This window comes from Maribacter sp. MAR_2009_72 (assembly GCF_007827235.1).
Taxonomy (GTDB): Bacteria; Bacteroidota; Bacteroidia; order Flavobacteriales; family Flavobacteriaceae; genus Maribacter; species Maribacter sedimenticola.
This window is the reverse complement of sequence record NZ_VISB01000001.1, coordinates 3,575,631-3,633,301: the sequence shown is the minus strand read 5'-3', so window position 1 is coordinate 3,633,301 and position 57,671 is coordinate 3,575,631. Positions and strand designations below refer to the sequence as shown.

The 57,671-nt window shown below is 37.8% G+C and carries 51 protein-coding genes (2 of these 51 cut by a window edge); 32 read left to right on the top strand and 19 right to left on the bottom strand.

Going from position 1 to position 57,671, the window contains the following annotated elements; translation table 11 throughout:
- On the bottom strand, window positions 1–192 hold the beginning of the coding sequence (locus JM81_RS15180) for a polysaccharide deacetylase family protein (RefSeq protein WP_144804670.1). It extends 1,110 nt beyond the left edge of the window; 192 of the gene's 1,302 nt are visible here — the first part of the coding sequence; the start codon lies at window positions 190–192; its stop codon lies off the left edge, out of view.
- On the bottom strand, window positions 193–891 hold the full coding sequence (radC, locus tag JM81_RS15175; protein ID WP_144804669.1) for a RadC family protein: 699 nt from the start codon (window positions 889–891) through the stop codon (window positions 193–195).
- A gap of 62 nt (window positions 892–953) precedes the next feature.
- Between radC and JM81_RS15170 the strand changes: the two genes are divergently transcribed.
- Window positions 954–1,397 carry a DUF1569 domain-containing protein gene (locus JM81_RS15170; protein WP_089259427.1) on the top strand — a complete coding sequence of 148 codons (444 nt, stop codon included), beginning with the start codon at window positions 954–956 and terminating at the stop codon, window positions 1,395–1,397.
- A 134-nt stretch (window positions 1,398–1,531) separates the two neighbouring features.
- On the opposite strand, the gene murC is transcribed toward JM81_RS15170, so the two are convergent.
- Window positions 1,532–2,887: a UDP-N-acetylmuramate--L-alanine ligase gene (gene murC, locus JM81_RS15165; RefSeq protein WP_144804667.1), complete on the bottom strand. Its 1,356-nt coding sequence runs from the start codon at window positions 2,885–2,887 to the stop codon at window positions 1,532–1,534.
- A gap of 253 nt (window positions 2,888–3,140) precedes the next feature.
- Here murC and JM81_RS15160 point away from each other — a divergent pair, with 253 nt between their 5' ends.
- The 11 genes from JM81_RS15160 to JM81_RS15110 all read left to right on the top strand — a co-directional run bounded on the left by JM81_RS15160 (window position 3,141) and on the right by JM81_RS15110 (window position 21,595).
- Window positions 3,141–5,996 carry a gliding motility-associated C-terminal domain-containing protein gene (locus JM81_RS15160; RefSeq protein ID WP_144804665.1) on the top strand — a complete coding sequence of 952 codons (2,856 nt, stop codon included), beginning with the start codon at window positions 3,141–3,143 and terminating at the stop codon, window positions 5,994–5,996.
- Window positions 5,997–5,999: 3 nt separating this feature from the next.
- The gene (locus JM81_RS15155) at window positions 6,000–6,950 is read left to right on the top strand and encodes a type IX secretion system membrane protein PorP/SprF (protein ID WP_144804663.1); all 951 of its coding nucleotides are present in this window, start codon (window positions 6,000–6,002) and stop codon (window positions 6,948–6,950) included.
- On the top strand, window positions 6,925–9,135 hold the full coding sequence (locus JM81_RS15150; protein ID WP_144804661.1) for an OmpA family protein: 2,211 nt from the start codon (window positions 6,925–6,927) through the stop codon (window positions 9,133–9,135). The genes JM81_RS15155 and JM81_RS15150 overlap by 26 nt, the downstream gene beginning before the upstream one ends.
- Before the next feature lie 98 nt (window positions 9,136–9,233).
- A complete protein-coding gene (locus JM81_RS15145; protein ID WP_144804659.1) occupies window positions 9,234–9,551 on the top strand; it encodes a cupin domain-containing protein in 318 nt (105 codons plus the stop codon).
- A gap of 72 nt (window positions 9,552–9,623) precedes the next feature.
- On the top strand, window positions 9,624–10,409 hold the full coding sequence (locus tag JM81_RS15140; protein ID WP_144804657.1) for an SDR family oxidoreductase: 786 nt from the start codon (window positions 9,624–9,626) through the stop codon (window positions 10,407–10,409).
- Between the two features lie 237 nt (window positions 10,410–10,646).
- Window positions 10,647–10,889 carry a hypothetical protein gene (locus JM81_RS15135; RefSeq protein WP_144804655.1) on the top strand — a complete coding sequence of 81 codons (243 nt, stop codon included), beginning with the start codon at window positions 10,647–10,649 and terminating at the stop codon, window positions 10,887–10,889.
- Between the two features lie 88 nt (window positions 10,890–10,977).
- A complete protein-coding gene (locus tag JM81_RS15130) occupies window positions 10,978–11,928 on the top strand; it encodes an NAD(P)-dependent alcohol dehydrogenase (protein WP_144804653.1) in 951 nt (316 codons plus the stop codon).
- 190 nt (window positions 11,929–12,118) lie between these two features.
- Window positions 12,119–13,156: an adenosine deaminase gene (locus JM81_RS15125; RefSeq protein WP_144804651.1), complete on the top strand. Its 1,038-nt coding sequence runs from the start codon at window positions 12,119–12,121 to the stop codon at window positions 13,154–13,156.
- 150 nt (window positions 13,157–13,306) lie between these two features.
- A complete protein-coding gene (locus JM81_RS15120; protein WP_144804649.1) occupies window positions 13,307–19,360 on the top strand; it encodes an alpha-2-macroglobulin family protein in 6,054 nt (2,017 codons plus the stop codon).
- A 505-nt stretch (window positions 19,361–19,865) separates the two neighbouring features.
- Window positions 19,866–20,591, top strand: coding sequence for a carboxypeptidase-like regulatory domain-containing protein (locus tag JM81_RS15115; RefSeq protein WP_144804647.1), 726 nt, complete (start codon window positions 19,866–19,868; stop codon window positions 20,589–20,591).
- Window positions 20,591–21,595: a transglutaminase domain-containing protein gene (locus JM81_RS15110; protein ID WP_144804645.1), complete on the top strand. Its 1,005-nt coding sequence runs from the start codon at window positions 20,591–20,593 to the stop codon at window positions 21,593–21,595. Before JM81_RS15115 ends, JM81_RS15110 begins: the two co-directional genes overlap by 1 nt.
- A gap of 2 nt (window positions 21,596–21,597) precedes the next feature.
- Here JM81_RS15110 and JM81_RS15105 read toward each other — a convergent pair whose 3' ends face one another.
- From JM81_RS15105 to JM81_RS15090, 4 genes are all read right to left on the bottom strand, one after another.
- The gene (locus JM81_RS15105) at window positions 21,598–22,116 is read right to left on the bottom strand and encodes a DUF4136 domain-containing protein (RefSeq protein WP_089259414.1); all 519 of its coding nucleotides are present in this window, start codon (window positions 22,114–22,116) and stop codon (window positions 21,598–21,600) included.
- 119 nt (window positions 22,117–22,235) lie between these two features.
- Window positions 22,236–22,946 (bottom strand): ion transporter, encoded by a 711-nt coding sequence (locus tag JM81_RS15100; protein ID WP_144804643.1) that lies wholly within the window; start codon window positions 22,944–22,946, stop codon window positions 22,236–22,238.
- 11 nt (window positions 22,947–22,957) lie between these two features.
- The gene (obgE, locus tag JM81_RS15095; protein WP_144804642.1) at window positions 22,958–23,959 is read right to left on the bottom strand and encodes a GTPase ObgE; all 1,002 of its coding nucleotides are present in this window, start codon (window positions 23,957–23,959) and stop codon (window positions 22,958–22,960) included.
- A 57-nt stretch (window positions 23,960–24,016) separates the two neighbouring features.
- Window positions 24,017–25,126 carry an adenylate kinase gene (locus tag JM81_RS15090; protein WP_144804640.1) on the bottom strand — a complete coding sequence of 370 codons (1,110 nt, stop codon included), beginning with the start codon at window positions 25,124–25,126 and terminating at the stop codon, window positions 24,017–24,019.
- A gap of 135 nt (window positions 25,127–25,261) precedes the next feature.
- Here JM81_RS15090 and JM81_RS15085 point away from each other — a divergent pair, with 135 nt between their 5' ends.
- From JM81_RS15085 to JM81_RS15055, 7 genes are all read left to right on the top strand, one after another.
- Entirely contained in the window at window positions 25,262–26,416 is a 1,155-nt protein-coding gene (locus JM81_RS15085) for a 5-(carboxyamino)imidazole ribonucleotide synthase (RefSeq protein WP_144804638.1), read from the top strand.
- Between the two features lie 5 nt (window positions 26,417–26,421).
- Window positions 26,422–26,910: a 5-(carboxyamino)imidazole ribonucleotide mutase gene (gene purE, locus JM81_RS15080; RefSeq protein ID WP_089259409.1), complete on the top strand. Its 489-nt coding sequence runs from the start codon at window positions 26,422–26,424 to the stop codon at window positions 26,908–26,910.
- Window positions 26,911–26,912: 2 nt separating this feature from the next.
- Window positions 26,913–27,305 carry a hypothetical protein gene (locus JM81_RS15075; protein ID WP_144804636.1) on the top strand — a complete coding sequence of 131 codons (393 nt, stop codon included), beginning with the start codon at window positions 26,913–26,915 and terminating at the stop codon, window positions 27,303–27,305.
- Between the two features lie 16 nt (window positions 27,306–27,321).
- Entirely contained in the window at window positions 27,322–29,343 is a 2,022-nt protein-coding gene (locus JM81_RS15070) for a M3 family metallopeptidase (protein WP_144804634.1), read from the top strand.
- A 130-nt stretch (window positions 29,344–29,473) separates the two neighbouring features.
- Complete coding sequence (locus JM81_RS15065; RefSeq protein ID WP_144804632.1) at window positions 29,474–30,487, top strand: hypothetical protein; 1,014 nt, start codon at window positions 29,474–29,476, stop codon at window positions 30,485–30,487.
- Between the two features lie 256 nt (window positions 30,488–30,743).
- On the top strand, window positions 30,744–33,008 hold the full coding sequence (locus JM81_RS15060; RefSeq protein ID WP_144804630.1) for a PAS domain-containing sensor histidine kinase: 2,265 nt from the start codon (window positions 30,744–30,746) through the stop codon (window positions 33,006–33,008).
- A 10-nt stretch (window positions 33,009–33,018) separates the two neighbouring features.
- Window positions 33,019–33,435 (top strand): response regulator, encoded by a 417-nt coding sequence (locus JM81_RS15055; RefSeq protein ID WP_144804628.1) that lies wholly within the window; start codon window positions 33,019–33,021, stop codon window positions 33,433–33,435.
- Between the two features lie 108 nt (window positions 33,436–33,543).
- On the opposite strand, the gene JM81_RS15050 is transcribed toward JM81_RS15055, so the two are convergent.
- Complete coding sequence (locus JM81_RS15050) at window positions 33,544–33,900, bottom strand: rhodanese-like domain-containing protein (protein WP_144804626.1); 357 nt, start codon at window positions 33,898–33,900, stop codon at window positions 33,544–33,546.
- 72 nt (window positions 33,901–33,972) lie between these two features.
- On the opposite strand from JM81_RS15050, the gene JM81_RS15045 reads away from it, so the two are divergent.
- Both JM81_RS15045 and JM81_RS15040 read left to right on the top strand, forming a co-directional pair.
- A complete protein-coding gene (locus tag JM81_RS15045; protein WP_089259402.1) occupies window positions 33,973–34,527 on the top strand; it encodes a sigma-70 family RNA polymerase sigma factor in 555 nt (184 codons plus the stop codon).
- A gap of 2 nt (window positions 34,528–34,529) precedes the next feature.
- Window positions 34,530–34,760, top strand: a complete 231-nt coding sequence (locus tag JM81_RS15040) for a hypothetical protein (RefSeq protein ID WP_315897755.1) — start codon at window positions 34,530–34,532, stop codon at window positions 34,758–34,760.
- Here the strand turns inward: JM81_RS15040 and JM81_RS15035 are convergent.
- Window positions 34,747–35,580, bottom strand: coding sequence for a hypothetical protein (locus JM81_RS15035; RefSeq protein WP_144804624.1), 834 nt, complete (start codon window positions 35,578–35,580; stop codon window positions 34,747–34,749). The two genes, JM81_RS15040 and JM81_RS15035, sit on opposite strands and share 14 nt — an antisense overlap.
- A gap of 129 nt (window positions 35,581–35,709) precedes the next feature.
- Here JM81_RS15035 and gcvP point away from each other — a divergent pair, with 129 nt between their 5' ends.
- The 4 genes from gcvP (at window position 35,710) to JM81_RS15015 (ending at window position 41,176) form a co-directional block, all read left to right on the top strand.
- Window positions 35,710–38,562, top strand: coding sequence for an aminomethyl-transferring glycine dehydrogenase (gene gcvP, locus JM81_RS15030; protein ID WP_144804622.1), 2,853 nt, complete (start codon window positions 35,710–35,712; stop codon window positions 38,560–38,562).
- A gap of 163 nt (window positions 38,563–38,725) precedes the next feature.
- Window positions 38,726–39,784 (top strand): 3-oxoacyl-ACP synthase III family protein, encoded by a 1,059-nt coding sequence (locus JM81_RS15025; RefSeq protein ID WP_144804620.1) that lies wholly within the window; start codon window positions 38,726–38,728, stop codon window positions 39,782–39,784.
- A gap of 1 nt (window position 39,785) precedes the next feature.
- On the top strand, window positions 39,786–40,310 hold the full coding sequence (locus tag JM81_RS15020; RefSeq protein WP_144804618.1) for a class I SAM-dependent methyltransferase: 525 nt from the start codon (window positions 39,786–39,788) through the stop codon (window positions 40,308–40,310).
- A gap of 11 nt (window positions 40,311–40,321) precedes the next feature.
- Window positions 40,322–41,176, top strand: coding sequence for a glycosyltransferase (locus tag JM81_RS15015; RefSeq protein WP_144804616.1), 855 nt, complete (start codon window positions 40,322–40,324; stop codon window positions 41,174–41,176).
- A gap of 50 nt (window positions 41,177–41,226) precedes the next feature.
- Here the strand turns inward: JM81_RS15015 and JM81_RS15010 are convergent, their stop codons facing one another.
- The 7 genes from JM81_RS15010 to JM81_RS14980 form a co-directional block, all read right to left on the bottom strand.
- A complete protein-coding gene (locus JM81_RS15010; protein WP_089259397.1) occupies window positions 41,227–41,736 on the bottom strand; it encodes an OmpH family outer membrane protein in 510 nt (169 codons plus the stop codon).
- Window positions 41,737–41,789: 53 nt separating this feature from the next.
- Window positions 41,790–42,623: an OmpH family outer membrane protein gene (locus tag JM81_RS15005; protein ID WP_089259396.1), complete on the bottom strand. Its 834-nt coding sequence runs from the start codon at window positions 42,621–42,623 to the stop codon at window positions 41,790–41,792.
- Window positions 42,624–42,726: 103 nt separating this feature from the next.
- Window positions 42,727–45,345 carry an outer membrane protein assembly factor gene (locus JM81_RS15000; RefSeq protein ID WP_144805664.1) on the bottom strand — a complete coding sequence of 873 codons (2,619 nt, stop codon included), beginning with the start codon at window positions 45,343–45,345 and terminating at the stop codon, window positions 42,727–42,729.
- 4 nt (window positions 45,346–45,349) lie between these two features.
- Window positions 45,350–46,090, bottom strand: a complete 741-nt coding sequence (locus tag JM81_RS14995; RefSeq protein ID WP_144804614.1) for an isoprenyl transferase — start codon at window positions 46,088–46,090, stop codon at window positions 45,350–45,352.
- Between the two features lie 6 nt (window positions 46,091–46,096).
- Window positions 46,097–46,783, bottom strand: a complete 687-nt coding sequence (locus JM81_RS14990; RefSeq protein ID WP_144804612.1) for a DUF6089 family protein — start codon at window positions 46,781–46,783, stop codon at window positions 46,097–46,099.
- A 112-nt stretch (window positions 46,784–46,895) separates the two neighbouring features.
- Window positions 46,896–47,777 carry an NAD kinase gene (locus JM81_RS14985; RefSeq protein ID WP_144804610.1) on the bottom strand — a complete coding sequence of 294 codons (882 nt, stop codon included), beginning with the start codon at window positions 47,775–47,777 and terminating at the stop codon, window positions 46,896–46,898.
- 1 nt (window position 47,778) lies between these two features.
- Window positions 47,779–48,435 carry a CBS domain-containing protein gene (locus JM81_RS14980; RefSeq protein WP_089259392.1) on the bottom strand — a complete coding sequence of 219 codons (657 nt, stop codon included), beginning with the start codon at window positions 48,433–48,435 and terminating at the stop codon, window positions 47,779–47,781.
- 92 nt (window positions 48,436–48,527) lie between these two features.
- Here JM81_RS14980 and JM81_RS14975 point away from each other — a divergent pair, with 92 nt between their 5' ends.
- From JM81_RS14975 to clpX, 6 genes are all read left to right on the top strand, one after another.
- Window positions 48,528–49,241 (top strand): pyridoxine 5'-phosphate synthase, encoded by a 714-nt coding sequence (locus JM81_RS14975; RefSeq protein ID WP_144804608.1) that lies wholly within the window; start codon window positions 48,528–48,530, stop codon window positions 49,239–49,241.
- Window positions 49,238–50,014, top strand: coding sequence for an alpha/beta fold hydrolase (locus tag JM81_RS14970; protein WP_089259390.1), 777 nt, complete (start codon window positions 49,238–49,240; stop codon window positions 50,012–50,014). The genes JM81_RS14975 and JM81_RS14970 overlap by 4 nt, the downstream gene beginning before the upstream one ends.
- Window positions 50,015–50,078: 64 nt before the next feature.
- Complete coding sequence (locus tag JM81_RS14965; RefSeq protein WP_089259389.1) at window positions 50,079–50,426, top strand: phage holin family protein; 348 nt, start codon at window positions 50,079–50,081, stop codon at window positions 50,424–50,426.
- A 100-nt stretch (window positions 50,427–50,526) separates the two neighbouring features.
- Window positions 50,527–51,849, top strand: a complete 1,323-nt coding sequence (gene tig, locus JM81_RS14960) for a trigger factor (RefSeq protein ID WP_144804606.1) — start codon at window positions 50,527–50,529, stop codon at window positions 51,847–51,849.
- Window positions 51,850–51,936: 87 nt separating this feature from the next.
- Window positions 51,937–52,617: an ATP-dependent Clp endopeptidase proteolytic subunit ClpP gene (gene clpP / locus JM81_RS14955; protein WP_089259387.1), complete on the top strand. Its 681-nt coding sequence runs from the start codon at window positions 51,937–51,939 to the stop codon at window positions 52,615–52,617.
- 88 nt (window positions 52,618–52,705) lie between these two features.
- Window positions 52,706–53,941 carry an ATP-dependent Clp protease ATP-binding subunit ClpX gene (gene clpX, locus JM81_RS14950; RefSeq protein ID WP_089259386.1) on the top strand — a complete coding sequence of 412 codons (1,236 nt, stop codon included), beginning with the start codon at window positions 52,706–52,708 and terminating at the stop codon, window positions 53,939–53,941.
- Between the two features lie 71 nt (window positions 53,942–54,012).
- Here clpX and JM81_RS14945 read toward each other — a convergent pair whose 3' ends face one another.
- Together JM81_RS14945 and JM81_RS14940 are read right to left on the bottom strand one after the other, a co-directional pair.
- A complete protein-coding gene (locus JM81_RS14945) occupies window positions 54,013–54,570 on the bottom strand; it encodes a hypothetical protein (RefSeq protein ID WP_144804604.1) in 558 nt (185 codons plus the stop codon).
- Window positions 54,571–54,817: 247 nt separating this feature from the next.
- A complete protein-coding gene (locus tag JM81_RS14940; RefSeq protein WP_144804602.1) occupies window positions 54,818–56,332 on the bottom strand; it encodes a GH3 auxin-responsive promoter family protein in 1,515 nt (504 codons plus the stop codon).
- Window positions 56,333–56,410: 78 nt separating this feature from the next.
- On the opposite strand from JM81_RS14940, the gene JM81_RS14935 reads away from it, so the two are divergent.
- Window positions 56,411–57,205: a DUF2797 domain-containing protein gene (locus JM81_RS14935; protein WP_144804600.1), complete on the top strand. Its 795-nt coding sequence runs from the start codon at window positions 56,411–56,413 to the stop codon at window positions 57,203–57,205.
- Here the strand turns inward: JM81_RS14935 and JM81_RS14930 are convergent.
- Window positions 57,198–57,671, bottom strand: partial view of an AsmA-like C-terminal region-containing protein gene (locus tag JM81_RS14930; RefSeq protein ID WP_144804598.1) — the final stretch only. Its footprint extends 2,262 nt past the window's final position; only the last 474 of its 2,736 coding nucleotides appear in the window; the start codon falls outside the window, past its right edge; the stop codon is at window positions 57,198–57,200. The genes JM81_RS14935 and JM81_RS14930 overlap by 8 nt on opposite strands.

The window sequence follows — 57,671 nt, the reverse complement described above, 5'->3', positions numbered from 1 at the left end:
CAATTCATTACTACGAATAAAAAACTCATTTTGCAGAGGTTGTTTGGTATATGTAATCTTTGGGCCCGTATGCTTTATAAATTCTTCTACTTTGGTGGTAAATTCAAGTTCTATACCCAACATATTCACAAAGATATGCCTCATGATATAGGTAAGTCGGGGTGTTATCTTATGGGTATAGATCAATAACATTTAAAGCAATTTTTCATCTGCAAAGCTAAAATAACTTTTTTGGGTAATGATCAAATGATCCAAGACCTTTACATCCAAAGTTTCACTTGCCAATTTTATTTTTTGGGTAATTTGCTTATCTGCCCCACTGGGCCGCAATGTACCTGATGGATGGTTATGGGCCAAAATAATTGCAACGGCACCCAGTTCCAAAGCTTGTTTCATTACTAGGCGTACATCTACCAAGGTCCCGGTTATACCTCCTTTGCTCATTTGGGCCTTATGTAAAACTTTATTGCTGTTATTTAGGAACAGTATCCAGAATTCCTCATGTTCCAACTCTCCCATTATGGGCTGTAACAAATGATATACGTCTTGGCTGCTTCCTATTTTATCGACTTTCAAAGAATCTTCTCCCCTACGCCTTCTTCCCATTTCCAATGCGGCAGCAATGGTTACGGCCTTTGCTTCTCCAATACCTTTAAATTCCATTAACTGCTTTATGGTGAGCCTACCAAGTTCATTGAGATTATTGCCTACAGATGCCAAGATACGTTTAGAAAGTTCAACAGCACTTTCTGACCTACTGCCAGAACCTATTAAAATAGCGATCAACTCTGCATCGGACAATACGGAACGCCCCTTCTGCACCAGTTTCTCACGTGGTTTATCATCATCGGACCAATTTTTAATGGAAAAGGAAGTAGATTTATCCGGCATAGGCTAAAGATACAGAACTAATTATTTTATCCTAAATTTAAACATCAATTAAAGAAGCAACCATGAAATCACTTTTAAACGAAGATGGCTACAAAGACATTAAGTCCCGATTGAACAACCTAAAGGAAGATACTGATCGGCAATGGGGTAAAATGTCCGTTGCACAAATGTGCTGGCATTGTCAATATCCGTTAAAACTGGCCGTAGAAAACCGTCCCAACACCTCTAAAGGTAATTGGTTCGTAAAAACCTTTTTTAAAAAATCATTGTACAATGACAAACCTTGGCGTAAAGGTCTGCCTACCGCACCACAGTTAAAAGCCAAAGAGGAGAAAAATTTTGATGAAGAATATAGATTACTACATCAATTAATAGATGATTTCCACGCAACCAAAAGTCGAGATAGATGGTATCCACATCCTGCATTCGGAGAATTTACAAAGGATCAATGGGGACAGTTGGAGTATAAGCACCTAGACCACCATTTAAAACAATTTGGTTTATAATAGTTCGTTGGGTCGTAATTGCTGAAAAACTAATATACGTTATCGGCAAGCTTAATAATTCCCGATTTTCATTAGTACTGAATTTAATATTTCAAACAAGTTCAGTCTTATGCTTTAAAATATTCAGCATAACCCTAAACCATTAAATCCTGTAATCTTGCTAAATCAAAACCACCATAATTACCGGAGCTCATTAACAGCAAGGTTGAATTTTTATACGAACCGGTCTCCAAAAACTTATGGAATGATTTGGCATCGGTAAATATTCTTAAATCATTACGTTGAAAGGCTTCCATTATTTGTTCCGGGGTAACCGCTTTCAATTTTTTAATGGCCACGGATTCCGGTAAAAAGAAAATTACGGCTTCATCTGCGTCATCTAGGGCACCTTTGTATTCCTTTAAAAATTCCGGATTAAAGCTGCTATAAGTATGTAGTTCCAAGCATGCAATCAATTTTCTATCAGGATATTGTTCTTTGACCGCTTTAGTGGTAGCCGCCACCTTACTGGGTGAATGTGCAAAATCCTTGTATGCAATACTGCACGAGCCTTCCGCTATTTTCTCCAATCGTTTGGACGCCCCTTTAAATGTTGCAATGGCTTCATAGAAATCATCCTCGTCCACACCCATGTTTTGGCATATCCATTTGGCACCTGCCAAATTGCTAAGATTATGTCTGCCAAATACTTCTATGGGCATAGGGCCTTCAGACGTTTCCAACAAGGTTTCTCCATGTTCTACAGAATACTCTGGCGTACTATAGGGTAATTTACGAATTGCATTTTCAGAGGCCTCTACTACTGCTTTTACGTTAACATCCTCTTCATTGTAGGTTATTGAGCCTCCTTTAACGATACTGTCCACAAATATCCTGAACTGCTCCACATAATTTTCAAATGTGGGGAAGACATTGATATGGTCCCAGGCTATACCGCTTAAAAGCGCAATATTAGGTTGGTATAAATGAAATTTGGGCCTTTTGTCTATTGGCGAAGATAAATATTCATCCCCTTCCAAAACTATAAAATCATTATGCTCCGTTAAATGCACCATTCTTTCAAATCCGTCCAACTGTGCCCCAACCATATAATCCACTTCTATATCATGAAAATTAAGCACGTGCAATATCATGGAAGTAATAGTGGTCTTGCCATGGCTACCACCTATAACTACGCGTGTTTTATTTTTGGACTGTTCATATAAAAATTCCGGATAGGAGTAGATGGTAAGACCTAACTGCTGTGCCTTTAACAATTCTGGATTATCTTCCTTGGCATGCATACCCAATACAATAGCATCCAGGCCGGCATCTATCTTATTTGGAAACCAACCAAATTCCAATGGCAACAAACCCTTTGCCTGCAATCTGGACCTTGATGGTTCAAATATAACGTCATCACTACCTGTTACCTGGTATCCCTTATGAGACAAGGCAAGTGCTAAATTGTGCATTGCACTCCCACCTATAGCTATAAAATGTATGCGCATTATTTAATTTTAGTTGTCAAAGATAGCCAATGTACCCAAAAACCGCATTGTTGGCAACACCTACATTTTCTTTATACCTATATAAAAGTCAATAATTGATCGACCAAATACATGTGCCAAACAGATTTAACAATCATGTTTAGTAGTATTCACCCTACAAATTTGGTAACTGACAACATATTTTTTATCACCCTGTCTTTCCGAAATACCTTTAAAAATGGACAATTACATCCAACCAACCAATTCCCCTTAAATGAACATTTTAAAATTGAGGTTTTTAATTGTATCGCTATTAGTCCTAAGCTCCTATAATTTTGTTTATGGACAATGCGCCGGCACAAGCACAACCATTGATGTGTGTACCAAAGATGCCGATGTAGGCAATAGAAACTTTGACCTTTTTGCCCAATTGGGCGGAACCCCAGCAACTGGTGGTACATGGTCTACTACCAACCCCGCAAATTTTGTAGCACTAAACCAGACTACGGGCATAGTAGATTTATGGCGTATCAACAATTACGGTATTCATAGATTTACTTATACCAATACCGCCTGTAATCAATCTGCAGTGGTGACCATTAATCTTGGCGGCTATCCAGGGGAGGATAATATAGATGGCAGTGCCAATGCCTGTAGTGATGACTCCAACGTTAACCTGCATGGATTCTTGGGCAGTAATATTGATGGTAAAGTACAGGATTTTAATGGTCTTTGGGAAGAAGACCCCAGTACAGCAACCAATCAATTGGAGAACAATATTTTCAATGCGCAGGCCGCTGGTCCGGGCATTTATATATTTACTTATACGGTACCCGAGGTAAGTAGTTGTGCCAGTCGTACATCTACCGTTATTTTGGAAGTTCATCCAGCCGCCAACTCAGGATTACCCAATAGTCTTACCTTTTGTACCAATGAAGATCTGTCTGGCTATACCAATCTTGATTTGAACAGTAGATTAGTTGGTGAAGACCCCAACGGTACATGGTCGGAAAATGGCACGAACCAACTCAGTGATTTAAATGATTCTTTTATAAATATTCAGGAACTGAACGATAATTTTGGATATGGCACCTATTCATTTACATATACGGTTTTCCCCAGTCACCCGGTTTGTGAAGAACAGTCCTCTGTAGTCAACATTAATATATTACCTGTTTTGGACGGAGAGATTACTACAGAAAGTGTATGTTTTGGTTCGGACTATATTGTTGAACTAACCTATGACGACACAATCTTTCATAATGGTTCGTTTATATTAACGTATTCCGTAGATGGTAGGCTAGAGGAAGCCCCTACGACATTGACCAACGGTAGCGGTAGTTTTATGGTAGATCCGGATCTGGTACCTGTAAATAGAATTTTAACGCTTAGCGTTCTAGGAATTGAAAGCGTTTCGCCTTTGCGGGACATATGCCCTACTATTTTAGTGCCGCCCACCACGTTTTTGGCTGCGGATTCAAGTGTTTCCTTACAAGATATTTGTGTGAATAACGATGCAACGGTAACCTTTACCAATATTTTGGACGAGGATGGCAATTTTGCCAATGGTGCGTATAGTACCGATTACACCTTAAATTTACCTACGGGCGACCCTATAGTGATATCCAATGCGCCTTTAACGTTTACTAACGGTTCTGCATCTTTAACAATTCCGAATACAAATTTTGCTGCCGAGGGCGATTATGATATAGACTTAACAATAACGGATAGTTATTCTACCAACTGTCCGCTAACTGCTAATTTTATTGTAATTCCCGTTACTAGCCCTATACAATTGGACTTACAAATAGATAATAATTGTGACGCAACACAAATAGATGTCATTATAGATGCGCCTGTTTTAAGTGATGGTTCCTATACCATAACTTATGATGTTATGGAAATGGATTCCAATACCATATTGACGACCAATACCATTAATTTTACGGGCGGTACGGCAGACTATCAAATTGATGTGGATGCATTGCCCATAGGAAATTATACGGCAAGTGTTCGAAGTACCCAAAATGATACGACCCCATGCCGTCTAGTGTATGATTTTGAAGAACAGGAAAACTTCTCAAGAGGCGGTATACCAGAAGCTCCTCAAGCAGCCGAAGAACAGATATTCTGTACGGTTGATTATCCCAATGGACCTACCTTAATGGATATAGAGGTCACTTCCAATGGAGCGCTTTTATTTTATGCCACCGCAACGGACACCGATATACTTCCTATTACGACCTTACTGGAAAACGGGGAGGATTATTATATATCCAACACCGATCCCGCAAATAATTGTGAAGGTTCCGACCGTATACGTGTATTGACAATTTTAAGCGATCCTTCAGGACCAACTACGAACAATTCCGCCCCCATCTTTTGTGCAGAGGATAACCCTACATTATCCTTGATTGCCATAGATAGCCCAGCAGGTAATTCCATTATATGGTTTAATGCGGATGTAAGCGGCACTTTATTGGATTCAACCACAACCTTGGTAGATGGACAAACCTATTATGCCGCAATCCTAAATGAACAAAATTGTACCAGCAGCCAACGATTGGCAATAACGCCAACAATCATAACCGTGGCGCCATCCAATTTATCTGACACCGAACTAACGGCATGTGGATTGGACAATCCTACGGTGCAAGAACTTAGGGCCCTGGAAGATGAAATGGAAAATGACGTTTTTTGGTTTCTTACGGAAACAGGGGGTACTGCACTTGATAATGATACCCCATTACAAACGGACACTGTTTATTATGCCGAAAGTAGGGACCCGGCAACTGGTTGTTCTTCTGCATCCCGTGTTCCGGTAAATGTAGACTTAAGCGCATGTAATCCGGAAGATTATGATTTTTTCATTCCGGACGGGTTTTCTCCCAATGCGGATAATCGAAACGATACCTTTTTTGTTCCCAACATTGATACCATTTTTCCCGACTATACCATTGAAATCCTTAACCGATATGGTACAACATTATTTAAAGGCGATAAAAACAATCCCGCATGGGATGGTAGTAATGGTTCTTCCATTGCACCAAATGGTATTTATTTCTATATCATCAATTACAACAAGGATAACTTTGAACCCGTCCAAGGAAGATTATATTTAAACAGATAAGCAATGCAAAATACACTACAACACTTAAGGATTGTTTGCATAGCTATGCTAATTTTCCTTTGTAAAGTTCAGGCACAACAAGACCCACAGTACACCCAATACATGTATAATATGAATGTGGTCAACCCCGCATATACCACCAACGAGCCGGGCATGTTAAATTTTGGGACGTTGTATAGAACCCAATGGCAAAATGCCGTAGGTGGACCAAAGACCCTAACCTTCTTTGCCCATACCCCATTTTCAAAAAAAATTGAGATGGGCGCCTCAATAATATCCGACGATATTGGAGACGGCTCATTAAAAGAAAATAATATCTATATAGATTTTGCATACATACTAAAACTTAATGAACAAAGTAATATAAGCCTAGGCCTTAAAGGAGGAGTCACAACGTTTCAGACCAATTTTAATGGTTTTAGACTGCCAGAGGTGCAAGATGACCCGGCATTTAATGAAAATCTAAACAATACGTTTCCAAATATTGGTATCGGCGCATTTTATACCAGGGACAAGTTCTATGCAGGTGTATCCATACCCAATCTATTGACCTCAAAACATTTGGAAAACAGGGATGGCATTACCCGTATTGGTGCAGAGGCCATTCATTTTTTCGGTATGGCAGGCTATGTGTTCAACATTCATTCAGACTTAAAAATAAAACCCTCTATAATGACCAAAATGGTACAGGGGGCACCAATTACGGCAGACCTTTCTATAAACGCATTGGTTAACAATAGGTTTGAGGGCGGGGTATCTTATCGATTGGATGATTCTGTCAGTGCCATGTTCAATATTGCAGTATTGCCCGCTTTTCGCATTGGTTACGCCTATGACTACACCATTTCTAACCTTGGGTCGTTCAATAATGGATCCCATGAAATTTTCCTACTGTTCAACTTAGACCTTTGGGGACTTAAAAAGGGCTATGACAAATCTCCTAGATTCTACTAAAATGAAAAAGACTATAACACTCATTATCACAGTACTGGGAACCTATGGAACAATTTGGGGCCAACATGAGGTAGATCGGGCCAATGACCTTTTTGAAAAAGCATATTATACAGATGCCATACCCCTTTATGAAGCGGCGTTGCCAATGAAAAAAAGCAGCGTATTGATCAAGAACTTGGCAGATTCCTATTACCACACGTTCAATTTAAATGCATCCGCCCGTTGGTACCGCTACCTTATTTCCAATTATGGGGATACCGTCAATGAAGAGTATTTCTTTAGATTGAACCAATCTTTAAAAGCTATAGGGGAATATAAAGAAGCAGAAAAAGTGCTTGGTGATTATTATTCAAAAGAAGGACAGACAGATAAATTGCTACAATTAAGGCAATCTTCTACATATCTTGATAATGTAAAAGCTATAGGTGAACGATATACAATTGAAAACAGTGCACTGAATACGGGCACATCAGAATTTGGGGCCATGCCAATTGGAAACGAAATGTGGTATACCGCCGCACATAAAAATTCGAAATCCAAAACTTACCGGTGGAACAATCAACAATACCTTGATATTTATACCCATCCATTGGAAAAACAAATGTGGGGAGATAGTTTAAGTAGTGAACTTCCCGGCCAAGTAAATACGCGATTACACGAGGGGACTTTTACACTTTCATCAGATAGAAAAACCCTTTACTTTACCCGTAACAATTTTAAAAACGGGAAACGCAAGACCGATGACCGTAAGATATCCAACCTTAAAATATACCGTGCCATATTGGAAGACGGTGAATGGAAGCATATTACGGAACTGCCCTTTAATAGTGATGAATATTCCAATGAACATCCAACCCTAAGCGCAGATGGCACTAAACTCTATTTTTCATCGGATAGACCGGGTGGTTTTGGTTCGCTCGATATTTATGAGGTCACTATACAATCAGACGATTCCTATGGTGCTCCTATAAATTTAGGTGCTTTGATCAACACCGATAAGAAAGAACAATTTCCTTTTATATCCTCTGATGGAGCATTGTATTTTTCTTCTAACGGACACCCAGGTTTTGGTCTATTGGATGTCTTTATTTCCAAAAGTGACAATGGAGTATGGCAGCATCCGGATAATTTGGGCTTACCTGTTAACAGTGGTTATGATGATTTTTCCTATGTGCTGAACAACGATGGCAAAACAGGGTATTTTGCTTCCAATAGGCCAACGGGTAAAGGAAGCGATGACATCTATAAATTTACCGTCACCAAAGAACTTACCATAGAAAATTGCAAGCAATATATCACCGGAACTATAACCGACCGCACCACCACCCTGCCCCTAGCAGGTGTCAATGTCCTATATCTGGACAACGCAAACAACCTTATCATGACCGTTACCACAAAAGAAGATGGAGCTTTTTCTTTTGATGCCGACTGCGAGACCGCATATACCCTAAAAGCTGAAAAAGCCGGATATGAATCAAATATGAGAAACGTAATTACCGATAAAGTACGTAGCGCTATAAAAGATGCGTCCATGTATTTATATTCTATTACCGAACGTGAAAAAAACCAAGCCATAACAAAGCAAAAAAAGCTAGCGGAAGAAAAAGCACGGGCAGAAGCTTTGGCCATAAAAAAACTGGAAGAAGAAAAAAAGGCAAAACAATTACTGGCACAGCGTACCATAGAAGAAAAAGAACGTAAAGAAAAAGAGCGCCTTCAAGAGAAAGTTAGGGCGGAACAAGCAGTTGCCAAAAAAATAGAGAATGCCTTAGCCAGTGAAACCGCCTTGGTCAAGGAAACCGACCGCACCATAATAAAAACTGAGGAAATCCATTTTGATTATAGCCTGTGGTACTTAAGAAGGGAATCTAGGGAGCGCTTAAAAACAGTTATAGATGTAATGAAGAATAATCCGGGTATGATCATTGAAATAGGAACCCATACCGATATTAGGGGCAATGGTAAATACAATAAGGAACTTTCTCAAAAACGTGCAGATTCCGCAAAGGAATTCTTGGTAAAGAACGGGATTGAATCCGGTAGGATCGTATCAAAAGGATATGGGGAATCTAAGCCTATTGTGAAATGCGCCACTGAGCAAGATTGTACCGAAGAAGATCATGAATGGAACCGTAGATGTGAGTTTGTGGTAATTGGTTGGGATTATGACAGCAAGAACCCATAAGGAACGCTCATTCAAAAAAGAAAAGCCTCTTTGGAATAACCAAAGAGGCTTTTCTTTTGCAATCGTTTGGTTTATCTTAGTCTGGTAAAAAACAACACATGAGCTTAAATCTTTCCAATATTCCTTCTAAAGAAATTATGCCCGATTACCATGGCAAGTTGGTACATTCCCAACATATGAGTATTGCATTTTGGGAAGTAAAAAAAGATGCGATAGTACCGGAACACGCCCATATGAACGAACAGATCATGCATGTAATGGAAGGTGATTTTGAATTTACGCTGGATGGTGACACCAAAATTTACGGTCCAGGGGATATCGTTATCATTGCACCTCATCAAAAGCATAGCGGCAAAGCATTGACAGACTGTAAATTATTGGATGTGTTTAGTCCCACACGTGAAGAATACAGATGATTTTTTAAGTTTTATATCCCTATTTTCTAAGGGAAAAAGGCAGTAATGTAATAGAAAAACATAACGTAGAACATGAACATTTCCTTACAAAATAAAAAAGCATTGGTAGGTGGCAGTAGTGGTGGTATAGGTAAGGCCATTGCCCAGCAATTGGCAGCAAGTGGTGCCAGTGTCACATTAATGTCACATAGTGAAGATAAGCTACGTGATATTGTTGAAGCCCTACCAAAGGAGACAGGGCAGAAACATCAGTTTTTGGTGGTAGATTTCAATGATTTTAATGATTTTCAAAACAGCATCAGTAACTATTTTGAACATAATTCCGTCGATATTCTGGTAAACAATACCCAAGGCCCTTCGGCAGGTTCTGCGCTTGAAAAAAATGTTTCGGATTACCAAGAGGCTTTTGATCTACTTTTTAAAACCGTAGTCTTCACCACAGAATTGGCACTGAAGCAAATGATTGCAAAAAATTGGGGCCGTATCATTAATGTGGCATCCGTATCGGTTAAAGAACCTTTATCTTATTTGGCCCTGTCCAATACAATTCGTGCCGCTGTAGTAACCTGGGCAAAATCATTGGCCACGGATGTGGGCAAATATCAAATAACGGTGAACAATGTGCTGACCGGTTATTTTGATACCGACCGTATAGCTCAGTTGAATGCAAAAAAAGCGGAACAATTAGGTATTGCACAAAGTCAGGTAAGGAAAGATATGGAATCCAAAGTACCGTTACAACGTATAGGTGACCCCATTGAATATGGATATTTGGCAGCTTTTTTAGCTTCTGATAATGCCGCTTATATTACTGGAACCAACATCCCCATAGATGGCGGACTTTTAAAATCCATGTAATTGCATTCAAGAAACTACTTTCATGTTTATTGGAAATCCATAGTAGCTTGTGCATCATTAAGACCCACACCTAAAACCAACCGAAAAAAAACTAAAATAATGTAACGGCAATTTTATAAAGGCAGGTTTTATATTATTGAAGTATAGGAACGTGTATAATCGGGTAAAAATGAAAAGGGAATCTAGTATAGTTATGCCTTTACAATCCAAACCACGTATCTTTTCAAATGGATGAGAATGGGAAATGCAGACCCCATTGCCTACATTAACAATTATCCCGGACGCTTCTTTAGCTGGCATACCAAGGACGATATGGAAATTGGCGCCAGTGGCAAGGTCAATTTTAAAAACTTGTTTTCCTATGCCAAAAAAGCTGGCCTTAGATATAATGTGGCGGAAGTTGAAAAATACAATTTTGACCCCATGCTCAGTGTTGAAATGGGTTATGAATTCTTATATTATTCAGACATAACATGGTAGTATGTATTGATAATGAATAAACTACCGCTATAAAACCGTAACGGATTAGGGGAAATGCCTACAAATACAAAAACAGCAAATACCCCTTATGAAAGCTTACGTAAAACTAAAATATGGCGGCCCGGAAATTCTTGAATTAAAGGATATATCAACACCTGAACCTAATGCCACTGAACTACTTGTTAACATAAAGGCGAATTCCGTAAATCCTGCTGACTGGCATATATTAAGAGGAAAACCCTATTTAACACGTCTAGCATTTGGACTGATCAAACCCAAAAATAAAGTCCTTGGAGCGGATTTTGCCGGTGAAGTCACCAAAATTGGTTCCCAAGTAACAACGTTTCAAGTAGGCGATATGGTTTTTGGAGAACGTACCCCAGGTGCTGCTTTTGCTGAATATGTTACAATTCCTGAAAATAAGTGTGCCCACTTTCCCAATACAATGAACGTACCAAAAATGGCTTGCCTACCAATGGCAGGGACCACGGCATTACAGGCACTGCTTACCCATGGAAATTTGAAAAAATCTGAAACGGTGCTCATTAACGGAGCTTCAGGTGGTGTAGGCCATTTTGCTGTCCAGGTCGCAAAAGCTTATGGTGCAAAGGTAACGGCAATCTGTTCGGATAAAAATAAAACTTTTGTAAAGAAACTTGGTGCAGATGACGTCATTGCCTATGACAAAGAAAATATACAATTTCACAACAAGGTCTATGATTTAGTAATCGATGCACATGGCAATTTTAGACATACGGACTATAAGCGTTTAGGTAAAAGAGGTGTCATTATAGGTTTTACCACCATGAACAAAATGATATCGCTACTTCTTAGAAAAGCGTTCAGCAAATATCCATTGGCTCAATTTACGGCTATGCCAGATAAGAAAGATTTGGAAACCTTGGCACAACTTATAGCGGACAAAAAAATTGATGTGCATATAGCACAAGAATTTAGTTACCTGGAAATTCCTAAGGCCATACATATACTGGAAAAAAAACGAACCCGTGGTAAATTGGCCATTACTTGGGAGCACTAACGTGTTACGTTTACATCGCAGTCGGTTTTACCTATGTAATCAAAAAATAAAACTGGCAAATATCACTTGGATCGTATCCAAAGTATTATCCCTTAATTAAAAAATCTAGGACCGGTATAATTGACATTAGATATGTAAATTTATAAACCGTTCCAATTTACTGTTGAGGACAATAAAAATTAATCTGCCTATGAACCCATCTCACCTGAAAGAACTAATACAAGGTATTCCTAAAACAGAACTACATTTACATATTGAAGGGAGCTTGGAAGCGGATCTTATGTTCAAGATTGCAAGGAGAAACAATATTGAATTGGCATATAAATCTGTTGAAGATTTAAAAAAAGCATATAAGTTCAATAACCTACAGGAGTTTTTAGACTTGTATTATCTAGGTGCCCAAGTCTTGCTCCATGAGCAAGATTTTTTTGAATTAACCTATGAATATTTAAAAAAAGTACATCAACAAAACGTTGTTCATGTAGAAGTATTTTTTGACCCGCAAACGCATACAGAAAGAGGTGTTCCGTTTTCAGTGGTAATTAATGGAATCTATAATGCCCTAATAAAAGGTGAACAGGAATATGGCATTACATTTAAACTGATTATGTCCTACCTAAGACATTTAAGCGAAGAGGCCGCTTTTAAAACATTGGAAGAATCCTTGCCATTTAAGGAATGGATAGATGGTGTAGGCCTGGATTCTTCGGAGTTGGGCAATCCCCCAAGTAAGTTTATCAATGTTTTCAAAGCATCGGCAGCACAAGGGTACAAATTGGTGTCCCATGCTGGCGAGGAAGGACCAAAAGAGTATATCTATGAAGCATTGGACCTCTTAAAGGTTATCCGTATTGATCATGGTAATCGTTGTGTGGATGATGAAATATTAGTAAAACGCTTGGTAATGGAACAAATTCCATTAACGCTATGTCCTTTAAGCAATTTAGAACTAAAGGTCGTTCAAAAATTAGAAGACCATCCCGTAGCCAAAATGTTGGATAAAGGGATTTTGGCAACCATACATTCAGATGATCCCGCATATTTTGGAGGATATATGAATGAGAACTACTATGAGACCGCTAAGGCATTGAATTTATCCACAACCCAATTAAAACAGTTGGCGATCAACGGCTTTAAAGCAAGTTGGCTAGATCAAGAAGCCAAAGAAAAGCACATAGAACAGGTTAAGGAATATTTTGAAACCTATTCAACTACACAATTACGCTAAGTACTTTTAACGATTTATGAACTGCCAACAGCCCTAAAACAATAGTGGTCAGTTTTAAAGAACAGCTTACTAACCCAAAAATACCTTTTACTAATTTTAGGTTGATTGAATAATAAATTTGGCACAGTTTTGTATTGTAATTTTACATATATGAAAAGACTACATATCATTCTCGGTATTTTTTTGTTTGCCCAAATTGGCAATGCACAGCAAAATGATGACTATACGACCCTTTGGGAACAAGTAGAAAAATTGCAGGACGACAATTTGACCAAATCCGCACTTGAACTTGTAGAGTCCATTTCCAAAAAAGCAAAACAGGAAGGCAATAAAACTCAAATTATAAAGGCCCTACTGCATAAATCCAGGTATGGGCTAACCTTAAAGGAAGATGCCGAGTTAAGTATTGTCAATGATTTTAAAATGGAAATCGATGATTCTAATGGTGTCGTCAAAAATATTCTCCATAGTTATCTGGCAAACATTTATTGGCAATACTTTCAAGCGAACAGGTATCGATTTTATAATCGTACTACTACAGCACAAAAAGTGGATACGGTAGATTTCAGAACGTGGGACTTGCACACACTATTTCAGGAAATAGATCAAAATTTTCAAGCTTCCCTGGCGAATCCGGCAGATTTACAGGCTACTCCCATTGCAACGTTTAGCACGATATTGGAAGAGGAAAAAAATTCTAGCACGTTCAGGCCTACACTTTTTGATTTGTTGGCCCATACGGCATTATCCTTTTACACCACAAGTGAAAACAGCATTCAAAAACCGTTAGAAGTTTTTAAAATCAATACCGCTGAAATGTTATGTGATGCATATACATTTAGTACAATGGAAATTGATAAGGAACAATCGGTTTCACTGCAATCTAAAGCGTTGGAAATTTACCGTCAGTTAACGGCCTTTCACTTTGGCAATCCTGATCTGGCGCCCCTGACCTTAGTAGATATTGAGCGTCTATTGTACACCCACAAACATGCTACTTTTTCCAACAAGGATGAAATTTTGATAAATGTTTTAAAAAATACGGCTGACGGAATACGTAATAGTCCTTATGCAGGTTTGTACCTCTATGAAATTGCCGAACGATACAAGGAAATAGGAGGACTGTACAATCCACGGTCTGCCAATGAACACCAATGGAAATTAAAGGAAGCCGTAAAAATTTGTGATGAGATTATTGCCAAATTTCCAAATAGCAGGGCTGCAGAAAAATCTATCGCCCTTAAAAATGAAATTACCACTCCATTCGTACATGTTACGTATGAAAAATATATTCCAAACAACACGGTGGGTAGACTATTGGTAACCTATAAAAACGTTGAACATATTGAGTTAACGGCGCATTCTATTTCAAGAACAGCGTTGGAAAAATTGAATGAGCTATATAATGAGGACGAAAAATTAGCACTGATTTCAACGTTACCAATAGCGCAATCATGGAATGCCGCCTTAACCACGGAAAATGACCACCAGACCCATAGTACTGAAATTTCAATACCAGCATTGAACAATGGTCAATATATAGTTCTTCTACAGCCTAAAGATTCAAAAGCATCTGCTTACAGTTATGAAGTAGTACAGGTAACGGATTTTGCGGTAAACGAAACACAAACCAATACACACCAAACCTATCATGTTCTGGACCGCAATAACGGCAGACCCATTGCCGGGGCAACCGTTACCTTTCATTACAGAAAAAATTATAATGCACCCCAAAAAAGCGAAACCTTTACCAGCAATGATTTAGGAAACATAACAATAAAAAAAGACAAGGATACATGGGGCAATAACAATATAATCGTTACAAAGAGTAATGAAACAGCCTACTTTGACAATTATTATTTAGGCAGAAGTTATAATGACACCAATGAGTCCGAAACCAACACATGCTTTTTATTTACCGATAGAAGTATATACAGGCCTGGGCAACCCATATATTTTAAAGGAATCGCGGTACAGCAAAGCAATGGAGATTCAAGTATTATTACGGACACTACCCTAGAAATAGCACTTTTTAACGCCAATGGCCAAATGATATCAAGCCAAATGAAGGTTACCAATGACTATGGTTCTTTTTCAGGTGAGTTTGTATTACCCAATGATGGACTTACGGGAAGGTATGCGCTACAAATTTATTCGGACGATATTGAAATTAATGGCTATCATCCACTTTCCGTTGAAGAGTACAAACGACCAAAATTTGAAACGGACTTTAAACCGATCAGCGACAGCTATAAAGTAAACGATAGTATAACCGTAACAGGTAAGGCCATGGCTTATGCGGGCAGCGCCATTACCAATGCAAAGGTCGTATACCGTGTCAAAAGAATTGTTGACCTACCCGTTTGGTATTATTGGCGTAGGCCTCAAATCCAAAATACACCACAGGAAATAGTACAGGGCGAGACCATAACGGACGATAATGGTAATTATTCCATACATTTTAAGGCTTTGCCCGATGAAAGCATGAACAAGGTAGACCTCCCCATATTTAACTATGAAATCACTGCCGATGTAACGGATATTAACGGTGAAACCCGAAGCGCTACTACAACTGTCAAGGTAGGTTATCATGTATTAAATGTAAAGCTCTTGCTTCCTAAGGTATTGGATAAGGAAACTAAAGATGCCCAGTTCAGTATTAAGAGCACCAATTTAAATGGTATGCCAGTTTCGTCTACCGGTACCATTAAACTTTATAAATTACAAGCACCTACCAATGTATTACGTTCCAGACCATGGCCAGCCCCAGATTATAGTGGGTTTACGGAACAGGAGTTTAAGGAACTATATCCGTATGATGCTTACAAAAATGAAGACGACCCTGCTCAATGGGAAAAAGAAAAAATGGTATGGAAAACCAATTTCAATACTGCGAACACAACTACCATAACCCTGGATAAATTAAAGAAATGGCGGTCGGGCAATTATGTAATGGAACTGGAAACGAAGGATAAGTTTGGACAGCCCGTAAAAGATATAGCACAATTGACCCTTACCGATAATGACAACAAATTGGCGGATAACCAATTGTTTCAGGTTAAAACTGATCAACCGAAATATGCCATTGGCCAAAAGGCGAAAATTACATTTTTAACGAATGCCAACGAACTTGATGTAATGGTTTATATTGAAAAAGATCATGAAATTGTGGACTCAATGCTGATCAACCTTAGTACATCAAAGACAATAACACTTCCCGTAACAAAAAAAGATTTGGGTGGTTTTGCAGTGCATTATAGATACGCCTATAAAAATTCATTTCATGCGGAAAGTTTAATTATACCAGTACCGTACCCAAACACAGATTTACAAATAGAAACCTTGACCTTTAGGGATAAACTTGCTCCCGGTACGGATGAAACGTGGTCGTTCAAAATAAAGGGAAACAAAGGTGATAAAGTTGCCGCAGAACTTTTGGCAAGCATGTACGACAGCTCTCTTGACCAGTTTACAACCCATAATTGGAGTTTTAATCCGTTTGATCGTCCCACATATTTTTCAAGGATTAGATTAAATGCCCAAAATAGTTTTGCAACGGGTAGTTTTAAAAACTATCTCAGTTACCCTAATATTAGCTACTCATCCTTAATTTTTGATGAACTCAATTGGTTTGGGTTTAATTTAAACAGAATCAATTATGGTTTCTATGAAAGCAGAAAAGGGTATGCGCAAAAGTCTGCCCCAATGGTTTCAAGCCTTGAAGATTCCAATGCTAAATTAGATGAGGTAATTATCACTGGAAGTGGTATTCCCGACAGTGTAAATACAATACAAGAAGAGAGTGAGGCGACAGCAGAGAATAATACGGAAACTACTCAGAATACGGTACAACCACAACAGGTTGCTATTCGCAAAAATTTACAGGAAACCGCATTCTTTTTCCCAGATCTTCGCACAGATAAGGACGGTCATGTAACCTTTAGCTTTAATTCCCCAGAAGCATTGACAAAATGGAATGTACAATTGCTTACACATACAGCAGATTTACAAAGTAACATTGTCAATTTATCAACGATTACCCAAAAAGAATTAATGGTCGTTCCCAATGCCCCACGGTTTTTAAGGGAGGGAGACGTAATTACCATCAGTACAAAGATTGCCAATCTAACTACGAAAAAGCTTTCTGGGAAAGCCACGTTGGCGTTAACGGATGCATTAACCAACAAGGATATTTCTATGGATGTGCTATCAGAATCCAATCAGGACATATCGTTTCGGGTAGATTCACTTAACAACACTCAAGTGTCATGGCAGTTAAAGATTCCAGAAGGGGTACAATCCGTTCAGTATAAAATAATTGCACAAACCGGTGAATTTTCAGATGGGGAACAAAATATGTTGCCCGTTCTTTCCAATAGAACTTTAGTGACTGAAACGTTACCAATGTGGATAAGAGGCAATCAATCTAAAACTTTTACCCTGAACAAATTAAAGAACACAGACCAATCTACAACACTAAAACACCATAAACTGACTTTGGAGATGACCTCCAATCCTGCATGGTATGCCATACAGGCCCTACCCTATTTAATGGAATACCCTTATGATTGCAATGAACAGATTTTCTCCAGGTTTTATGCAAACACATTGGCAAGCCATATTGCAAACAGTAACCCTAGAATTCGCGATGTATTCGATCAATGGGCAAATGAAGATATTTTGATGAGCAATCTTGAAAAAAACCAAGAGTTAAAATCATTGCTTATTCAGGAAACCCCATGGTTGCGTGATGCACAATCAGAAAAGGAACAAAAAAAACGGATAGGCCTTTTGTTCAATTTAAATAAGATGAAAAACGAAGAAGGCATCGCATTAAGAAAACTAACCCAAAACCAAAATTCCAATGGCGCCTGGGCCTGGTTTAAAGGAGGTCCGGACAACCGTTATATAACACAACATATTCTTACCGGTTTTGGACAATTAAAGCATTTGAACGTCAGTGCGCTTAACAAAACAAATAACAATAGGATAATCATAAATGCACTAGAATATCTAGATACGGAATTTGTAAAGGAACATGAGAGAATGTTAAGAAATTACTCAAATATCAATGATGATCATTTAAGTATATATCAGGTTCATTACTTATACATGAGAAGCTTTTTCCCGGATGTGGCAACTTCTCAAAAAGTAGAAAAAATAATAACCTATTATGTAACACAAGCACAACAATATTGGCAGAAAAAAGGGTTATATGCACAAGGCATGTTGGCATTGGCCCTGCACCGTATGGGCGATACCAAAACAGCAGTTAAAATATTGAGCGCTTTAAAAGAGAATAGTATTGTTAGTGATGATTTGGGAATGTACTGGAAAAACAATACCAGTTCTTGGTTTTGGTATCAAGCCCCTATTGAGACACAAGCATTACTGATCGAAGCTTTTTCTGAAGTAACGCCCACGGATGTAGAAGTTTTGGACAATCTTAAAATTTGGTTGCTCAAACACAAGCAGACCAACCAATGGAGCACCACCAAGGCCACTACAGAAGCTATATACGCCCTATTGCTTAAAGGCAATGATTGGTTATCCGTTTCCGAAGCGGTTGATGTTGAAATTGGAGGCAATCCCATTAATCCTTCAACATTGGAAGATGTTAAAATAGAAGCCGGTACCGGATATTTCAAAACATCATGGAACGGTAACGAAATTAGCCCAAAAATGGGTGAGGTCCAGATAAATAAAAAAGGTAAGGGAATAGCTTGGGGAGCTTTATACTGGCAATATTTTGAGGATTTGGACAACATTACCGGTGCAAACACTCCACTTGCTTTAAAGAAAAAAATCTTCTTAAAGAAAAACACCCCTACGGGCGAGGTCATTTCAGAAGTAAAGGACGATACTTTGTTACAGGTTGGAGACTTGGTTCGCATAAGAATAGAATTGTCATCTGACAGGCCAATGGAATTTGTTCATATGAAAGATATGAGAGCTGCCGGTTTTGAACCGGTAAATGTACTCTCCAGTTATAAATGGCAAGACGGACTTGGTTATTATGAAAGTACCAAGGATGCCAGCACTAACTTTTTCTTTGATTACCTACCAAAAGGCAACTTTGTTTTTGAATATGATGTACGCGTAAACAACGCAGGTAACTTTAGTAATGGCATAACCACTATTGAAAGCATGTACGCCCCTGAGTTCAAAAGCCATAGTGAGGGTATTCGTGTACAAGTGGAATAATCACATAATTTTATAACAAAAAAAGGCACTACAAATAGTGCCTTTTTTTTATGGGATAAAAGCTTCTTCGATCATCGGGTAATTCTGTAATCTCATCCAAATTCTATTTTCAATAGAATATAAATCAGATTTACGATTTTGGACAGTATCCATTTTTGCCGGTATATAACCTAGAGCTTTTTAAACTTCTTCAGTAGTTATGGTCTCCTCATTATAGCTGGAAAATACTATCAAACCTGCTGTAAAAAGATAAAATTTTCATTTTATGAATTAGATTTTAAAGTCGAAGTAAATAGTGTCTTTTTACGCATTGTTTTAAATAAACGATATAAAAACGTTTTAGAATACTATATTCTCAACTACCGGAATGTAACGAGCCATTTAATTTTAAGATATGACAAGTAATAGGCTTGCAAACTCACTCAAAGTGCAGCTTTACTCATTGTTAGTTTCGAGTGATTTGGTAATATGATAGATTAGGGGTACAATTATAAAACCACAAATTATGAAGCGTAATATGACCATTGGCCTGAGCACACCATGCAATGAAAAATTTACTAATTTTAGCAGTACTGAAATTGGAGGGTTCTGTACAAGTTGCCAAAAAGAAGTTATTGATTTTACCCAATTTACCGATAAGGAACTTGTGCGTTACCTATCCACTGCCACAAGTAAAACATGTGGCCGCTTTAAACCATCTCAATTGAGGACCTATAAATATAAAACGCTACCAATGAACAATACCTTAGTTTCTAAAAGTATAGGTATAATGGGCTTTTCCCTATTGGCGCTGTGCACGAATAAAATCAGTGCCCAAGAGCCTGCACTTACCAATCCGCAAACGGAAATTACCGCTAATGTTGTTAACAACACGGGCAAGGTTTCCACAGTACAAGAACAATATTTGGTTATTGGTACCATTATAGATGAATCTAACGAACCACTACCCGGTGTAAACGTAATCCTTAAGGGCACTACTGTTGGTACACAAACAGATTTTGACGGCAAGTTTGAATTCCCCGATCAATTGGAAGTAGACGATGTTCTAGTATTTAGTTTTCTTGGTTATGAAACACAAGAATATACCATTAAAAAAAGTAAGACCTCAACAATTGACATTCAATTAAAGTTTGATACCTATGATGTTGAACTTATGGGCGAAGTGGTTATTGACGGTACATATACCAGTAAGAAAAATATATTTCAAAAATTCATTGCCATTTTTAAATAATGAGGGTCACTTTCCTTATTATCGTTTTTATTGCTAATGTTTTACATGCCCAGCGTGCTGATTTTATATTGGTAGATTTTAAAAAGGCCGATAGTATAGCCCATGTGTACAAGGACAGTAGTCTTAAAAATCTACCTGTCCTTGTACATCATTTGACGTCAACATTACAAACGGACGTAGAAAAATTTAGGGCAATATACACTTGGATCGGCACCGCAATAGAAAATGACTATGCATCCTACCTTAAAATAAGCAATAAGAGAAAGAGATTTGCAAAGGACAGGGACGCCTTTCTAAAGTGGAACCATACTATTACCCCTAAAGTCTTTCATAAATTACTAAACGAGCGCAAAACAGCCTGCACAGGGTACGCCTATTTGGTAAAGGAAATGGCCAACTTGGCGGGGTTTAGATGTACAATAATTGACGGCTATGGACGCACGCCTACATTACAGTTAACTGAAAATAGTATGCCCAATCATTCTTGGAACAGCATTGAAATAGGAGGCAAATGGTACGTGTGCGATGCCACTTGGTCTGCTGGGGAAACTATAATAGATAACGGAACGCCAAGATTTTCTTCACAATATTTTGATGGTTATTATCTGGCCGAACCAACATTGTTCATTAAAAACCACTACCCCCTAATACCAAATAATTCCTATCCAAAACCGAATATATCCTTTACGGAATTTCTAGAAGGCCCTGTTATATATAAAGAAGCCTTTAGAGAATCATTAATACCTGTCCTACCTGAAAAAATGCATAGTTCTATAAAAAAAGGGGACAGTATTGCGTTTCACATTCAAGTTCCCAAAACCTTCACTGGGAAGCTACAAGTATTGATAAACAAATATGGCAATCAAATAGACATCAATTCAGAAGTACAACGAAAAGCAAACGTAATGGGCCTGGTGCAATATTTTGATAGGAAAGGCTTATATGATGTACACATTACTGCGAATAATGAACCTATTGCTACCTATGTTGTTCGGGTTAAATAATTTTATTCTGGTGGGTACTTGCTAAAAATTTTGTCCACAACTGCCTGTAATTTCTCAGACTTTTCTGCAGGTGTATCGCCTTCACGAAAAGGGCTTTCGCTAATAGCTTGCCAAATAAGCATGTCCTTATTGGCATCAACAAAGTCTATTTGAAGTTCTCTGGTCATTTTTGGACCGCCAACAGGTATACCTATAGAAACTCCGCCACCAACGCGACCTCCACCACCACCTAAACCAACCCCGACATTATTGCCTTGTTGGGTACTAAAAACGGTACTTTTAATATTAATAAGAACATCTGGCTCTTCGGCAAACATATATCCTTGTTCACCCAGTGTGGCATCCAAAGCATCCATTAATCTTTTTTCATCCAATTGACTAAGACCGGTCTCCATATCCCCAAAATAGTTATAGGTGGAATAGGAAGTAAAATCCGTTTGTCCATCATAATCATAGTTGACCTTTATAGACCCACAAGAGGCAAAAAGGAGTAATAATGTACTAAAAAGTAAAGTTCTCATACCGTTGCAATTTCTTAAAATTACAGAAAATATATGCGTGAAATTGATTTTTAGGTCGCTATTCGATTAAGGGACTATTAAAATTTTATCCCCAAATACTAAATAAGGGGCCGTAATTTTTATTCAGCTTCTTTTTTGTCAACAGACTTTGTAAGTGCAGATGAGATAATACCCGTTGGAATGGCAACAATACCCAAACCGATCATTAGGATAAAAAAGGTAAACACCTTGCCCCCTGCGGTTATAGGGTAAACATCCCCGTAACCAACGGTAGTAAGTGTTATTATTGCCCACCAAAGACTATCAAATATAGATGAGAAATTTTCTGGTTGCACTTCATGCTCAAAATAATAAATTCCAACGGCAGAAAAATAAATTAAGATCAAGGTAACGATCAAGAACAATAGTATTTCCTCCTTTGCCATGGAAATAGCTTTTGTAAAATGTCTAATGGCCCTATTATACCTCATTAATTTAAGAATACGAAACAGCCTAAGGAAACGCAATGCCCTTAACGACCTTAGGTCAATACCAAGCGAAAGGTAAAACGGCAGTATTGCCAAAAAATCTATGATGCCATAAAAACTGAAAATAAACTTTCCCTTATGATCAGCCACATAAATCCGTAATAGATATTCAATGGAAAAAACGACTACGCAAAATATTTCTATGGCCCGCAGCACTTTTCTGGTAAAAGGTTTAAGGTCAGGAACCGTTTCAAAGGAAAACGACACTATTGAAATAAATATTAATGCTTGTATGCAATAAGCAAATACCCTACTTTTTTTGTTATCGTTAATTTCAACAATATTTTTTAAATACTGCTTCATTTTAAAGATTCTTAATCGTTAAGCATTGCCCAAAGTTTGTCTTTTAATTCAACAATTCCTATTTGGGCCACAGAAGAGATAAACATAAACGGAGTGTTACCAAACTCATTATCGAGTTCCGCCTTCATTTCCTCCATGAGTTCCTCATCAAGCATATCACATTTAGAAATACAGATTAATCGTTCCTTGTCCAACAATTCTGGATTGTAACGTCTTAATTCATCTAACAGGATTTCATATTCCTTACTTATATCATTGCTATCTGCCGGTATAAGGAAAAGCAAAGTTGCATTGCGTTCTATATGCCTTAAAAAGTAATGGCCCAGACCTTTACCTTCTGCAGCACCTTCTATAATACCGGGAATATCGGCCATGACAAAACTCTTAAAATCCCTATATTCCACAATACCCAGGTTAGGCTTTAAAGTCGTAAACTCATAATCTGCAATCTTAGGTTTAGCCGAAGTTATAACCGACAATAATGTAGATTTTCCGGTATTGGGAAAACCTACCAAACCTACATCCGCAAGTATTTTCAACTCCAATAAAAAATCTCCTTCTTGTCCATCCTCACCTGGCTGGGCATATCTAGGTGTTTGGTTGGTTGAACTTCTAAAATGCCAATTTCCTCGTCCGCCCATGCCACCTTTCAAGATAATTTTTTCCTCGCCGTGTTCCGTAATTTCAAAAAGGACTTCTTTGGTCTCAAAATCCTTGACCACCGTACCCAAAGGTACATCCAAATACACATCCTCACCGTCTGCGCCGGTGCTTCGGCTTTTACTACCATGCTCACCATGACCCGCCTTAAAATGCTTCTTGAACTTAAAATTAACTAGGGTCCACAAATTTTGGTTACCCCGTATGATCACATGGCCTCCACGTCCACCGTCACCTCCATCAGGTCCGCCTTTGGTAATAAATTTTTCACGGTGTAGATGTACTGATCCCTTGCCCCCTTTACCAGAGGCCAAACCTACTTTTACATAATCTACAAAATTACCTTCGGTCATTGATTTTAGTGCTGTTCACTCCTTTTGGTGCCTTGATGGGGCACCAATGGAATAATGTTATTTTATCTCTTCGATTACTTTGGTAAGACGCTCGGTAATCTCCGCAATAGTTCCTATGCCGTTTACACTGTAAAACTTGCCCTGTGCTTCATAAAATTCCTTTACCGGGGTTGTTTTGATATTGTATTCATCAAAACGGTTTCTGATCTTGGAAACATCCTGGTCATCGCTACGACCACTTACTTTACCGCGTTCCAACAAACGCTCTATCAATACTTCATCATTGGCTTCCAAGGCAATTGTGGCATTGATGGCCATATCCTTGGATTCCAAAAAATTGTCCAAAGCCTCTGCCTGCGCAGCAGTCCTTGGAAAACCGTCAAATATAAATCCGTCTGCCTGGGAATTTTTCTCTACTTCTTCCTGCAACATTTTAATGGTAACCTCATCCGGCACCAATTCTCCTTTATCAATATAGGACTTGGCCAAGGTGCCCAGTTCCGTTCCATTTTTAATATTATATCTAAAGACATCTCCCGTAGAAATATGTTTTAGATTGTACTTCTCTTTTAAGAATTCTGCCTGGGTACCTTTACCCGCACCTGGCTTTCCAAAGAGTACAAGATTGATCATATGTTTCTGGTTTAGTTGGTATACTTCTTTTAAATTTCTTCCAAGTTCATTGTAATCAAGTCCATAACCCACAATAAAATTGTCAGGTATGGCCAATCCAAAATAATCTATGGTATACTCGCCCTTATATACATCCGGTTTATAAAAAAGACTTGCTATCTTAAACTCTTTTACATTGGTTTTTGAAAAAAGATGAACCAATTGTTGAAGCGTACGTCCCGTATCTATAATATCCTCTAAAATAATAACGCTACGACCCTCAAGATTAGCAGGAAGGTCCAAAAGGGTTTCTACAATTCCGGTTGAGGTCAAGCCTTGGTAAGAGCTTAATTTTACAAAGGATACTTCACAAGGGTGCTGGTATGCCTTTAGAAAATCTGACACAAACATGAACGACCCGTTTAAGACCCCAACAAATATAGGAGTCTCATCCTTATAATCTGCCGCAATCTTTTCGGCAACAGACGCTACGGCCTGTTGTATTTCCGTTTCGTTCAGGTACGGCGTAAAAATCTTGTCGTGAAGTTGTATCAATTTTCTTAAATTATCAAGGTTGGCAAAGATAAGGTATTGGCCTGTGTTTTTAAATAGAAAGGAATTGGTTTCTAAGATTTAACCGTATTTTTGTGCCACTTAAGGCGTTTTTAAACTCCTAAAAGCAATATTTATATGGATTACTTCTCTTCAGATTTTAAACTTGGAATTTTAGGCGGAGGCCAATTAGGCAAGATGATGCTTTATGAGACCCGTAAATGGGATATCTATACCAAAGTTTTGGATGCCTCGGCAGATGCACCTTGCAGAATGTCCTGCAATGAATTTGTACAAGGAAGCCTTTTGGATTATGATACGGTATACAATTTTGGAAAGGATGTAGATATACTAACCATAGAAATAGAGAACGTGAACCTTGATGCCTTAGAACAGTTAGAGGACGAGGGCAAAAAAGTGTATCCACAGCCAAGGGCCTTGCGCATAATTCAAAATAAGGCAAAACAAAAACTGTTTTATGTTGATAACGGAATACCTACGGCAGATTTTCAACGGTTTGCCTATTTAAGCGAAATTGAGGACAGTATTGAAAATGGCGCCTTACAATTTCCTTTTGTATGGAAAGTTGCTCAGTTTGGATATGACGGACAAGGTGTAAAGGTCGTAAGAAGCATTGAGGACTTAAAGGATTTACCCAAGGGAGAATGTATTGCAGAAACAATGGTGCCGTTCAAAAATGAGTTGGCGGTAATCGTTTCAAGAAATGCCTTAGGTGAAATAAAGACTTACCCAGTGGTGGAGATGGAGTTTCATCCAGAAGCCAACCAGGTAGAATATGTCATTTGCCCGGCACGTATAGATGATAAAGTAGCGGAAAAGGCACGGGCATTAGCATTGAAAGTAGCGGATAAAATAGGACTTACAGGACTCCTGGCCGTTGAAATGTTCCAAACCAAGGAAGATAATGTCCTAGTTAACGAAGTAGCCCCTAGACCCCATAATAGCGGACACTACAGTATTGAGGCTAGCTATACCAACCAATTTGAACAACATATTCGTAGTATCTTAGGTTTACCGTTAGGGAATACGGACAGTAAGGTTGCAGGAGTAATGGTGAACTTGGTAGGTGCAGAAGGCCATACAGGAAACGTGGTATATAAAAATATGGAAACTATATTGCGGATGGAGGGAGTTACCCCACATATTTACGGAAAAGCTCAAACAAGGCCCTTTAGAAAAATGGGCCACGTAACCATAGTGAACAGTGATCTCCAAAAGGCCAGGTCCATAGCGGAAAAAGTAAAGGAAACAATTCAAGTGATCTCAAAATAAACAAAATGAGTAAAGTAGCCGTAGTAATGGGCAGCACCAGCGATATGCCCGTAATGCAGGAAGCCATAGACATATTAAAAGGTTTTGATATAGAAGTAGATGTTGATATCGTTTCCGCCCACAGAACACCGGAAAAATTATTTGACTTCAGTAAAAACGCACATATTAATGGTTACTCCGTTATTATTGCCGGTGCCGGTGGTGCCGCTCACTTGCCCGGTATGGTCGCATCAATGTCGCCCCTACCCGTAATTGGGGTTCCGGTAAAAAGTAGCAATTCTATTGATGGTTGGGACTCCGTATTATCCATTCTTCAAATGCCAGGCGGTGTACCGGTGGCTACCGTAGCTCTAAATGGCGCTAAAAACGCAGGTATTTTAGCGGCACAGATTATTGGCAGTTCAGATAAATGTGTATTGGACAAGATTATATTGTACAAAGAAGGATTAAAGCAAAAAGTTATTGACGGTGCAAAAGCAGTAAACAATAAATAGATATGAAGCCTTACCTTATCTTGCTTCTAATACTCATTACTTCATGCCAATCCAACCAAGGTTTTGAAGAAATTCAGGTAAGCAAACCAACAATGGTTAGTATTTCTCCAGATAGCACAGTAACTAAACAATTACAGGAAAAAATGGGTGACGAGAACTATTTTGTCTTTATTGATGACGTAATGTGGTATGATAGTGAATTAATGATGTTGGTAGACAGTTTTGAAATTGAACAGCTTAGTACCGAAAAAAGAAAGATAAAATTAATTGGAGGAAATAATAATTGGCAAATTGACATGGACACCACTGATATAAAATGGCGATACATTTATTTTGATGGTTCGGAATTTTTAGAAAGTGATGCCATCGCTATGAAAGAATTTTTAAGCAATTAAAATTACACGTAAAACAATGCAAAATCCACTTCTTACACCTTTTGATCAGGCACCATTTTCAAAAATAAAAAATGAGCATTTTAAGCCTGCCTTTCTACAATCTATTGAAGATGCAAGAGCGGAAATAGATGCTGTTACCGAAAATACAGATACCCCTACATTTGAAAACACCATAGAGGCGCTAGAGTTTGCCGGTCAGCAATTAGACCGTATTTCTAGTGTTTTCTTTAATCTTAATTCTGCGGAAACCAATGAGGAAATCCAGAAAATAGCTCAAGAAATTTCCCCGTTATTATCAGAATTTGGCAATGACATTACTTTAAACGAAGCTTTGTTCAAAAGGGTTAAGGCGGTCTATGACCAAAAACACAATTTGGACCTAACTGTGGAACAACATACACTTTTAGATAAAAAATATAAAAGTTTTAGCAGAAACGGAGCCAATTTATCTGAAGACAAAAAGAAACGTTTAAGAGAAATAGATGCAAAACTGGCAAAGTTAAAATTGACATTTGGTGAAAACGTTCTAGCGGAGACCAACAAATATCAGTTACATTTAACGAATGAAGCTGATGTAGACGGGTTACCCGAAGGCGAAAAAGAAGCAGCTGCACAATTGGCAATTTCAAAAGGAAAAAAAGATGGTTGGATGATCACCTTGGATTACCCTAGCTATATACCGTTTATGAAATATGCCAAAAACCGGGAATTACGCAAAAAGCTTTCATTGGCTTTTGGCAGTAAAGGATTTCACAACGATGAATTGGACAATCAAGAAAATGTCCTTGAAATAGCAAAATTACGTTTTGAAAGAGCCAACCTTCTTGGGTACAAAACACACGCTCATTTTGTTTTGGAGGAGCGTATGGCAGAAACGCCTGAAAAGGTACATGAATTTTTAAACGAACTCTTGGACAAGGCGAAACCTGCGGCAGAGCGCGAATTCATGCAATTAGAAGAGTTTGCCAAAAAAATGGATGCTATTGACCGCCTGGAAAAATGGGATGGCAGCTATTATTCCGAAAAATTAAAGCAGGAGTTATTTAATTTGGACGATGAAAAATTAAAACCCTACTTTAAACTGGAAAATGTCATTAACGGTGTCTTCAAAGTTGCCGAAAAATTATTTGACCTGCAGTTTAAGGAAGTAGAAGATGTAGACAGATACCATAATGAAGTAAAAACGTATAAGGTCTTTGATGTAAACAATAACTTTATTTCCTTGTTCTATGCGGATTTTCATCCTAGGGCAGGCAAAAGAGGGGGTGCTTGGATGACCTCCTTTAAATCACAATGGAAACGCAATGGAGAAAATGTAAGGCCGCACATCTCCAATGTCTGCAACTTTACCCCTTCTACAAAGAGCAAACCATCATTACTAACCTTCAACGAGGTTACTACTTTATTCCATGAGTTTGGCCATGGGCTTCATGGTATGTTGGCGAACACTACCTACCCTAGCCTTTCCGGCACCTCGGTATTTTGGGATTTTGTAGAATTGCCTAGCCAAGTTTTAGAAAACTGGTGCTATGAAAAAGAAGCGCTGGAATTGTTCGCAAAGCACTATGAAACCGGAGAAACCATACCTATGGAACTGGTTGAAAAAATAAAGGAATCCGCTACGTTTCAAGAAGGAATGCAGACTCTACGTCAATTAAGTTTTGGTTTATTGGACATGTCTTGGCATGGTGGGGACCCTACCCAAATTTCCAATGTTAAAAAGCATGAGGATGAAGCGTTCAAAAATACCAACTTATACCCTGAAACTCCGGAAACATGTATGAGCACAGCGTTCTCACATATATTTCAAGGTGGTTATTCATCAGGGTACTATAGTTATAAATGGGCAGAAGTGTTAGATGCAGATGCGTTTGCATATTTTAAGGAAAAAGGTATTTTCAATAAAGAAGTAGCTACCAAATTCAAAGACCACGTTCTTTCTCAAGGAGGAACCGAAAACCCCATGGTACTTTACAAACGATTTAGGGGAGCAGAACCAAAGGTTGAGGCTTTGTTGGAAAGGGCCGGATTGTTATAACCTTTTCATTGATTACCCTTAACAACTTATTTTAAGGGCTAGACCTTACCGGAAGAGGAGATGACAACAATAAATTTACGTATTGATGCAGTTGAATTATTTTGAAAATTCAAAAGCAAATATTTATATAATGCGTAAATTATTTATACCGATGGCCGCAGTACTTTTTTGGTCCTGCAGCACCGATGCCGAGCTTTTCTCAGAGAATCTACTAGAAGAATCCACTAACACATCTCCCATTTTAGCCACCCAGTCTTTAGCGGTAGATGAACATTCCGCCACGGGTACATCTATTGGCACAATTGTGGCAACGGATGCTGACAATGACGAGTTATCCTTTAAGATAGAAGACGGTAGCCTAATAAATATTGATGAAAAAACTGGTGAGGTTACCGTTGGTGAAGGTTTGGTATTAGATTTTGAGACTGCGACCAGTCTATCGTTCACGGTCTCTGTATTTGATGGTACGGATATTTCCCAGCAAACCTATGACGTAACAATTAACGACATTGATGAGTATATGCTTCTTGAACAGGAACAAAAAAATACCATAGATTATTTTATGTACCTAACCTTGTGGCAATCACCAACCCACACCCCACTTGAAAACAGTAGCCGTTGGCAAACACCTATGAACATTTATTTGGATGGTTCAATTTCCACGTCGGCCAAAGCAGATATAGAAAATGTCTTGGAAGAATTCAATATCATATTTGAGGAAAGTAGTTTTAGTTTGTCCCTTGTATCAACAGAGGAAAGTGCCAATGCCCACCTTTATCTTGGAGAAACATCAGAACTGGAAAACCTTTGGGCGGATATGTATGAGATTGTACATGGCAAAACGTATTCTGGGTATGCAATGACGGCCAATAACAGTTCGGTTTTGAGTAATAGTAGAATCTGGGTCTCAACCACAAGCTCCATATTGCTTAAACATGAATTAGGACATGCCTTAGGGTTTGGACATTCTGATAAATGTGAATCGGAGAATAGCTTTATGTGTTCCAATATTAGTCAGGAGCATGACTTTTTAGAATTGGAAAAGGAGATTTTAAAACTTGCCTATTCAAATGAAATGCCAGAAGGCCTTACCGAAATAGAAATAAAAACATATTTGGCCAACAAAATGATTTTAGGGGACTAAGGCTCTTTATAATTATAGAAATTTTTATACTCCAATAATTACTTGTAAACCTTTTGTTTAATACAGAAGGTTTTTTTTATCCAATACGTTGCACCCTCCTATATGCGCCAAACCATTTTTTTATCAAAACTTATTTCAAATCAAGCATTTAATCTATATATTGTAACCTATTACGTACAATATGCCTCTCATTTTTCCTGCCCGCACATATCATCATCTATTTATTTCAAAAAGTATAAAATTTCAAAATTAGAATATGGTAGAGAAGCAAGTTGAAAATTCTAGCTTACTTGAGCTCCTGGAATATACCAACCAATTAGGTAAAATAGGTGTTTTTAAATTTGACGCCTTAACGGAAGATATTTATTGGAATGACATTATGCGGGAGATATATGAAGTTGATGATAACTTTACACCAACCATACAGAACGTTTTTTGCTTTACCGGAGCCGGTGCTACCAATGACAAACTGGAAAGAGGGCATTTAGATACACTCAAACATGATACGCCACAAAAGATTGAACACGAAATCACTACCGCCAGAGGAAATAAACGCATTGTTCAATGTACGACCCAACCAACTTTTAGCAACGGTAAATTGACAAACATTTTAGGAACTGTGTTTGATATTACCGAACGTAAACTATCGGAACGTGAATTATTACAAAGAAACAAGCAATTAAACTTTGCCGAAGAGATTGCCCAAATGGGGTATTGGGAATGGAAACCCATGAATGATAAATTTATATGGTCAGATAATCTCTATAAAATTTTTGGTCTAGAAGTAGGCATTGAAATGAGTCTAGAACTATTGGTAAGCCGTGTTCATCCAGATGACAAGGAACATGTGCAGCAGGTTACCATGGATTTATTCGAGACAAAAAAATTCAAGAAGTTTACGTACAGAATCATACCACCCAAGGGTGCAATAAAAACATTGGAGGTATTGGGGCAAGTAGAATGTGATGATAGCGGTAATATTGTTAAGCTAATTGGGGTAACACAAGATATAACGCATCGTATAGCCACAGAACATGAACTAACTCAAAAAAATCAAAATTTATTATTAGCTGAAAATATAGCAAAAATCGGATTTTGGCAATGGACACCAGAAAAGGATGAATTTATATGGTCAGAAAATCTATATAGAATCTTTGAATACGAAATTGGCACTAAAATGAGTATGGAATTATTTTCTGCACGTTTTCACCCAGAAGATTTAGAGAAAATAAACCAGAACGTAAACAAGTTCATGGAAAAGGGGGTATTTGAAAAATATTCATACCGCATTTTGTTACCCAATGGAACAATAAAAGTTTTGGAGGTTCTTGGCCAATACATCACCCCAAATGAAAAAAACAAGCAACAAATCCTTAGCGGTGTTATACAAGATATAACCGATAGAGTTGATAGGGAACAAGAATTAAGAAACAAGAACAAACTTTTGAGCATGGCCTCCCAAATTGCTAAAATGGGATATTGGACCTGGAAGATTGAAGAAGATAAACATATATGGTCAGACAACTTATATACTATTCTTGAACTTGACCCTAACACAAAATTAAATAGTGAAATTGTACTGTCACTTGTTCACCCTGATGATAAAAAAACTTGCGAAGACGCTATGAAATTGGGAATAGCTACCAAAAAATTTCCAAAATTCAGGCATAGAAGAATTTGCAAAAATGGAGCAATAAAGACCTTAGAGCTTTCAGCTGAAGTTATAATAAATGAAAATGGAGATATAGTTGAATTTATAGGTACAACACTAGATATAACAGATATCATTAAAAATGAAATTGAGTTATTGAAGGCAAATAACAACTTGAAGGAATCCAAAATAAAACTTACCGCCAGAAACAAGCAGTTGGCAGAATTCAATCATATTACATCACATAATCTAAGGTCACCGGTAAGTAACTTAAATGCCTTGTTATCAATGTTCAAGGACCCCACTTATGAGGATTTAAAAGAGGAACTTTTTCAGAAATTTGAAATTGTAATAGATCATCTTACCTTAACACTGGACACATTAGTAGAGTCGCTTAAGGTAAAGCATGAGGCCAACAAATCCATTCAAAAATTAAGCTTTGATGAAACCCTGAACAAAACCAAGGAAATTTTGGCTGCAGAGATCATACAGACCAACGCAATTATAAAATGTAATTTTACCAATGTTCCCAAAATAGTGTACAATCAGATATATTTAGAAAGTATTTTTCTTAACTTGATAGGGAATGCCATAAAATATAAATCTAAGGATCGTGTGCCGGAAATAGAAATAGAGTCCAAGGAAGCTAATGGCAAGGTTCACCTATCGTTTAAGGACAACGGTATAGGCATAGACTTAAAGCAACATGGAGATAAGTTGTTCGGTTTGAACAAAGTATTCCACAGACATCCAGATGCCAAGGGAATTGGTCTGTTTTTGACAAAGGCACAGGTTGAAGCTATGGGTGGAACCATTTCTGCACAAAGTGAAGTAAATGTAGGTTCAACTTTTACCGTAACACTAAACTAACTCACAACTTATGAATAACAACATTAACATTTGTATAGTGGATGATGATGAAATTTATCAATTCACAATGGCAGCTACACTAAAGGCCTTTAATTCGGTTAAAAAAATAATTGCTTTTAAAGATGGTTTAGAAGCTATGGATTTTATGTTGGATAATCTCAGCAACGAGAAAGAATTGCCAGATATCATCTTTCTTGATATAAATATGCCCGTGATGGACGGTTTCCAGTTTATGGAAGAATATGTAAAGATCCATCCTAAAGTAGGAAAAAAGATAATTATCTATATGGTTTCCTCCTCTGTAGATGAAGTTGATATTGAGCGTGCAAAGAAAATAAGTCAGATTTCAGATTATATCATAAAGCCTATAAGGGAGACCCAATTAAAGAATATCCTTGCGCAATTGGAGGAAGACGGTAAATTATAATCAATTAAACGACCATCTTTTTTAATTGAAATATTGCTCTGAGATGGCCATGGAATTTTCTTGGCCAATTTTAATGGTAAGGGCTGTAATTAAACAAAATTTTATTTTTCAACGTTGATCATTTTGCCAATCATCAAAGCCGCCTTCAAGGTTGATTACTTTTGTAAAACCTAAGGAAGCCAAACGTTCTTGAGACTTTAGGCTCCTACCCCCTTTTTTACAATAAACATAAATGGTTATATTCTTATCAATGTTTTTGACCTTTTCATTAAAATCTTTTGAGAACCAATCAATATTGATTGCCCCGTTAATATGACCATCCTTATATTCCTGAGGGGTTCTTACGTCCAGCAAAAGTACATTTTCCGCATTGGAAAACGTAAAATCAGATATTGGCTGGGAAGTTATTTGACCATAACTTACTTGACCTATGACCAATAACAATACAAATACAATTTTCTTCATAAGAGATAGGATTGAGTTCAAAAATAATCATAATCCCTAAAATTACTCTATTTTTGATAGGCAATAGAAAAAATGGAAACACATCAACTTCATCCGGACACTTGGGTAGATCTTTACGCGGATTATTTATACAATTACGCCGTTGCTAGGGTAAATGATGCTGAAATTGCCAAAGATTTGGTACAGGAAACCTTTATAGCGGGTTTAAAGTCCGCTAAGAATTTTAAGGGTGATGCGGCAGAACGCACCTGGCTCATTGCCATTTTAAAACGTAAGGTCATAGACCATTACCGTAAGATAAATTCCAAAAAAGGTAAGGCCGAGGTGAGAATGAACTACAGCGCACAGACCGATGCCGAAGGAGATTGGCTTGAAGAGCGCATAGCCGACCCCAATAGCAATTTTGAAAACGATGCGCTGGAAAATGAAGAATTAGGACTTGCCATTCAAAAATGTATAGCCAAACTACCCAAAAAACAAGCACAAGTTTTTACCATGAAAACAATAGAAGGTATGGAAACTGAAGATATTTGTAATGCATTGGGCATAAATGCGTCTAACTTATGGGTAATGATACATAGGGCCAGAACTGGTTTGATGGGTTGTTTAAATCAAAATTGGTTTTAATTATGATGATTTCATGTGAAAAGGCAGCGTGCATTTGCAATAAGGCTCAATATAAAGAGGCTTCATTTTGGGAAACCATTTCGTTAAGGTTTCATATTTTAATGTGCAAGGCCTGTACTAAGCATAGTAAGCAAAACAAAAAGTTGACCACGCTTTGCAATAAAGCCAATTTAGTCGCTTTGTCCGAAGAGGATAAACGCAAAATGAAAGAATCGTTACCTACAAAGAATTAGTGGTCTTATTTAAAAGTACCACTATACTCCACCATATTATAGGCAAGGCCTCTACCCAAAATGATGCATAATATTTGGACTGATTTTTTTTGCTCCTATATAAAGCCAATAGCAACAATAGCCCAAAAACCGTATTGGAAATAATCAAAGTTGGCTCAACATTGGACTTAAGAAATGTAATTGTATAAAAAAGTAAAACCCATACATAACCAATTCTTCTTGCACCTACTACACCTAAACGTTGTGGCAACGTTTTCAAATCTGCATGATCATATTTTAAATCCCTAATCTCAAAGGGTACCAAAAGTACCAACACCAACAAAAAACGCTGTACGGTTTCAAGTTGAATATCATAATTCATTTGTGAAGTTTCGGAATAAACAGGCAATATGACGGTGGTACCGGCCCACACCAAAGCAACTATTAAGATCTTAAGTCCACTTAGACTTCTGAAGTTTCTATGCCTGGGCAAAACGGGCAAGGCATAAAGAGCCGTAATCCCGCCCAGAACAAGCAACCCCATTAAAACCTGTTTCGATAAAAAAAAGGAATGGTAAATTGCAATAAGCGTACAGATAATGCTAAAAAATTGGATGTTCTTGTGGTATCTGTTTGCTACAAGGATATATTTATGGGCCTCAACTCCATATTTCACAAAATTATAACAACCAATAGTCCCAAAAAATATAAAACAATATAGGCGAAAATCAACGTTTATGTTTACCGTTAGGGCCGTTATATGCATAAGGCTCAATACCGCAAATGCCACATGAATACTAGCATCTAGATAAAAATCAAAAACTCTCTTGAACCAAGCCATTGAACAAAAGTAGCTAAAGTGTTTATAACCTTAAGTTTTGGTTAAAAACTTTACTTGTATAGCACTCCATAGCAGTCAAATTACCCATATTTATTTGGTAATTTTGTATCATATATAACAAAACTAACTATGAAGACTGACGTGTTTGCACTGCGCCATATCGGCATAAGGGAAGAAAATTTAAAACACATGCTTGACACCGTAGGTGTCGATAATTTGGAACAGCTAATTTATGAAACGATACCCGAGGATATCAGGCTTAAAAAACCCTTAATTTTAGATGAACCGTTAAGCGAGCATAGATATTTGGCGCATATAGAGGCCTTATCCAAAAAGAACAAGGTTTTTCGTACCTATATTGGTTTGGGCTACCATGAAAGTCTTACACCGTCCGTCATCAAAAGAAATATTCTTGAAAACCCAGGTTGGTATACGGCATATACCCCTTATCAGGCAGAGATCGCCCAAGGCAGATTAGAAGCGTTGTTAAATTTCCAAACCATTGTTACGGATTTAACGGGGATGGAACTGGCAAACGCATCACTTTTGGATGAAAGTACTGCTGCCGCGGAAGCAATGACCATGCTATATGATGTACGTAGTAGGGAACAGAAAAAGAACGAAGTCCTAAAATTCTTTGTTTCTGAAGAAATCTTGCCCCAGACACTTTCTTTATTAAAAACGCGCTCTACACCTTTAGGAATTGAATTGGTGGTCGGTAATCATGAGGAGTTCTGTTTTGATAGTGACTATTACGGTGCCTTATTGCAATATCCCGGCAAATATGGTCAGGTCTATGATTATTCGGATTTTGTTTCCAAGGCCAAAGCCAATGATATTAAGGTGGCCGTGGCTGCAGATATTCTGAGCCTAGTGGCGCTTACTCCTCCGGGTGAATTTGGCGTAGATGTTGTTGTCGGCACTACCCAACGGTTTGGTATTCCATTAGGGTATGGAGGTCCACATGCAGCCTATTTTGCAACCAAGGAAGCCTATAAGAGAAGTATACCAGGACGTATTATTGGAGTTACCAAGGACACGGATGGCAAACCTGCACTGCGCATGGCCCTACAAACACGGGAACAGCATATTAAAAGAGACAAGGCTACATCCAATATATGTACCGCACAAGTACTTTTGGCCGTAATGGCTGGTATGTACGGGGTATATCATGGTCCTAAAGGATTAAAGTATATTGCGAATAAAGTACATGCCACAGCAGTAACCTTGACAGACGCCTTGGAAAAGTTAGGCCTCTATCAAATGAACACGGCGTTTTTTGATACCATAACCGTAAAGACCAACTCCAATTTAGTGCGTCCCATTGCTGAGAAACATGAGGTCAATTTCTTATATGTGGACAACGAAACCATTTCAATAGCTGTAAATGAGGCAACTTCCATAAAGGATATTAATCAAATTCTTTCCATTTTCTCGGAAGCATTGGGAAAAAATAAAATTGAGGTTACACAATTGATAGCGGAAACCAATATTCCCGATCATTTACAGCGTACCAGTAGTTTCATGGAAAATAAGGTTTTTAATTCGTACCATTCAGAAACGGAATTAATGCGCTACATAAAGAAATTGGAACGTAAGGACCTTGCTTTGAACCATAGTATGATTTCTTTGGGAAGCTGTACCATGAAGTTGAACGCAGCCACGGAAATGCTACCGTTAAGCATGACGCATTGGGGAAATATTCATCCGTTTGTACCTGTTGAACAAGCTGAAGGATACCAAATTGTATTGAAGGAATTAGCAAAGGACCTATCTATCATAACAGGGTTTGCGGACACTTCCCTACAACCCAATTCCGGAGCTCAGGGAGAGTATGCAGGTTTAATGGCCATAAGGGCATATCATGAATCTAGAGGAGACTCCGATCGAAACATTTGTCTTATACCCTCCTCTGCCCATGGAACCAACCCTGCTTCTGCGGTCATGGCAGGAATGAAGGTAATTGTCACCAAAACCGATGAAAAAGGGAATATTGATGTGGCGGACCTAGAAGAAAAAGCCAAGCTACATTCAGACAAATTGGCCGCATTGATGGTAACTTATCCATCTACCCATGGTGTTTTTGAATCCTCCATAAAGCAAATTACCAAATTAATACATGATCACGGAGGTCAAGTTTATATGGACGGTGCCAATATGAATGCACAGGTAGGATTGACCAATCCGGGTATGATCGGTGCAGATGTATGTCACTTAAATTTACACAAAACATTTGCCATACCACACGGTGGAGGTGGTCCAGGAGTAGGTCCAATATGCGTTGCCCCACAATTGGTACCGTTCTTACCAGGAAATCCCGTAATAGCCACCGGTGGTGAAAATGCCATTACTGCCATATCCGCTGCACCTTGGGGCAGTTCTCTGGCTTGCCTAATATCATATGCCTATATTAAAATGCTGGGCGAAGAAGGGTTGACCCATTCTACAAAGATTGCCATCTTAAACGCAAACTACATCAAACAACGTCTAAGCGGAAAGTTCGATGTGCTATATACCGGGGAAAAAGGCAGGGCCGCCCATGAAATGATCATTGATTGCAGGCCCTTTAAACAAAACGGCATAGAAGTTACCGATATTGCCAAAAGACTAATGGATTATGGCTTCCACGCTCCAACAGTTTCTTTCCCCGTTGCCGGTACCGTAATGATAGAGCCTACCGAAAGTGAAAATCTTGAAGAACTGGATAGATTTTGCGATGCCATGATATCGATAAGGGCTGAGATTGACGAAAGTTCCCAAGAGCAACCTGACAATGTGCTAAAGAACGCCCCACATACCTTAGATATGACCACTGGCGATGAATGGCCTTTTCCATACTCACGACAAAAAGCCGCTTTTCCTTTGCCATATATAAGGGAAAATAAATTTTGGCCAGCCGTTAGAAGAGTTGATGATGCCTATGGAGATCGTAATTTAATCTGTACTTGCGCTCCGATCGAGGCCTATGCAGATATAGAATAAGTAATGTTTTCAGTACTTTACAAAGCCTTTTCAAAAAATTGAAGAGGCTTTTTTCTTGTATGTATACTAGAAAATTGGCAAATGGACATCGTAATATTTATTATGCATGCATAAAATAATTAAATCCAGATGATTAAATTTCTTAATAAACCAATAGAGCACAATGAGCATAGCAATAACCGGTACAGGTAGTTATATACCATCCCAAACCATTAAAAATTCAGATTTCAGCGATCACCAATTTTTAAATTTGGACGGCACAACGTTTAATCATGAAAATACGGTCATTATTGAAAAATTTAAGGCCATAACAGGGATTGAGGAAAGAAAGTATGCGGATAAAAAATATACTGCCTCTAATCTTGCCTATTTTGCGGCAGAAAAGGCTATTGAAGACGCCCAAATTGATAAGGAAACCCTGGATTACATAATTGTGGCCCACAATTTTGGCGACATTGCATATGGTCAGAAACAAGGCGATACATTACCAAGTTTGGCTACACGGGTAAAGCATCAGTTGAAAATCAATAATCCAAAATGTGTTGCCTATGACCTTTTGTTTGGTTGCCCAGGCTGGTTAGAAGGGATGATTCAGGCAAATGCGTTTATTAAAAGTGGAATAGCCAATAAGTGTTTGGTAATCGGCGCAGAAACCTTATCAAGGGTAGTTGATGATTATGATCGTGATAGTATGATCTATTCAGATGGTGCAGGTGCGGCCATTGTAGAAAGAAAAGAAAACAGTGGAGAAATATTGGCTCATGAATCTGCCACTTTTGCCATTGATGAGGCCAACTATTTATTTTTTGGCACTACATATAACAAAGAAATCAATGATTCTGCCAACTATATAAAAATGTACGGTAGAAAAATTTATGAATTTGCCGTGACCCATGTTCCTAAAGCCATGGCAGAATGCTTGAATAAAAGCAATATATCAATAGATGAGGTAAAAAAAGTATTCATTCATCAAGCAAACGAAAAAATGGACGAAGCCATCTTAAAACGTTTTTATAAAATATACGGTAAGCAAATGCCGAAAGATATTATGCCCATGAGCATATCAAAGCTCGGAAACAGTTCCGTAGCCACCATACCTACATTATTTGATATGGTTAAAAACGGTAAATTGGAAAATCACGGTATTACCAAGGGAGATGTTGTTATCTTTGCAAGTGTTGGCGCAGGCATGAACGTCAATGCAATGGTATACAGAATTTAAAATGTACGAAAAAAGCTTTCCCAATAAACGATTTAGACATACGCTGCAGTTTTTACAAAAGCACATTGACACAAGTGAAACAATATTGGATTTAGGCGTTGAAAATCCGTTTTCACATATTATGCAAGATAATGGCTATACCGTTAATAATACTAAAGGTGAGGATTTGGATGTTGACTACTCCGCTGTACTCAACCCTGAAGTTAATGTAATTACCGCTTTTGAAATTTTTGAACATTTATTATCACCATTACCGGTATTATCTCACATAAAAGCAGATAAACTTGTTGCCAGTATTCCATTAAAGCTATGGTTTGCGCCCGCTTATAGAAGCAAAACGGATAAATGGGACAGGCACTACCATGAATTTGAAGATTGGCAGTTTAATTGGTTGTTAGAAAAAGCTGGATGGGAAATTCAGGATTCCCAAAAATGGCCCAATCCGGTTAAAAAACTTGGAATAAGGCCTTTACTGCGGTATTTTACCCCCAGATATTATATTGTTTACGCTACCCGTAAACACTAGATTTTTTTCAAATGGACTACTATATCGTAATTCCCATTCACAATGAAGATGCCTATTTAGAGCAGACGCTGACCGCTGTCGCCCTCCAAACATTATCTCCTAAAAAAGTTATACTGGTCAATGACAATTCTACAGATAATACGGAAACTGTAATTAATCGTTTTGTACAAGAGCATTCATTTTTCTATAAATTGAATATTATTTCTTCTTCGGAGCATATGCCCGGAAGCAAAGTAATCAATGCGTTTAACAAAGGTCTGGCCATTTTGGATGACGCTTATGAGTTCATCGTTAAATTGGATGCGGATATCATTTTACCCACAAATTATTTTGAAACCATCAGTAATCATTTTAAAAACGACCCCCAAATAGGAATATGCGGTGGCTTTATTTACGAAAAGCAAGGTTCTGGAGAATGGGTACTTAACCATCCTATGAACAAAGACCACGTTAGAGGTGCCATAAAAGCATATTCCAAAGAATGTTTCAAGGCAATAGGAGGCTTAAAAAATGCCATGGGCTGGGATACTGTAGACGAATTATTAGCGCGATATAACGGCTTTATAATGCATACCGATGATGAACTCAAGGTTAAGCATTTAAGACCCACAGGAAAGGCATATAACGCCAAAGCCAAAAGGTTACAAGGAAAAGCAATGTACAGCATGCGTTATGGATTTATAATCACAACTATTGCTTCTTTGAAAATGGCCATAAAAAACAATTCCATTAAATCATTCTGGAATAATATGGCCGGCTACATATATGCCAGTAGAAACAACAATAATTATATAGTCACAGAAGAAGAAGGTAAGTTTATCAGAAACTTACGCTGGACAAATATCAAAAGAAAAATAGGAGTATAAAAAAAGCCATCTAAATTAGATGGCTTTTTCTTTATTATCATGGCTTCTATTTAGAAACCTAATTGTTTTTTAACATCTGGAAGAAGATCTTTCCCTTTTGCCACGATCAAACCACCACCGGCTTGCGCATCGATTACATAATCAAAACCTTGGGCAGCCGCTACTTGCTCTATTGCCGCTTTTGCCTTTTCTGAAATAGGAGCGAACAATTCTGCTTGTTTCTTTTGAAATTCCTGTTGTGCAGCTTGTTGGGCTTCACCAATATTTTTTTCAAAACCTTGCAATTCTATAGCTCTCTTGTCATTTTCCTCTTTTGACTTAGAGGCCGCTTCATTTTGGTATTGTGTAAATTTATTACGCAATTCTGTCATTGAGGCTTGAATATCTGCATTATAGGTTTCCTGTAATTTTTTTAATTCTGCTTCGGCAGCTTTCATTTCTGGCATTGCCGATAATAATTGAGTAACATCAATATGCGCAACTTTACTTTGTGCATTTACGAAACTTGTCGTTGCTACGAACAACAATAAGGCTACTACTATTTGTTTTACTTGTTTCATGAGTTCTAATTTAAATCTAATTTGAGTGTTAATTTTATGGTTAATAAACCTATTTAAATAGTACCGTTATCATCTTTTTCGGTATCTCTATTTCTTTCTTTTAATTTTTCCTGTTTTTTAGCTTCACGCTCTTCCAGTAATTTTTTTCTTCGCTCCTCATATGCTTTCTTACGCTCCTCACGTAATTTCAATTGCTCTGCCCTTGTATCTGCCGCAGTCTTTTCCCTTACCTCAGCAGCCTCGTTAGCTTTGTCCAAACGTTCTTGCAACGCTTCGCTAATTTCTTCTTCCTCTACCACATCCTCATCTTCAAAAGCGTCTAACCGATCGTTCGCTTTTTTGGCGGGAGCACTTACTTTTCTGGTCCGTGCTATTCCCCTCAAGACAATATCGCTAATATCATGTCTTTTTTCAGAATACAACATTACGACATCCGCAGATTTATCAAAAATAAAATCATACTTTTTATTTGCCCCAATTTTTTGTACCTCATTGAACACTTGGTCCTGTATTGGTTGTATTAACCTACGTTTTTGTAAAACCAAATCTCCTTGCGGCCCAAAACGATCTTGTTGGTACTCGATCATTTCCCTTTCCAAAATCTGAATCTCTTCCTCTCGTTCAGCGATCAACTCAGGAGTTAGCAATACCTTCTCCGCCATTAAATCTTTTTTCATTTGCTCAACAACGCTTTGCTTCTGTTCAACATCTACCTTCCAGCGTTGTACCTTAGTCTCTAACTGCTCCGTAGCATCACGGTATTCCTCTACGTTTTCAAGGATATATTCCATATCCACATAGGCTATCCTTACGCCACGTTGTGCCAATCCTACTGTGGTCATGAACATGACCGTTACCAGAAAAAAGATGTTTGTTCTTGTACTCATCATTGATATCGTTTAATCTTATAGAAAATATCGTGCCAAAACTACTAAATCTTTTAAAATGAAAGGATTAGCGTGTGCAAGATATTTAATATTGTCGTAAAAATTAAAACTGTTGACCAATTATGAAGTGAGTTTGCCAACCGCTAGGACCCTGTCCTGCCGATTGCGGTCTAAGATCTTCATCAAATCCGTAACCAAAATCAATACCCAGCAAACCAAATGCCGGCATAAAGATCCGCAGCCCCACGCCGGCCGATCGTTTTAATTGAAACGGATTAAACTCCTGAAAATTGTTGAAAGAGTTACCTCCCTCTAAAAATGCAAGTCCGTAGATAGACGCCGAAGGTTTTAAAGTTAATGGATAACGTAATTCCAATGAAAATTTATTGTAGATCAAACCTCCATCCTGCTCACCGGTAATTGGGTCTACCGGGGTTAGGGCTTGGTTATCATATCCTCTTAGTTGTACTACGTCCCTACCATCTAAAGTAAAGTTACCTAGACCATCACCACCAACAAAGAAACGCTCAAAAGGAACATCGCCAATATCGCTGTTGTAACTTCCTAAAAATCCGAACTCGGCATTTGATCTTAGAACCAACTTATCTACCAAGGTCGTGTACCAGTCTCCTTTAAACTTTATCTTATAATATTCCAAAAGCCTAAAACGTTCTTGATCGGAATTTTCCAATTCTTTGACTTCACTAGCAGTTAACGTCTGTCCCAGGCTTCTTCTTTCCGCCTGCAATTCGGTTAACTCTTCAGAGCGTTCCTTTAGTGCTTTAAAATCCTTGTCGCTGAACAATGAATAGGGAGGGGTAAATTTACCTGTTAGCTCAAAAGTAGATCCTGAGGTCGGAAATATACGGCTAGGACCTTGTGAATTTCTAGAAATTCCGAATGTATATGCCAAGGAATTTGCTTTACCATTACCAAAATTGAAGAGGCCTATATTATAATTTCTAAAATCATAAAGCTGGTATCCCAAAGAATGGGAAATAGTAAAGAAATCATCTGGCCATTGAACACGTTTTGCCAAACCGGCTGTAACCCCTGTGATGGAGAATTGCTGATCTTTATTCACTGTAATACCATTGGTGCCACCATAGGATGCAGCAAATTGTTGCGTTCTGGATACACTTAAATTAAAACGTACTGGTTTTTTACCTCCCAACCAAGGCTCAGAAAAATTAAGACTATAGACCCTAAACGTTCTACTTGCCTGTAATCTTAGGGCAAACGTTTGCCCATCACCCATTGGTACAGGTTTATACTTTTCTCCCTTAAACAAATTCTGGATAGAGAAATTACTAAAGGATAGTCCCAATGTACCTATAAAGCCACCGCCGCCATAACCACCTTGCAGTTCTATCTGGCTAGATCCAGACTCTACCAAGCTCCAAGCAAGGTCAACGGTACCGTCATTAGGGTTGGCGTTCAACACATCTGGTGTAATTTGTTCTGCATCAAAAAATCCAAGTTGACCCAGCTCCCTGATACTTCTAATAATGTCCGACTTATTGTATTTTTGCCCCGGACGGGTACGCAATTCCCTATAAATAACATGGTCGTTGGTCTTATCGTTACCGCTTACCGTTACATGGTTAAGAAACGTCTCCTTACCTTCTATAATCCTAATTTCAAAATCAATGGTATCATTGGCTGCTGAAATCTCTACCGGATTGATAGTAGAAAAAAGATAACCGTTATTTTGATACAAACTGGTAACATCTGATGGATCTGGTTTGGAATTGTCCGCTATACGCTCTCTAAGTAATACCCCATTATAGGTATCACCCTTTTTAATTCCTAAAACTTGATTTAATTGGCGATCGGTATAAACGGTATTCCCAACAAAATCAATATCACCAAAATAGTACTTATCCCCTTCTTCAACCTTTATATGCAAGTCAATGTTATTTTCATCTACCTTGACCACACTATCCGATATTACCCTGGCATCACGAAAACCGTTTTCGGCAAACTTATCGACCAATAATCCCAAATCTTCCTTATAGTCTTCTTGAATGTATTTTGATTTTTTCCAAAACCGACCAAATTTTTTCTCTTTGGTATTTTTTAAAGCCTTTCGTAATTTTTTATCCTTTAGCTCTTCGTTACCTTCAAATACAATTTCCCGTATTTTAACCTTATCCCCCTTTTTTACGTTAACAACCATGCTCTGGGCGTTGGTCTCTGAAGTATCCTTGGCTGTCGCTATATTAACCTGCGCATTTAAATACCCTTGTTTTTTATATTTATTGGTGATATAGTTTTTGGAATTGGAAATAAGACTTTCCGTTATCTTTTTACCTTTCTTAAGATCGGTATCCTTGATCAACCCTTCTACCTTCCCTTTTTTGACCCCATAAAACGTAACATTGGTAAGTGTAGGGCGCTCAATGATATTAAGCTCCAAAAAAACATTGTTGTCCACTATATTTGTAATATAAAACTCAATTTCACTGAACAGCTCCAGTCCCCATAATTTTTTAATGACCTCACTAATCTGTTCCCCGGGCAAGGTAATGGGTTGCCCTACCCTAAGTCCGGTATAAGTCTTTACCGTCTGCTCGTTATAACTTTCCAGCCCGGTAACTTCCAATCCCCCTAGTATATAACTTTTGCCGTCTTCATAAGAAGTCTCCTGGGCTAAGGTAGTTAAGGAAATTAAAAATAAAAGGGTGGATAAAATGTGGTTCAAGGATATGAACCTGGTCATATCTTTAAGTGAGTTGTTCGCTAGTTTTTCCAAATCTTCGTTCTCTGTTCTGGTAATTTTTAATAGCCTCCACCAAATGGTGTTCTCTAAAATCTGGCCAAAATACATCAATAAAGTATAACTCGGCATATGCAATTTGCCATAATAAAAAATTGCTGATCCGATGTTCTCCACTAGTACGGATAAGCAAGTCTACGTCTGGTAAATTGTGCGTGTAAAGATGGTTATTTATAATGGTTTCGTCAATATTTTCAATTGAAATTATATTATTTTTAACTTTGGTACTGATGGCTTTAACCGCAGACTGCAGCTCTTCCCGAGCCCCATAGCTAAGTGCCAAGGTAAGGGTCATGCCTGTATTTTGCTTAGTTTGATCCATTACTTCAATCAATTCCTTATAGGCTTTTCCCGGCAGGGCCTCTATATTCCCAATTGTATTTAAACGGATATTATTTTTGTTAAAAGACTTAAGTTCTTTCTTTAAGGACGACACCAACAAGCGCATAAGTGTCTGCACTTCAACCTTTGGTCGATTCCAATTCTCTGTTGAAAAAGTATATAGGGTTAAAAAATCTATACCCAATTGAGCGCATTCCTCGACAACTATCCTTACGGTCTTTACGCCATGTTCATGACCAAAAACCCTGAGCTTTCCACGCTCCTTGGCCCACCTGCCATTACCATCCATGATTATGGCCAAATGTTTAGGAACGTTTAATTTATCAATCTCGTTTATATTGCTCATGTTCATTTACTCAAAACAATCCATACAAGGCTTTCTGCCAAAAGTATAGGTCAATGTCAATCCAGAAAAAACATACCAGTCATCACTAAAAATGTTTCCAAATTGAAATTCCTCATAATTGGAACCTTGTGGATTACTGGCATCCAAGTTGTCCGTAAAGGTATACCTAGCACCTATTTCTGCCCCAAAAATAAGAAACTGATTGATACGATACTTAATACCCGCCGTAATTGGCACGGCAAAACTACCATCTTTTTGGTTAATTTCCTGTAAAACACCTCCATTAAAATACTCATAGTCATACCTGAAATAGGTCACCCCTGTGTATAGATAGGGAGTAAATGCCGGACCCAATTTATGAAGGTTGTAATCTATAAAATTGAATTCCAAACCAACGGAACCCTCCAAAATATGGTTGTCCACTACATAGCCACGTTGTTGTCTGGCCGTAGAACTAGATTTGTTATCGTCTGCGGTGAACTGACCGTACATTAAACTGGCCCGCCATGCATAACGTTTACTTTTGTTCCATTTAAAAACCCCTCCAAGAGCAATATCGGATGGCAATATATAGTTGGTTCTTCCAACATCTCCAATAGTATTTGCGCCACCAGCAAAAACACCCACTTCATAAGTTTGGGAATGCAGGCCACTCATTGAAAATAGTAGCATTAATAACGCTATATAACGCATAAAATAATATTTGCAGTTGATGCCCGGAACCTGTTTTACCTAGATTCCTGAACAAAAAATTGTTCTCAATGGATAAACAGCGTTTGAGGTCATTTATTGTTTTAAACCAAGTTCAATTTCTTCTATCCTCACCCCAAAGCAACTTGTTCCTAAGTGTTTTCAAAAAACTTTCTGAAGTATACTCGATCATTTTAATTGTAAAGGAAGCCTTGGTAATAGTGATTTCCTCACCGTTCTCCAAAGAGGCAATTCTGGAATCCAAAGACACCAAATGGTTTTCCTCCCTGCCAGAAACCTTAAGTCGTATAACCGTATCATCTGAAATCACCAATGGTCTGGCATTTAGGTTATGTGGTGCAATTGGGGTGAGCACCAAGGATTTTGCAGTAGGCACTATGACCGGCCCGCCACAACTTAATGAGTACCCTGTTGAACCTGTTGGAGTCGAGATAATTAGTCCATCTGCCCAATAAGATGTTAGATATTCATTATTTAAAAAAGTCTCTACGGTAATCATAGAGGTAGTATCTTTTCTACTAACTGTAATTTCGTTGAGCGCAAAATTAAGGTTTCCAAATTCCTGATCCAATTTTTTGGTATTCAATTGCACCAAACTACGTTCTACAACGGTATAGGCACCTTGCTTAAACTCTTGGACCACTTTCCTGACATCTTCCTTCTTAAAGGTGGATAAAAATCCCAACCTCCCCGTATTTACACCTACTATAGGAATGCCTAAATCACGAACAAATGTCGTAGCCCTAAGGATGGTGCCATCACCACCAAAACTTACGAACATATCAAAAGTTGCGTCTAGGCCATGATCTATGGTAAAAGTGGAATAAACTTTTGAGGCCCCACAATCTTTATATAATTCATAAAAGTCTTCTTCTATAGCGACAACGGCACCTACTTGCTCTAGTTCATCCAATAATTCAATTAGATATTCTATTGCATTATCTTGATAGGTTTGACCATAAATGGCTACTTTCATACTAGACATTTAAATATTTATCCAAATAGTCCGATCGATCTTTAAGATCTTCCAAAAACTGGTCGTCACTATTTCCAAATAATATATGGTAATTATATCTTCTAAATGTTTGTACTACTTTGTTGTAGTTATTGGTAGTAATCTTTAACGTTACCTGAATAACATCGTTCTGGGTATCGGTTATAAAACCGCCGATCAACTTGGCATTGTTACTTTCTACGATTTGCGCTATCTCACTAAACGAATAATCATTGATCCCTGTTGCCACCACTAATATACTACCTGGGTCTGTAAAAAATGGGGTATCAATAAAAACGGTAACTATATCGCTTAGATCATAATATCCCAACACTTCTTCCTTCTCACTTAAAATAGGTAAAAGGTTAGCTTCATTTCTTGCAAAACTTTCCAACACGTCTAACCAATTGGTGTCCCTACGCACAAAAAACCCTTCCAATTCATACCTGAACTGTTCTATTTCTGTACTAGGGAGCAATGCCGCAGTATCGTTTTCAGAAAATACACCTAAAAACCTACCGTCTTCTACAATAGCAACATGTGAATAGGTAGTGTCCTGAAAAAACTCCAGCACCTTTTCAAAAGTGTCCTTTATCTCGAATACGGGAATGTTGGTAATAATATGTTCTTGAATATGCATAGGCTTATATATAACGCAAAATAACAATTAATAATATCAAAAGGCGTGCCTTATTCGTATTTTTGAGGCTCCTAAAAGTTAAATACGATATAATGACAAAACTTAGCGTTAATGTGAACAAGATAGCAACGCTCAGGAATGCACGGGGAGGCAATGTTCCTGATTTACTAAAGGTTGCAAGAGACTTGGAGGATTTTGGTGCCCAAGGCATTACCATACATCCAAGACCGGATGAACGCCACATCAAGTATCAGGACGCAAGGGACTTAAAACAATTGGTCACAACAGAATTCAATATAGAAGGCAACCCTATCACAAAATTTATTGACCTTGTGCTGGACATAAAGCCAGAACAGGTAACCTTGGTACCAGACTCTGTGGACGCAATAACCTCAAATGCAGGTTGGAACACTATAAAGTATAAAGATTTTTTAATGGACGTCATCAGTACTTTTAAAAAGGCAGGTATACGTACATCTATCTTTGTTGACCCGGACCCAAAAATGGTTGAAGGAGCTAAAATTACAGGTACGGACCGTATTGAGCTTTACACCGAAAGTTATGCTGATTTATTTGTAAAAAATAAGGAGAAAGCAATTGAACCCTTTATCATTGCCGCTAAACGAGCCAATGAATTGGGAGTTGAAATTAACGCGGGCCATGACCTAAGCCTTGACAATATTGAATATTTTGCCAAAAATATTCCAAACCTTAAAGAAGTTTCCATAGGGCATGCCCTTATTTGCGAAGCGTTATATCTTGGATTGGAAAATGTAGTTAACATGTATTTACACAGACTTAAATGACACAACTTTTAAACTCGGTAATTTTAGGTGAAGGCAGTCCGTTATGTATCCTTCATGGATTTTTAGGAATGCTTGACAATTGGAAAACACTGGGAAATTCTTTTGCGGAAAATGGATTCCATGTTCATTTAATAGACCAGCGGAACCATGGCAAAAGTTTTCATTCACCAGATTTTAACTACGATATCCTATCTAACGACCTACTAAATTACCTCAACCACCACAACATTGATAAAACCAATATAATTGGTCACTCCATGGGTGGTAAAACAGCTATGCAATTTGCATGCTCGCACCCAGAACGCATGGAAAAATTAATAGTGGCAGATATTGCGCCAAAATTTTACCCGCCACATCATCAAGATATTATTAATGCGTTAAATGCCATAGACACCACAAATTTAAAATCCAGAAGAGATGCAGATGACCAATTAAAAAAACATATTCCCAATCCAGGTATTAGGCAATTCCTACTAAAAAACTTGGATAGGGATGATACTAAAAAGTTGTGCTTTAAATTTAATTTGGCCGTACTAAGTGAAAAAATGGAGGAAATTGGAGACAACATCAATAGCACCGATAGTTTCAACGGTCCAACTCTTTTCCTGAGAGGTGATCGGTCTGAGTACGTAACCAATACCGACACGGAAATAATTCAACAGCATTTTCCTATGGCTACAATAGACACTATAGAAAATGCAGGTCATTGGCTACATGCGGAAAACCCAACACAATTCCTAAACAAGTCATTGGTGTTTTTTAATAAAGAGTAACAGGTATTGACATTAGTTTTATTATATTACGGATAGAAGTTTTACCCATACAATCAAGAACATTATGAAATTAATATTAAGAATACTTTTAAGCGCTTTGGCAGTACTTATTTTAGCCCATGTTCTACCAAATGTATCCGTAGATACTTTTATGACTGCCGTTATAGTAGCGGTCGTCTTAAGTTTATTGAATATTTTGGTTAAACCTATACTAGTGGTTTTGACCTTGCCCGTAACCATACTTACCCTAGGGTTGTTCCTACTCATCATAAACGCAATTATTATTTTACTGGCAGATAAATTAATAGACGGTTTTGCCGTAGGTAATATATGGTGGGCTTTGATTTTTAGCCTTTTACTTTCCTTTTTACAATCTATCTTTTTTACACTGCTCAAAGAAGACAACGCATAGTTGCTTTTCTTTTGAAATTCAATACTTTAAAAAATTGGTTGAGTTTACAAAATGTAGTATTTTTGCATCCCATTTTACACATGCAAATAGATATTAAGGAATGAATATTACTAAAGAGCAGATAGACGATTTAAACGCAGTAGTTAAAGTTGCTATCACAAAAGATGATTACCAAGACAAGGTAGATACCATATTAAAGGACTATAAAAAGCAGGCCAATATACCAGGTTTTAGAAAAGGCCAAGTACCTATGGGCCTAATTAAAAAACAATATGGCAAAGCCGTTTTGGTTGATGAAGTGAATAAATTGTTGCAAGACAACCTTAATAAATACCTTACCGAGGAAAAATTGGATGTTCTTGGTAATCCGCTTCCAAAACAACAGGATAATTTTGATTGGGACCAAGAAGAATTAGCCTTTGAATTTGAACTAGGACTTGCACCCAGCTTTGAAGTTCCTTTAAAGACCAAAAAAGCGATAACCCAATATAAAATTGTTGCCGACAAAAAAATGATCGACGAACAAGTTGAGCGTATACAAAAGCAGTATGGCAAACTTGTAAGCAAAGATGTGGTCAGCAAAAAAGATGAGGTAAGCGGTTCCGTAACCAATGAAGAAGAAGAGATCAATACTACCGCTATGCTAGAGGTAGATCAGCTTAAAAGCAAAAAAGCAGTTGATGCTTTGGTTGGAAAAAAAGTTGGAGATGAGGTGACTTTAAAGACAAAAGGGTTGTTCAAGGAAGATCACACCTTAGCAAGTGTATTAGGCATTGATAAGCAAAAAGCTGAAAAGCTAGATATTGAAGTAACTTTCAAGGTTACGGAAATCAACGAACGTGAAGCTGCAGAGTTGAACCAAGAATTGTTCGATAAACTTTTTGGTCCAGATAAGGTAAAATCAGAAAAAGAATTGAAAGAACGAATCAAAGAAGATTCAGAAAAACAATTTGAACAACAAGCTGATCAAAAATTATTGAACGACGTTACGGAATATTTCATTGAGAATACCAAATTTGAACTACCTACAGGTTTCTTGACCAAGTGGATACAAATGACCGGTGAAGAGCCGTTAACGGAAGAGCAAGCTACCGAGGAATATGAAAAATCTGAAAAAGGATTGCGTTACCAATTGATAGAAGGTAAAATTATCCGTGATAACGATTTGCAAGTCCAATTCGATGAATTAAAGGAGTTTTCTAAAGGATTTATACGTCAGCAAATGGCTCAGTTTGGTCAATTGGACCCTAAAGAGGAAGAATTGGACAGTATAGCTGCGCGTGTTCTTGGAAATCAGGAAGAAGTCAAAAGACTCTCTGAACAATTAATGAGTCAAAAATTATTGAATTTATATAAGGAAAAAGCAAACCTTAAAGTTAAAGAGGTTACTTACGAAAACTTTGTGAAAGAAGTTTACGGATAAATTCAAACAATAAATTAAGTATCTTTACGGTGCCGGAAATGAAATTTTCGGCACCTTTTTTTACTCTAAAAAACAGATATATCATTTATGGATTACGGAAAAGAATTCAAGAATTTCGCTATAAAGGACCAAGGGATAAGCAGTACTTATTATGATGCCATTATGAGTAGCATGTATCCTACGAACATGACGCCCAACATTATTGAGGAAAGATCAATGAACGTTATAGCAATGGACGTTTATTCACGTTTAATGATGGACCGCATCATATTTCTAGGAACCGGTATTAATGACCAGGTAGCAAATATTGTACAGGCCCAACTACTGTTTTTGGCCAGTGTTGACGCAAAAAAAGATATTCAGATTTACATCAACTCGCCTGGAGGAAGTGTATATGCAGGTTTGGGCATCTATGATACCATGCAATTCATTAGTCCAGACGTAGCCACTATCTGTACCGGTATGGCCGCATCTATGGGCGCCGTACTTTTATGTGCAGGCGAAAAGGGAAAACGTAGCGGTCTAAAACATTCTAGGGTCATGATACACCAACCAATGGGTGGCGCGCAAGGCCAAGCCAGTGATATTGAAATTACCGCAAGGGAAATATTGAAGCTCAAGGATGAATTGTACCAAATTATTTCCGAGCATTCTGGCAAGGACATTGAAAAAGTCCGTGAGGATAGTGATCGTGATTATTGGATGAAGGCAGATGAAGCCTTAAAATATGGTATGATCGATGAAATTTTAGTAAGGGATAAGGAGTAAATCCGACGAAAGTATTGAAATAAGTAATTGATTTTAAACCAAAAACGAGTTTGGTTCGTTTATAGGTATAGTAAAGAGAAGATAGATAATGGCAAAGGAAAATTTAGAATGTTCGTTTTGCGGCAGAAAAAAGCCAGAAACAAATTTATTGATCGCCGGTCTGGATGCACATATTTGTGACCGATGCATTGAGCAGGCACATGGTATAGTTGCCGAAGAATCAAAGCAGACAAAAAGCAATGATCTTTCTTCTGAACTGGTGTTGAAAAAACCACAAGAAATCAAAGAGTTTCTTGATACGTTCATTATAGGCCAAGAGCGCACAAAAAAAGTAATGTCCGTTGCCGTTTACAATCATTACAAGAGGTTGTTACAACCCCCATCCAAAAAGGATGATATTGAAATCCAGAAAAGTAATATTATCATGGTGGGGCAAACCGGAACAGGTAAGACTTTAATGGCCAAAACCATTTCCAAATTGCTCAATGTACCTTTAGCCATTGTAGATGCTACTGTATTAACGGAAGCTGGTTATGTAGGAGAAGATGTAGAGAGTATTTTGACAAGACTTCTGCAGGCTGCGGATTATAATCTTGAAAAAGCGGAAAGAGGCATTGTTTTTATTGACGAAATTGATAAGATAGCCCGTAAAGGCGATAACCCTTCCATCACCAGGGATGTTTCCGGAGAAGGCGTACAACAAGGTCTATTAAAATTATTGGAAGGAACAACAGTTAACGTTCCACCTAAAGGAGGTAGAAAGCATCCTGACCAAAAGTTCATTGAAGTAAATACGGAGAATATTCTATTTATTGCCGGTGGTGCATTTGATGGAATTGAGCGTGCCATAACCAAAAGGCTTAATATGCAAGCTGTAGGTTATAGTGCCTCAAAAGCAGATAACTTTTTGGACACCACCAATATGCTTCAATACATTATACCAAGGGACCTTAAAGAGTTTGGACTCATTCCTGAAATTATTGGCAGACTACCGGTACTTACCCATATGAATCCTTTGGATAAAAAAACATTGAGAGCAATTTTGACAGAACCAAAGAACGCTATCATAAAGCAATATGAAAAGCTTTTTGCAATGGACGATATAACGTTTACCATTACAGATCAAGCATTGGATTATATTGTGGACAAGGCTATTGAATATAAATTAGGCGCAAGGGGACTACGTTCTTTATGTGAAGCCATATTCACGGATGCCATGTTTGAAATGCCCAGTACAGAGGAGAAAAAATTTAAGGTTACCAAACCTTACGCAGAAGAGAAATTATCCTATGACACCGTTAAAAAATTAAAAGCGGTATCTTAAACCTAAATAAATTATATAAAAAAAGCGAGGACAATGGTCCTCGCTTTTTTTGTTGATTTACTTTAAATATTTCAAACCACTTTTTTTGCCTGTGGAGTAATTTGAGTAACTTCCTGTAAGAGGTCCAGACATACTTTTTGTATAATCTTTTCATCGGTATATAAGGTATGACCGTAGTTAGGCAGGATTTCCATATCAATACCCAGCCTATTGGCCCAATCTTCATTAGGCTTAAATTCATCATTATTGCCATAGAGTAAATGAAACGGCACATCTGGTCGTTCATTCTTTAAGCGAATTCTTGTTGCAGAAACGTTGTATAGTGATTTAACCGGTAAACCTCTTTTTGCAGCTTCCCATACAATGGTTCCACCTGTACTGAATGCCAAATAATAACAAGGTTCTTTCTCCTTTTTTAATAAGTGGGAAACAGCGGTATCTATACCTCCGTTAACGAATGCATTATGTATATTTTCTTCTGACTGAACTACCAAATCTATATTAGCCAATTGCTGGCTGTCATAAAAAGTAATATCAAAATATTGTTGGAGATAGCCAAGGTATGAAGTAATCCACAGCCCTTTTTTAGAACCCCACATGTCTGAAACGATCACTAGTTTTTCTGCCATAATAATAGTATTTATTGTTTGGTTAAGTTTTCCTACAGCAAGTTGTGTAATTAACTTCACATTTGATCATTTAATTGTTTACCCGCTAAAATTATCGGTGTAGTTCCTGTTTAGGACGGGAAAAATGAAAAAGCTGTAGTTAAACTATTTGAACTCTTTTACATATCCAATACAAAGTTAATTCAACTTTATTTCCAATTTACAAGAATGTTGCAAATAGGTTAATAATTGGTATGTATAGAGCAAATTAGAGGTTTAATTGCAAAAGTTCCTCGATATAATCACGCTTATTCGATAAACGTGGAATCTTATGCTGACCACCTAATTTATCATTGGCCTTAAGCCAATCATAAAAGAGATTTTTTCGCGCCACGTGAACAATAGGCATGTTTAAAGTAATGTTGTTATATCTCTTTGCTTCATAATCAGAGTTCAATGACTTTAAGGACTCATCTAAAACTCTAATGAATGTATCCATATCATTGGGCATGGTTCTGAATTCAATGATCCATTCATGGGCACCTTTTTCCTTATTGACCATAAATACCGGTCCAGCGGTATAGTCCTTAATTTCAGCTCCTGTTTTTTGGCAAACAAGTTTAAGTGCTTCCTCTGCATTTTCAATGATAAGCTCTTCCCCAAAGACATTAATATGATGTTTGGTCCTACCGGTAACTTTTATACGGTATGGACTTTTAGAGGTAAATCTAACAGTATCCCCTATTTTATAACGCCATAGACCTGAATTAGTAGTAATGACAATAGCATAATTTACACCCAATTCAACTTCCCATAATGGAACCACATCTTCCCTTAACGAACCATAGGTCTGCATAGGAATGAACTCATAGAAGATACCATAATCCAACATCAACAAAAGATCATCCGCATTGTTTCTATCCTGAATGGCAAAAAATCCTTCAGAGGCATTATATATCTCATAATAATTAAAGTCACTTTTTGGTAGTATGTTTTTATACTGTTCCTTATAAGGACTAAAATTTACCCCTCCATGAAAATAAACTTCTAGATGTTCCCAAACCTGAAAAAGGTTTTCCTTACCGGTTTCCTGTAATACTTTATTCAACAAAACAAGCATCCAAGAAGGAACCCCTGCCAAACTAGTTACATTTTCCTGTACGCTTTCATGAATAATGGCCATAAGCTTACTTTCCCACTCACTCATTAAAGACACTTTATTGCTTGGCGTACTGCTGTATTCTGCCCATAAGGGCATATTGTCTATTAAAATAGCGGAAAGGTCACCAAAGAACGACCCATTGTCCTCGTACAACTCCTTACTTCCTCCAAGGCGCAAACTTTTACCGGTAAACAATTGGGAATTTTCATTGTTGTTCAGGTAGAGACATAACAAGTCCTTACTAGATTTGTAATGGCAATCCTCAAGCGCCTCGCCACTAACGGGTATAAATTTACTTTTGGCATTGGTAGTACCGCTACTTTTTGCAAATAGCTTTACTTTGGTAGGCCAAAATAGGTTTTGCTCACCTTTTCTTGTACGTTCTATAATAGGCTCAATTTCTTCATAGGAAACTATGGGTACCCTTTCCTTGAACGTACCGTATGATGCAATAGATTCAAAATCATAAGTTCTCCCTATTTCAGTATCCTCGGCAAATTCAAGCAGCTGTAACAGAACTTCTTCCTGGACTTCTTCCGGATATTTTAAAAAAAGTTCTATTTGGTGATAGCGCTTCTTCAATAGCCAAGAGGCAATGGAATTAAATAAAGTTATTGGCATTTATAGGTATCTTTGTATTGCTAAAAGTAGCGTATAAAAGCATCATTTTCAAATTGACCATACATTAAGCAAATAAACATGCAATACGAAGGAGTACTAAAAAAAATGCAAACAGAAATTGGACATCCCATTCAATATTATATGGTGTTTGAAACCGATTTTCTAAATGTAAACCAAGTACTTGATAAACAGTTGACCATAACCTTCATAAAGCACCAATGCTTAAATTGCGGAAATGACAGGCCCATTTACAGACAAGGTTTTTGTAGGACTTGTTTTTTTGAGATACCCTCAGCAGGAGATTGGATAATGAGACCAGAACTTAGTACCGCTCACCTTGATAAGGAAGATCGGGACCTTGAATATGAAAAAAGAATTCAATTACAGCCGCACATTGTTTATTTGGCCAACAGCAGCAACGTTAAAGTAGGTGTTACAAGAAAAGGACAAATACCTACGAGATGGATAGATCAAGGAGCACACGAAGCCATTGAGATCGTAGAAGTGCCCAACAGATATTTAGCCGGTATTACCGAGGTGGCCTTAAAGGATTACGTTGGGGACAAGACTAATTGGCGCACTATGTTGACCAATACCGTTGTAGACGAGAACCTGGTGGAATGGCGCGAGAAATTAAGACCACACATTCCCCAAGAAGCTTTGCCCTATTATTTGTCTGGTCGTGAAGAAACCCAATTGGAGTTTCCGGTGTTACAATACCCTACTAAGGTTAAGAGCTTAAATTTAGCTAAAACACCATCTTATACCGGAACATTAAAAGGGATTAAGGGACAATACCTAATGTTCGAGGATAATACGGTATTCAATGTTAGGGGCAGCGAAGGGTTTTATGTAGGTATCACCGTTAATTAACGGTATCCTTCTTCTTTTTTCCAAACAAGCCGCCCAATACATCTTTTGCCTTTTCCTTTATAGCCTCATTACCATTTTTTGTAGATGTTGAATCATTCTTAACCGCAGTGGAATCTTTTGGCTTTTGCGAAGTCAATATGCCACCAATGATATCCTTAGCCTTTTGCTTGCTAGAAACCGTATCCTTACTTACTGAATCTGTTTTTTGTTGATTCCCGTTTAATATACCACCTATTAAATCTTTAGCTTTATCCGTACCTTTAGTAATCAACTTTTGCTTTTCTATTTCAATTAATTTTGATGTTAATTGCTTCACCCCTGAAGTTAAGTCGGTAGAAACTTGTGGACTATTATACACCCCACCGATATTAGCGGTAACAGGAATAGTAACATCCTGTAGGGAAGGATCGTTTATTTTTGCGATCATCTTATTAACTTCCGTACCTAAATATTTGGCAGGCACCTG

Excerpts from the sequence above, each read along its gene's own strand:
- radC (WP_144804669.1), bottom strand. The coding sequence starts at position 891 with ATGCCGGATAAATCTACTTCCTTTTCCATTAAAAATTGGTCCGATGAT.
- JM81_RS15170 (WP_089259427.1), top strand. The coding sequence starts at position 954 with ATGAAATCACTTTTAAACGAAGATGGCTACAAAGACATTAAGTCCCGA.
- murC (WP_144804667.1), bottom strand. The coding sequence starts at position 2,887 with ATGCGCATACATTTTATAGCTATAGGTGGGAGTGCAATGCACAATTTA.
- JM81_RS15160 (WP_144804665.1), top strand. The coding sequence starts at position 3,141 with ATGAACATTTTAAAATTGAGGTTTTTAATTGTATCGCTATTAGTCCTA.
- JM81_RS15155 (WP_144804663.1), top strand. The coding sequence starts at position 6,000 with ATGCAAAATACACTACAACACTTAAGGATTGTTTGCATAGCTATGCTA.
- JM81_RS15150 (WP_144804661.1), top strand. The coding sequence starts at position 6,925 with ATGACAAATCTCCTAGATTCTACTAAAATGAAAAAGACTATAACACTC.
- JM81_RS15145 (WP_144804659.1), top strand. The coding sequence starts at position 9,234 with ATGAGCTTAAATCTTTCCAATATTCCTTCTAAAGAAATTATGCCCGAT.
- JM81_RS15140 (WP_144804657.1), top strand. The coding sequence starts at position 9,624 with ATGAACATTTCCTTACAAAATAAAAAAGCATTGGTAGGTGGCAGTAGT.
- JM81_RS15135 (WP_144804655.1), top strand. The coding sequence starts at position 10,647 with ATGGGAAATGCAGACCCCATTGCCTACATTAACAATTATCCCGGACGC.
- JM81_RS15130 (WP_144804653.1), top strand. The coding sequence starts at position 10,978 with ATGAAAGCTTACGTAAAACTAAAATATGGCGGCCCGGAAATTCTTGAA.
- JM81_RS15125 (WP_144804651.1), top strand. The coding sequence starts at position 12,119 with ATGAACCCATCTCACCTGAAAGAACTAATACAAGGTATTCCTAAAACA.
- JM81_RS15120 (WP_144804649.1), top strand. The coding sequence starts at position 13,307 with ATGAAAAGACTACATATCATTCTCGGTATTTTTTTGTTTGCCCAAATT.
- JM81_RS15115 (WP_144804647.1), top strand. The coding sequence starts at position 19,866 with ATGAAGCGTAATATGACCATTGGCCTGAGCACACCATGCAATGAAAAA.
- JM81_RS15110 (WP_144804645.1), top strand. The coding sequence starts at position 20,591 with ATGAGGGTCACTTTCCTTATTATCGTTTTTATTGCTAATGTTTTACAT.
- JM81_RS15105 (WP_089259414.1), bottom strand. The coding sequence starts at position 22,116 with ATGAGAACTTTACTTTTTAGTACATTATTACTCCTTTTTGCCTCTTGT.
- JM81_RS15100 (WP_144804643.1), bottom strand. The coding sequence starts at position 22,946 with ATGAAGCAGTATTTAAAAAATATTGTTGAAATTAACGATAACAAAAAA.
- obgE (WP_144804642.1), bottom strand. The coding sequence starts at position 23,959 with ATGACCGAAGGTAATTTTGTAGATTATGTAAAAGTAGGTTTGGCCTCT.
- JM81_RS15085 (WP_144804638.1), top strand. The coding sequence starts at position 25,262 with ATGGATTACTTCTCTTCAGATTTTAAACTTGGAATTTTAGGCGGAGGC.
- purE (WP_089259409.1), top strand. The coding sequence starts at position 26,422 with ATGAGTAAAGTAGCCGTAGTAATGGGCAGCACCAGCGATATGCCCGTA.
- JM81_RS15075 (WP_144804636.1), top strand. The coding sequence starts at position 26,913 with ATGAAGCCTTACCTTATCTTGCTTCTAATACTCATTACTTCATGCCAA.
- JM81_RS15070 (WP_144804634.1), top strand. The coding sequence starts at position 27,322 with ATGCAAAATCCACTTCTTACACCTTTTGATCAGGCACCATTTTCAAAA.
- JM81_RS15065 (WP_144804632.1), top strand. The coding sequence starts at position 29,474 with ATGCGTAAATTATTTATACCGATGGCCGCAGTACTTTTTTGGTCCTGC.
- JM81_RS15060 (WP_144804630.1), top strand. The coding sequence starts at position 30,744 with ATGGTAGAGAAGCAAGTTGAAAATTCTAGCTTACTTGAGCTCCTGGAA.
- JM81_RS15055 (WP_144804628.1), top strand. The coding sequence starts at position 33,019 with ATGAATAACAACATTAACATTTGTATAGTGGATGATGATGAAATTTAT.
- JM81_RS15050 (WP_144804626.1), bottom strand. The coding sequence starts at position 33,900 with ATGAAGAAAATTGTATTTGTATTGTTATTGGTCATAGGTCAAGTAAGT.
- JM81_RS15045 (WP_089259402.1), top strand. The coding sequence starts at position 33,973 with ATGGAAACACATCAACTTCATCCGGACACTTGGGTAGATCTTTACGCG.
- JM81_RS15040 (WP_315897755.1), top strand. The coding sequence starts at position 34,530 with ATGATGATTTCATGTGAAAAGGCAGCGTGCATTTGCAATAAGGCTCAA.
- JM81_RS15035 (WP_144804624.1), bottom strand. The coding sequence starts at position 35,580 with ATGGCTTGGTTCAAGAGAGTTTTTGATTTTTATCTAGATGCTAGTATT.
- gcvP (WP_144804622.1), top strand. The coding sequence starts at position 35,710 with ATGAAGACTGACGTGTTTGCACTGCGCCATATCGGCATAAGGGAAGAA.
- JM81_RS15025 (WP_144804620.1), top strand. The coding sequence starts at position 38,726 with ATGAGCATAGCAATAACCGGTACAGGTAGTTATATACCATCCCAAACC.
- JM81_RS15020 (WP_144804618.1), top strand. The coding sequence starts at position 39,786 with ATGTACGAAAAAAGCTTTCCCAATAAACGATTTAGACATACGCTGCAG.
- JM81_RS15015 (WP_144804616.1), top strand. The coding sequence starts at position 40,322 with ATGGACTACTATATCGTAATTCCCATTCACAATGAAGATGCCTATTTA.
- JM81_RS15010 (WP_089259397.1), bottom strand. The coding sequence starts at position 41,736 with ATGAAACAAGTAAAACAAATAGTAGTAGCCTTATTGTTGTTCGTAGCA.
- JM81_RS15005 (WP_089259396.1), bottom strand. The coding sequence starts at position 42,623 with ATGAGTACAAGAACAAACATCTTTTTTCTGGTAACGGTCATGTTCATG.
- JM81_RS15000 (WP_144805664.1), bottom strand. The coding sequence starts at position 45,345 with ATGACCAGGTTCATATCCTTGAACCACATTTTATCCACCCTTTTATTT.
- JM81_RS14995 (WP_144804614.1), bottom strand. The coding sequence starts at position 46,090 with ATGAGCAATATAAACGAGATTGATAAATTAAACGTTCCTAAACATTTG.
- JM81_RS14990 (WP_144804612.1), bottom strand. The coding sequence starts at position 46,783 with ATGCGTTATATAGCGTTATTAATGCTACTATTTTCAATGAGTGGCCTG.
- JM81_RS14985 (WP_144804610.1), bottom strand. The coding sequence starts at position 47,777 with ATGAAAGTAGCCATTTATGGTCAAACCTATCAAGATAATGCAATAGAA.
- JM81_RS14980 (WP_089259392.1), bottom strand. The coding sequence starts at position 48,435 with ATGCATATTCAAGAACATATTATTACCAACATTCCCGTATTCGAGATA.
- JM81_RS14975 (WP_144804608.1), top strand. The coding sequence starts at position 48,528 with ATGACAAAACTTAGCGTTAATGTGAACAAGATAGCAACGCTCAGGAAT.
- JM81_RS14970 (WP_089259390.1), top strand. The coding sequence starts at position 49,238 with ATGACACAACTTTTAAACTCGGTAATTTTAGGTGAAGGCAGTCCGTTA.
- JM81_RS14965 (WP_089259389.1), top strand. The coding sequence starts at position 50,079 with ATGAAATTAATATTAAGAATACTTTTAAGCGCTTTGGCAGTACTTATT.
- tig (WP_144804606.1), top strand. The coding sequence starts at position 50,527 with ATGAATATTACTAAAGAGCAGATAGACGATTTAAACGCAGTAGTTAAA.
- clpP (WP_089259387.1), top strand. The coding sequence starts at position 51,937 with ATGGATTACGGAAAAGAATTCAAGAATTTCGCTATAAAGGACCAAGGG.
- clpX (WP_089259386.1), top strand. The coding sequence starts at position 52,706 with ATGGCAAAGGAAAATTTAGAATGTTCGTTTTGCGGCAGAAAAAAGCCA.
- JM81_RS14945 (WP_144804604.1), bottom strand. The coding sequence starts at position 54,570 with ATGGCAGAAAAACTAGTGATCGTTTCAGACATGTGGGGTTCTAAAAAA.
- JM81_RS14940 (WP_144804602.1), bottom strand. The coding sequence starts at position 56,332 with ATGCCAATAACTTTATTTAATTCCATTGCCTCTTGGCTATTGAAGAAG.
- JM81_RS14935 (WP_144804600.1), top strand. The coding sequence starts at position 56,411 with ATGCAATACGAAGGAGTACTAAAAAAAATGCAAACAGAAATTGGACAT.